Genomic DNA, 46,672 nt, shown 5'->3' with positions numbered 1-46,672 from the left:
CGCTCGGCGGCCAGCAGAACAAAACCAGAAGCAGCGGACAACTCGTGTGCTACCTAAACCGGACAACTTAATTCGCTATCGACAGTGAACGCGGACGGCGATGATCCATATTTGCCCGGCGGCTCGACCCCTGAAATGCTGGACACGCGGCCAGCAAGGTGGCACTTTCACATCATGATGCACTGGTGTTTTCGGGTTCGTTCAAATTGAAGACGGCAGCCGAGGATTTTTCGGTCTTTCCGCCCTTCGAAATCCGGTCGGGCGCCGAGCAGCGCGTCCCCTTCCTCTTCAACTCACCGCATAGCGGCCGCTACTATCCCGAACGCTTCCTGGCCATGGCAAGACTGGATCGCAACGCCATCCGCCGGTCGGAGGACTGTTACGTCGATGAGTTGTTCGGCGGCGCCGTCGCGCTCGGCGCACCGATGCTGGCGGCGAATTTTCCGCGCGCCTATCTCGACGTCAACCGCGAGCCTTGGGAACTCGATCCGCGCATGTTCGCCGAGCCGGTGCCGTCCTTCTGCAACATCCGCTCGGCGCGGGTGGCCGGCGGACTTGGCACGGTGCCGAAACTGGTCGGCGAGGGGCTCGACATCTATCCCGGCCGCTTGCCTCTGGCCGAGGCGGTTGCCCGCATCGAGGCCGTCTACAAGCCTTATCATGAGACGCTGAAGCGGCTTTTGACCAGGACCCATGCGCGTTTCGGCTTTGCCGTGCTGATCGATTGTCATTCGATGCCGGCGAGCATTCGTGTCGGCGACAACGGCTTGCGGCCCGACTTCATCATCGGCGATCGTTTCGGCATCTCGGCCACCACGGCCTTGACCGAGGCCGCGATCGGCCTGCTCACCGCCATGGGCTATGCGGTCGCTCACAACAAACCCTATGCTGGCGGCTTCATCACCGAGCACTACGGTCGCCCGGCGCGCCATCTGCATGCGCTGCAGATCGAGGTCAATCGCGGGCTCTACATGAACGAGCGGACATTTGAGAAGGTCGCCGGCTTTGACGCTCTGGCCGACGATTTGACGCGATTTTCAGCTGACCTGATGTCGATGCCCGACCATCATTTCGTCGACCTGCCGCTGGCTGCGGAGTGAAGTTCGCCTTGTTGGTGCATGTCGTTGGCCCAAAACCGCTGAGCACCTCGGGTCAGGCCCGTGGACACGCTTTTGGGCGACATCCTTGGAAATCCCGGCGTAAAAAAAGACCGCATCGTTTGCACGATACGGTCGAAGTCTAGGGAGGAAACGCCCAAGGAGGGCATGGACAGGATAAGCCGTCCGAGAACAAGGGTATTGTGCGCTGCACAAATGTCAAGCGACCTTCAGGCTTTTTTAATTCACCGTGATGTGGAAATTGCGTTTCGAAGATGCTTGTGTGACATCCGGGCAACAGATGTCGTCGCGGAAAAATCATCGAACACTCTTGTTTTGGGACAAAATTGTCGGCAGAGCACGGCTCGAGCATGCCGCAATGCGGGAGAATCAGTTGGACATCAGCATCGATTTCATGCGCCGTATAGCGCAGGCGGCGGCGGCGGAGACGTTGCCGCGCTTTCGCAGCCAAGGCGCTGTCGCCAACAAGGAAATGGGCAGTTTCGACCCGGTCACCGAGGCTGATCGCGAGGCCGAGCGCGCTATCCGGACGCTGATATCGGCGCAATATCCCGACCATGGCATTCTCGGCGAGGAGCACGGCAGCGAGAACATTTCGAGCCGGCATGTCTGGGTGATCGACCCGATCGATGGCACGCGCGCCTTCATTTCCGGCCTGCCGGTATGGGGGACGCTGGTCGGGTTCACCGTCGACGGAGACGCCGTTGCCGGCATGATGTCTCAACCCTTCACCGGTGAACTGTTCTACGCCAACGCCTCGGGTTCTCACTATGAGGGTCCAGGTGGCTCGCGAAAACTGACAACCCGCAAGACGACGAAGCTGGCCGAGGCGACGCTGTTCACAACCACGCCGGCACTGTTCAAAGGCGAGGCGCGCAATCGCTACGACCAGTTCGAAAAGCAGATCCAACTCGCTCGCTACGGCGCCGATTGCTACGCCTTTGCCATGATAGCCTCAGGAAGCGTCGACATCGTCGCCGATCCCGGCTTGAAGCCTTACGACATCGTCGCGCTGATCCCGATCATCGAGAAGGCAGGCGGCGTCGTCACCACATTCGACGGCGGGCCGGCGGAACAGGGTGGCGATGTGCTGGCAGCGGCGACGCCGGAGCTCCATGCCGCGGCCATGGCCGCCTTACGCGGCTGACCGCTTCACGCCACTCTCGAAATTGCCTCAGCGCGACCTGAACCAGCGATCGGCGCTTCAGGCAGTCGGGTCGTCGCTGCCGGGAATGAAGGCATCGAAGGCGGCGAGCAACTGCTCACGGTAGATGTCGGCTTCCTGCAGGATTTCGTGACGGGAACCGTCGATCATCAGCAGCGAACCGAGCCGCAGACGCCTGGCGTAGGCTTCCACGGCCTTGGTCGAGACGACCTGGTCGGCGCCGGCTGCGATTATCAGCAGTGGAATCTGGATCCGAGCCATGAAGTCGGGGTCGCTGACGGCTTCAGAGGCTTTCGCGGCTGCCCGCAGCCAACGGATCGTGGGTCCACCAAGTGCCAGTTGCGGGTACTCTTCGTAGATCCGCGTGTTGCGCCGATAGCGCACCGGGTCGCTCGTCAGCTTGTTGGTCTCGAACGGAGCCGTCACCTTCGGCCGCGGGCCCCAAGCGGCATAGAGCCGGCCGAGGCCGACAGCGCAGAATAACGAACAGACGCGGCGAACCGTCGATATCGAGACCGGCAGGTCGGGCAGCGTCAGGAATGGCGCGATCAGCACCATGCGCCGCACGCGGTTCATCATCGACCGTGCGGCAAGCAACGTGATCAACGCCCCTGCCGAATGCGCCAGGATGTAGTACGGCCCTCGGCAATCGGGCAGCACGATCTCCTCGAAAAACTGTTCGAGGTCCGCGGTATAGTCGCGGAAGCGCTTGACATAGCCGCGCTGGCGATCGCGGATCAGCCGGTCGGAATCGCCCTGGCCGCGCCAGTCGAGGGTGGCGACGCCAAAGCCGCGATCGGCGAGGTTGCGGATTGTTTCGAAATATTTCTCGATGCACTCGTTGCGGCCAGACAGCAGGACCACGGTACCCTTGATCGGGCGGGCGACCGCGCCGAACAGGCCGTAGCGGATCTTCTTGCCGTCGCGCGTGGTGAAGAAGCCGGCAGAGGCGTTTTCCGGCCGCGGATTGCCCTCAATTTCGTGAAAAAGCGGGTTGTCGTTGAAAAGATCCGTCATTCGGCGCTTCGTGCTTGGCGTCTCGCATGCCTGCCTGTGCCGGCCGGCTCTGCCAAGGTGATAGACGCCCATGCGCCAAAAGCAAAGCAATTCACGGCAACGGAGGCTGCAATGGGGAAGGCCGGAAGCCGCTTGAAAGCGTGCTTCCGGCCTCTGTCGATCCGGGAGGAAGGGACGTTGGCACCCGGTCGGCCTCGTTGCGGTGCCTGTTGTGCAATCGGCGCCGCCAATCCTTGATCCTGGAATGCACTTTAGCGCCGGCTGTCTGAACGCGCGCCGAAGCGCCGGTTCATCTGCCGTTCATCAAGGCATCAGCCACACGGTTTTTTGCCGCCGGATGTAATCTTGAAATGCATTCGAGTGCTCCCCAAATGTCTGATGCGGCCGCCAATGTCGGGGTCGCTGGTCCAGCCGAAATGCCGCTCAAGGGTTTCGCACCGGCCAAACGCAAACCATGTTGCTCAACAGGAGAACACCTCATGCGTCACGTTGATTTTTCCCCGCTTTATCGTTCGACCGTCGGTTTCGACCGTCTCTTCACCATGCTCGATTCGCTTGCGCAGCCGGATGGCGCGCAGACGTATCCACCCTATAACATCGAGCGCACCGGCGAGGATTCCTATCGTATCTCGATGGCGGTTGCCGGCTTCTCGGACGAGGAAATCTCGATCGAAGCCCATCGGAATGTGTTGACCGTGAAGGGTGAGCGCAAGGACGAGGGCACCGGCGAAGGGTCCGAACTGCTCTATCGCGGTATCGCCTCGAGGGCTTTCGAGCGCCGCTTCCAGCTTGCCGATCACGTCGAAGTCGTCGGCGCCGCGCTGAAGAACGGCCTGCTCTTCGTCGACCTCAAGCGCAACATTCCCGAGGAACTGAAGCCCCGCAAGATCGCGATCACCTCGGCTCCGGCCAAGGCCAAGCAGATCGAGGCCAAGACCGCCAATTAAACCTGCAGCCTCCCAAGGCAAAGGCGGCGCCGAAAGGCGTCGCCTTTTTTTATATCAGTTCGCTCGACGAGAGGCCGGAACTGCGTAGTCGTTGACTTGAGGGTGATCGCGCTCGCTGGATGGGGCGACCAAAGGATTTCGCGGGAAACGAGCGCAATTGCTACTTTAGCGTTATCTAAATAAGTAATCCCTTTTTAACCAAGTTCGAACATATTTAGCTCGGCCAGTCCACAGGCCCCGGAGCCTCCAACGCCCGTTTCACCTTCTTTCCGGAACCATCGAAAAAGGACTCTCGACGAATGTGGCGAAGAAAAACGGCAGCGTGCCTGGCGATCCTGGCGCTTCTCGGCGCCGAGGCACGCGCGACGACGACGACATTAAACATGACCGTGCAGATGACAATCACCGCATCCTGCACCATTGGCAGCGCATCGACGCTGAACTTCGGCTCATCGGGCATCATTGCAGCCAATGTCGACCAGACATCGACGGTTCAGGTTCAATGCACGAATACGACCCCCTATAATATTGGTTTGGACGCCGGCACTGGATCGGGCGCGACGGTTGCCGCGCGCAAGATGACCAATGGCGCCGCCACTGTCACCTATTCTCTTTACAGCGACAGCGGCAGAACGACCGTCTGGGGAAACACAATAGGAAGCAATACGGTCTCTTCGACGGGTACCGGATCTTCACAAAGCTTTACCGTGTATGGACGCGTGCCAGCGCAATCGACGCCTGCGCCAGCCCTTTACACAGATACGGTGACGGTCACCGTCACTTACTAGGTCGGCCGCATCGACGGTCGACACCTGGGGGTTGCAAATGAATTTGGCAAGGCTGACTTTGGCTTTGATGGGAGCATTGTTGTTCCGCGGTGCGGTGGCGCACGCGGAATCGCTTCAAGTGCAGCCTGCTCTCGTCGATGTCGTCGCTCCCGGCTCGGCGTCGACGATCATGCTGCGCAATGACGGGCAGACGCCAAGCAACGTGCAGATTCGTGTTTTTCGCTGGTTGCAAGCTGATGGCCAGGAGAGCCTGCTGCCCACGCAAGATGTGGTCGCCTCACCTCCGGGCGCTACGCTTCAGCCGGGCGCCGACTATGTCGTTCGCATCGTGCGCGTGGCCAAGCGGCCGATTGCCTCTGAGGAGGCCTATCGCCTCCTTGTCGACGAGCTTCCGGACGCCAGTCGGGCCAAGACCGGTACGGTTAGATTGTTGGTTCGCCACTCGATCCCGGTGTTCTTCAGTTCGCCGGAAAGAACGCCGCCGGCCGTGGACTGGACCGTATCGAAGCAGGACGGCAGGCTGATCGTGTCGGCCCACAACAAAGGCGGTACACGCCTGCGTGTCTCCGCACTCTCGCTGCGCGACGCGGGCGGACACAAGATCTCGTTAGGGGGAGGGCTCGTCGGCTATGCGCTCGGTCAGTCGACCATGCGATGGACGGCGCCGGCTGGCGGGCGCAAATTCGCCGCGAAGGGATCGATCTCGATCGCCGGTCAGGGAAATGATGGTGCCATCGAGGCCACAGCGCCGGTTGTCGCCGCGCCGTGAATCCGGCTTGCTTGCTGGCCATGTCGATCCTGATCGCTGCACTGACGCAGTCCAATCAGGCAGCCGGAGCGGTCCAGCAGCTTCAACTCGAAGTCTTCATCAACGACGCTCCAACCAATCAGATCGCGGCATTCATTTCTACTGACGGGCAGCATATCGGCGCCACGCCTGATGAGCTGCGGGCATTGGGGCTGGATCTGGGCAAGGATCGATCCACCGCCACACCCATCATGCTCGACAGTGTCCAGGGACTGACTTACCGCTACGAGGTGGCGCAGCAACGTATTTTCCTGACCGTCGGTAACGGCCTGCGCGGGACGATATCCTATGACGCGGCGCCCGATCGCGATGCAGCGCCTGACGTGCACGCGGGGTTTGGCGGCGTCCTCAACTACAATCTGTTCGCGGCGTCACGACAGGAGCCCGACGCGAGCGGCTTCTCCTTCAGCGGGGTGTCCGCAACCCTCGACGCCAGGGCCTTTTCGCCGGTCGGCACGTTTAGTCAGTCGGCGATAATGCGGCTGACGGACAACGGACGCACCGATGCGCTGAGGCTCGACACCGCCTATACTTATTCCGACCCGGCGAAGCTGGTGACCTATCAGGCTGGCGATGTCATCTCCGGCGGTTTCGCCTGGACCAGGCCGATCCGCGTCGGCGGGCTTCAGGTGCGCCGCAATTTCGGGCTTCGCGCCGACCTGATCACGCAGCCGCTTGCCTCGGTGAGCGGCAGCGCGGCGGTGCCGTCGACAGTCGACGTCTACGTCAACGACTTGAAAACCTATTCACACCCAGTCGACACCGGGCCATTCCAGATCACCGACATTCCCGTCACCACGGGCGGCGGGCAGGCACTTGTCGTGCTGCGCGATGCTGCCGGCCATGAAACGCGCACGAGCGTACCGTTCTACGCCTCACCCAGCTTGCTGAGGCCAGGCCTCTTCGACTTTTCGCTGGAGGCAGGCCTGCCAAGGCTCGGGTATGCGACGACGTCGGATGCCTACGCCGTCAATCAGCCCGTCGTGTCGGCAAGCCTGAGAAAAGGCATCTACGACTGGTTGACGCTGGAGAGCCATGCGGAGGCCGGCAAGGATCTGGTCAATGGCGGTATGGGCATGGCGATGCGAACCGGCTCGCTTGGCGTCGCCTCGTTCGCGCTGGCCGGCAGCCATGGCCGGGCCGGCAATGGGCTGCAGGCCTATGCCTCCTACGAGATCAGGATCGGGACCCTCAGCGTCAATGCCAGTTCGCAGCTGACGCTCGGCTCCTATGACGATCTCGCCTCGGTGACCGACCGGCTTCAGGACAGTGAAGCGCCCAGTCGCGCGTTCTTCAATACATCCTCGTTCGATCCGGAAGCTACGGACGCGGTGGCCAGATCCAGGCCGCCGAAGAGAGTGAACAGCATTTCCGTCGGAACGCCACTGTCCTTCGACAGCGGCAGCGTCAGCGCAAGCTACATCGACCTGACATCGGCCGACGGCGAGAGCTCAAGGGTCGTCACCGCGTCCTATTCGCGCACGCTGCCTTTCGGCTACCTCAACGCCACGGCCTTCGCCGAGCTTGGCGGGCGAAGGAGCGCCGGTCTCTTCGCCGGACTGTCGATGCCGATCGGCGGCGACGCCATGGCATCGACGGCTGTCTCCGCCGGCAAGGACGGGCTCGACATGATTGCCGACGTGAGTAAGCCGCTCGGCGAGGAACCGGGCAGCGTTGGCTGGCGGACCAGCTTTAGCCAGGGCGGATCCGCGGAGGGCTCCGCAGCGGTTGCCTATCGCTCTTCCCATGGCCGTGCTGATGCAGCCGTCGGCCGTTCAATCTCGGGCACCACGGCGACAGCCCAGTTCGACGGGGCAATCGCAACGATGGGATCCGGCGTCTTCCTGACGGACCGCATCGACGACAGTTTCGCCGTCGTCGAAACAGGCGTGCCCGATGTCGGCGTGTTGTACGAGAATCGACCGGTGGGGGTTACGGATGGCAAGGGCCGGCTGCTGGTGCCGGGCCTGCGCTCCTATCAGAAAAACAGAATCGCCATCGATACCACCAACCTGCCGATCGATGCCGATGTGTCCACAACGCAGGATGTCATCGCGCCGGCCGACCGGGCCGGTGTACGGGCCGATTTCCGGATTCGCACGAATGTGGACGCCGCAGTCCTGGTCCTGTCAGGCCCGGACGGACAGCCGCTCATGGCGGGGTCGCACGGCACGATCAACGGCAAGCAGGACTTCGTCATCGGCTATGACGGGCGTGCCTATGTCGAGGGGCTGGCGCGCAAGAACACTGTCGTGGCCGAAACCGCCAGCGGTACGTGCAGTGCTGCGTTCAACTATACGCCGAAGACAAACGCGCAAGTGGTCGTCGAGATTTCCTGCCGTTGATGCCGGCGGTCGCCGGATGTCAGTAGGTGACGGTGACGACGACCGTGTCGGTGTAAGTTCCTGGCGCGGGGGTCGTCTGTGCGGGCGCCTCGGCATATACGGTGTAGGGCTGGTCCAACCCGGTGCCGGTGCCGCTGGCGGTGTCGGTGCCGATCGTGTTCCCCCAAACCGTAGCCATGCCGCTGTCGCGGTAAAGCGAATAGCTGACGAGCTTGGTGCCGCTCGTCATCTTCCTGGCGGCGATTGTAGCTCCGGAACCCGTTCCCGCACTGAGTCCGATAGAGTAAGGCGTCGAATTGGTGCAGCGGACGGTGACCGAACCTGTCGAATCGACATTCGACGCCAGTACCCCGACGGAGCCAAAATTCACGTTGGTGGCCGAGACGTTGCAGTTCGCGTTGATTGTCGCGGTCCAGGTGGAGCCGCTTGAGACGGCTTGTCGGCTGCCTGTCGGGCACGCCGTTGCCGTCACGTAGTCGTAGCCAATCGCCGGCGCGGAGGTCATGGTCCAGATGTATGATCCGGGTCCGGCGGTGGTCTGGTTCGCGGCCACCCTGCCATAAACCGTCAGCGTGGCATTGGCGCTACCGGAGAAGCCCATGTTGAGATCGTAGGTCGTTCCGATGGGATGGAGGGCATAGGCCGTTGTGGCCAGGCCCCAGGATCCCCAGATCGTCGTTCGCGCCGCGTCGCTGTAGAGCTCATGCACCAATCGTTGGGTGCCCGACGCCAGCCGGCGATTGCCGGCCGTGTTGGTCTGGCCGGGCGAAAGTTCGACGCACAGGCGCACGGTCGAGAAGATCACGCCCGAGCAGCTGATCGAGAAGGTCGCAGTCGTGTCGTCGACGGCACCACTTAGGATATCGACGGCGCCGTACGACCCGCTGACGGCCGTGACGGAGCAGCTCTGGGGCCAAGCCCCTTGCAAGCTGGAAACGAGAAATATCGTGACCAGCACTGCCCGTAGCCGCACTGTCCAGTGTAGCGCACGGCGTAGCGGTCTCCCGAAACCCGATCCCTTGCCAACCATTATGTCTGCCTATCACGGCCCAGGCCAATTCGAAACGGGCTCCGAGCTCTTTCGGGAGAAACCTATCAGGCGAGCATGAGGCCAAACCGGTCGACGTCTTCCGCGGTCGTCGCGAAGCTGGTGACGAAGCGATAGAGCAGCTCGTCCTCACTGATGTGGCCGTCAAAGCCATGTGGCCTGTGCCAGTCGTAGAAGGCAGCGCCGGCTGCCTGCAGCCTTTCGGCCTCGGCTTTCTTGATCACTGCGAACACCTCATTTGCCTGCGGCAACCATGCCAGCTTGGCCATGGCCGAATCCTCGATCGCCGCGGCAAGGCGCGCCGCCATGGCGTTGGCGTGGCGGGCGGTGTCCAGCCACAATCCGTCCTTGAAATAGGCCTCGAACTGCGCGGCGACGAAGCGCGATTTCGAAAACAGCTGGGCGGCGCGTTTACGCAGGAAGGCCAATTCCTTGGCGCGATCAAGATCGAACAACACGATTGCCTCGGCGCACCAGCAGCCGTTCTTGGTGCCGCCGAAGGAGAGGATGTCGACGCCGCGTTTCCACGTCATCTCGGCAGGCGTGGTGTCGAGCGCGACCAGCGCGTTGGCAAAGCGGGCGCCGTCCATGTGCAGGGGCACCGAATGTTGTTTGGCGATCGCCGAGATCGTCTCGATTTCATGCAGCCCGTAGACGGTGCCGACCTCGGTCGACTGGGTGATCGAAACAGCCATCGGCCGTCCCCAATGGACGATTTCGGGCGCAAAACGGCCGATGGTCCGTTCCAGATTGTGCGGGTCGACCTTGCCAAGCGCGCCGTCGATCTCATGCAGGCGCGAACCGCCGGAAAAATATGACGGCGCGCCGCATTCGTCCTCGATGACATGCGATTCGCGGTGGGCGAAGGAGATGCCGCCAGGCTTGTTATAGGCGGTCAGCGCCAGAGAGTTGGCGGCAGTGCCGGTTGCGACGAAGAACACCGCGACCTCTCGTTCGAAGATCTCATTGAAGCGCTGATAGACGGCTTGGTCGAGCGCACCGTCGCCATAGGCGGTGGAATAGCCCCCCGCATTGGCCGACAGGCCAGCAACGATATTGGGATGGGCGCCTGCCCAATTGTCGGAAGCGAAGAACATGCATCTGCCTATGTCTAGGGAAATCGGGTTTTGGGGAAGTCAGCCTGAAGTTGACCGGTTTCGCATGCTGATCGCAAGGGGGCCGGGCGCCGAAAAATCGGTAAAGCCAGCCAGCCGACAGAAGAGAGATTGGCGACTGAACCTTACGTTTCTCCCCGGCTTCACGTAATTTTCTGTCGCAAGAGGCCCAAGTTTTTTGTGAATCGGTCTTGTATGCGTCCGGGATTTCTGTCATAAAAATTTAGGACAGTAGTGCTGTCTTATTTTGTCGCACAAAACGAGCTGGATTGGCGTATCATTTGGGCCTCTCCGGCTGTTGCTGCGAGCGACAGGTGGACGGCCCCGATTTGGCCTGTACGAATACGAACCATGCGGAAAGCCGCCTGGTCCGGTAAGGATTTCGCAAGACGTGCCGCAAGGATCAGGGTGAGCCAAGCGCTTGCCGAGGCAAACCAGCGCCCGAGGGGCTGGGAACGGAGGACAGGAGATGACGGACATGACGCAATCTGCGACGAACGGCCAGGCCGCGCAGACGAAAGCGGCAACCGTCAAAAATACGCCCCTGACCAATCTCGGCCGATCCAACAACGGTCGCACCGTCAACGGCTTTTCCGCCCGAGGTCTCTACGACCCGCGTAACGAGCATGACGCCTGCGGCGTCGGCTTCATCGTCAACATGAAGAGCGTGAAGTCGCATCAGATCGTCAAGGACGGACTTGCCGTGCTCGAAAACCTGACGCATCGCGGCGCCGTCGGCTCGGATCCCTTGGTCGGCGACGGCGCCGGCGTGCTGGTGCAGCTTCCCGATCGTTTCTTCCGCGAGGAAATGGCGGCCCAGGGCATCGACCTGCCACCGGCGGGCCAATACGGCGTCGGCCACTGGTTCATGCCGCAGGACGCGGCACTTCGCGCCCATGTCGAGGACATCATTGCCGAATCGGCGCAATCCGAGGGGCTTCCGCTCATCGGTTTCCGTGACGTGCCCGTCGACAATTCGTCACTGTCGAAGGCGGCTGATATCGTGGCGTCGGAGCCATTCCATCGGCAGATATTCATCGGCCGCACGCCAGACATTACCGATGACGAGGAGTATGAGGCCAGGCTCTATCTGCTGCGCAAGGTCATATCCGGCCGCATCTATGCCGAGAACGACAACAAGGACATCGGCGCCTATTGCGTGTCGCTGTCGGCGCGCACCATCGTCTACAAGGGCATGTTCCTGGCTTATCAGGTCGGTGCCTATTACAAGGACCTCAAGGATCCGCGCTTCGAGACCGCGCTGATCCTCGTCCACCAGCGCTTCTCGACCAATACGTTTCCGTCGTGGAAGCTGGCGCATCCCTATCGCATGGTCGCCCACAATGGCGAGATCAACACCGTGCGCGGCAACAACAACTGGATGGCAGCGCGGCAGGCTTCGGTCGATTCCGAACTGTTCGGCAACAACATCTCGAAGCTTTGGCCGATCTCCTATGACGGTCAGTCCGACACCGCCTGCTTCGACAATGCGCTCGAGTTCCTGTTCCAGGGCGGGTATAGCCTCAGCCACGCCATGATGATGCTGATCCCGGAAGCCTGGGCCGGCAACAAGCTGATGGATGCCGACCGCAAGGCCTTCTACGAATACCATGCGGCCCTTATGGAGCCGTGGGACGGACCGGCGGCGGTCGTCTTCACTGACGGCCGCCAGATTGGCGCTACGCTCGACCGCAACGGATTGCGCCCGGCGCGCTACATCGTCACCGACGACGACCGCGTCATCATGGCCTCGGAAGCCGGCGTGCTGCCGGTGCCGGAGGAGAAGATCGTCAAGAAATGGCGTCTGCAACCCGGCCGCATGCTTCTGATCGACCTGGAGAAGGGGCGTATCGTCTCCGACGAGGAGCTCAAGTCGGAAATCGCGGCCAAGCATCCCTACAAGACCTGGCTCGCCAACACGCAGCTCATCCTGGAAGATCTGAAGCCGGTCGAGCCGCGCGAACTGCGCAAGGACGTCAGCCTGCTCGATCGCCAGCAGGCGTTCGGCTACAGCCAGGAAGATACCAAGCTGTTGATGTCGCCAATGGCGACGACGGGCCAGGAAGCGGTGGGCTCGATGGGCACCGACACGCCGATCTCGGCGATGTCGGACAAGTCGAAGCTGCTCTACACCTATTTCAAGCAGAACTTCGCCCAGGTCACAAACCCGCCGATCGATCCGATCCGCGAGGAACTGGTGATGAGCCTGGTGTCCTTCATCGGGCCGCGGCCGAATATCTTCGACCTGGTCGGCAATTCGCGCCGCAAGCGGCTCGAAGTGCGCCAGCCGATCCTGACCAATGGCGATCTCGAAAAGATCCGCTCCATCGGCCACACCGAGGACCGCTTCGACACCAAGACGATCGACATCACCTATGGCTCCGCCGAAGGGGCGGCAGGCATGCAAGGCGCCATCGACCGCCTGTGCGAGCGGGCGGAGGCGGCGGTCGCCGGCGGCTACAACATCATCATCCTGTCCGACCGCCAGGTCGGGCCGGACCGCATCGCCATCCCGGCGCTTTTGGCGACGGCCGCGGTCCATCATCACCTGATCCGCAAGGGGTTGCGCACCTCGGTCGGCCTCGTCGTCGAATCCGGCGAGCCGCGCGAGGTGCATCATTTCTGCTGCCTTGCCGGTTATGGCGCCGAGGCGATCAACCCGTACCTCGCCTTCGACACGCTGCTCGACATGCACAAGCGTGGCGAGCTGCCGAAGGAAGTGGACGCCTACGAAGTCGTCTCGCGCTACATCAAGTCGATCGGCAAGGGCATTCTCAAGGTGATGTCCAAGATGGGCATTTCGACCTACCAGTCCTATTGCGGCGCCCAGATATTCGACGCCGTCGGGCTGAAGACCGATTTCGTGCAGCGATATTTCACCGGCACCGCCACGCTGATCGAAGGTGTCGGACTGGACGAGATCGCGACCGAGACGCTCAGCCGCCACAATGACGGTTTCGGCAACGACCCGGTGCTGCGCAACAGCCTCGAGGTCGGCGGCGAATACATGTTCCGCATGCGCGGCGAGGCGCATATGTGGTCGCCCGACGCGGTCGCCACATTGCAGCACGCCGTGCGCCAGGGATCGTGGGAGACGTTCAAGGACTATTCCGCCCAGATCGACAGCGAGACGGCCCGCGCACAGGCCATTCGCGGCCTGTTCAGGATCAAGCTGGCCGAGGAAACCGGCCGCAAGAAGGTCGCGCTCGACGACGTCATGCCGGCGGCCGACATCGTCAAGCGCTTCTCGACCGGGGCGATGTCGTTCGGCTCGATCTCGCGCGAAGCGCACACGACGCTGGCGCGTGCCATGAATCAGATCGGTGGCAAGTCGAACACCGGCGAGGGCGGCGAGGAGGCCGACCGCTATCTGCCGTTGCCTGGCGGCGGCAAGAATCCCGAACGCTCGGCGATCAAGCAGGTCGCCTCGGGTCGTTTTGGCGTCACGGCCGAATATCTCGTCAATTCCGACATGATGCAAATCAAGGTGGCGCAGGGCGCCAAGCCCGGCGAGGGCGGCCAACTGCCCGGCCACAAGGTCGATGCCACCATCGCCAAGGTCAGGCATTCGACGCCGGGCGTCGGCCTGATCTCGCCGCCGCCGCATCACGACATCTATTCGATCGAGGATCTGGCGCAGCTGATCTACGACCTGAAGAACGTCAATCCAGCGGCCGACGTTTCGGTCAAACTGGTGTCGGAAGTCGGCGTCGGCACGGTGGCGGCGGGCGTCGCCAAGGCGCGCGCCGACCACATCACCATCTCGGGCTATGATGGCGGTACCGGCGCCTCGCCGCTGACCTCGCTCAAGCATGCCGGCAGCCCGTGGGAAATGGGTCTCGCCGAGACGCACCAGACGCTGGTTTTGAACGGCTTGCGGTCACGCGTTGCGCTGCAGGTCGACGGCGGCTTGCGCACCGGGCGCGACGTCATCGTCGGCGCGCTGCTCGGCGCCGACGAGTTCGGCTTCTCGACCGCGCCACTGATCGCGGCTGGCTGCATCATGATGCGCAAGTGCCATCTCAACACCTGCCCGGTCGGCGTCGCTACGCAGGATCCGGTGCTGCGCAAGCGCTTCAAGGGCACGCCGGAACACGTCATCAACTTCTTCTTCTACGTTGCGGAAGAGGTCCGCGGTCTGCTCGCCGAGATGGGCTACACCCATATCGACCAGATCATCGGCGACACCGACCTTCTGGAAAAGCGCGACCTGATCGTCCACTGGAAGGCACGCGGGCTCGATTTCTCGAAGATGTTCTTCAAGCCGGATGCGCCGCATGAAGCGGTGCACTGGACCGAGCGGCAAAAGCATCCGATCGACGACGTGCTCGACCGCAGGCTGATCGAACTGGCCAAGCCGGCGCTCGAAAGCAAGCAGCCGGTCAAGATCGAGGTCGACATCCGAAATGTCGACCGCTCGACCGGCGCCATGCTGTCGGGCGAAGTGGCCAAGCGTTTCAAGCACAAGGGCCTGCGCGAGGACACGATTTCGGTGAAGCTGACCGGCACCGCCGGCCAGTCCTTCGGCGCCTTCCTGGCGCGCGGCATCTCGTTCGAGCTTGTCGGCGCAGGCAACGACTATGTCGGCAAGGGCCTGTCGGGCGGACGCCTCGTCATCCGGCCGCCAGAAGAGGCCAAGATCGTCGCGGCTGACTCCATCATCGTCGGCAATACGGTGCTCTATGGCGCGACCGAGGGCGAGGCCTATTTCGCCGGTGTCGCCGGCGAGCGTTTCGCGGTGCGCAATTCGGGCGTGGCTGCCGTCGTCGAAGGCGTCGGCGATCATGGCTGCGAGTACATGACCGGCGGCATCGTCGTCGTCATCGGCCAGACCGGCCGCAACTTCGCCGCAGGCATGTCGGGCGGCGTCGCCTATGTGCTCGACGAGGCGGGCGATTTCGCCGAGCGCTGCAACATGGCGATGGTCGAGCTGGAACCGGTTCCGGAAGAAGACGATTTGATGGAAAGGCTGCTGCATCACGGCGGCGACCTCGACCACAAGGGACGCGTCGACGTGTCAGGCGACATGACCAGCCATGACGAGGAGCGGCTCTATCAGCTGATCTCGAACCATGTGCACTACACTGGTTCGGTGCGCGGTCGCGAGATCCTCGACGACTGGACGACATTCCGGCCGAAATTCCGCAAGATCATGCCGGTCGAATACCGCCGCGCGTTGATCGAGATGGAACGCATGCGCATGGGCGTTGCGGCGGAATAGACTTGGGATTGCCGGGAGGCTCAGGTCTCCCGGCCTATCTTCATCGACAGTTTGACCTCGTGCGAAAGGTTGCCACGGCTGCCTCAAGAGGTTAACGGGTGCGGCGAAAACCGCACCATCTGGACAGCAGGAACTGGACTATGGGCAAGGTAACAGGCTTTCTTGAAATAGACCGGCAGGTACACAAGTACCAGCCGGCCTCCGACCGCATCCGGCATTTCCGTGAATTCACGCTGCCGATGTCGGACAAGGAGGTCGAGAAACAGGCCGCGCGCTGCATGGATTGCGGCATTCCGTTCTGCCATGGGCCGACCGGCTGTCCGATCCACAACCAGATCCCCGACTGGAACGACCTCGTCTATAATGGAGACTGGGACAACGCGATCCGCAACCTGCATTCGACCAACAATTTCCCGGAGTTCACCGGCCGCATCTGCCCCGCGCCCTGCGAGGAAGCGTGCACGCTGAACCTCGAGGACATCCCCGTCGCCATCAAGACGGTCGAGCAGGCGATCGCCGACAAGGCCTATGAAACCGACCACATCAGGCCTTATCCGCCGGAGAAGAAGACCGGCAAACGTGTCGCCGTCATTGGCTCCGGACCGGCCGGCATGGCGGCTGCCCAGCAGCTCGGCCGCGCCGGCCACGACGTCCATGTCTATGAGCGCGAGAGCCGACCCGGCGGGCTGATGCGTTACGGCATTCCCGACTTCAAGATCGAGAAGCACTATATCGACCGGCGCATCGAGCAGATGCAGGGCGAGGGCGTCACCTTCCATTGCGGCGTCAATGTCGGCGTCGACAAGCCGGTTGCCGAGTTGCTCGCCGAACATGATGCCGTGCTCTATTGCGGCGGGTCGGAAACGCCGCGTGCGGCCGGTATTCCCGGCGACGATCTCGGCGGCGTGCATGATGCGATGCCCTATCTGGTGCAGCAGAACAGGCGTGTCGGCGGCGAGCCGATCCAGTCTGTGGCGTGGCCGTCGCATCCGATCATCGCCGGCGGTCAGCATGTCGTCGTTGTCGGCGGCGGCGATACCGCGTCCGACTGCGTCGGCACCGCTTTCCGCCAGGGCGCGGTGCGCGTCACCCAGCTCGACATCCGTCCGCAACCGCCGGAGAAGGAAGACAAGCTTTCTGTCTGGCCCTACTGGGCGACCAAGATGCGCACCTCGTCCTCGCAAGCGGAAGGCGCGGAGCGTGAATTCCAGGTGGCGACACTCGAATTCATCGGCGAGGAAGGCCAGTTGACCGGCGTCAAGTGCTGCGAGGTCGACGAGAAGCGCAAGCCGATCCCCGGCAGCGAATTCGTCATACGCGCCGATCTCGCCTTCATCGCTATCGGTTTTGCCGGACCGGCGAAGGTCGGCGTGGCGACGGAGCTGGACGGTAAGATGAAGATCGTCACCGACAACCGCCGCTCCAGGAATGTCGAGGCCAACGACCGTGACTACAGGACCAGCGTCGACAGGCTCTATGCGGCCGGCGACGTGCGCCGCGGCCAGTCATTGGTCGTCTGGGCGATCCGCGAGGGCCGACAGGCGGCACGATCGATCGACGGGGCGCTAATGGGGTCGAGCGTTCTGCCGCGCTGAGCCAAACGGCCTCAGAGCCGCTCTGCGATACTAACGACTGATCGCGGTCGTGGTGTCGGTCGCGGTGGTAGCCTTCGGCGGCCAGGAGAAATCGTCGGCGCGGCCGGGCGAGGCGTTTGGTGCCTTGCCCTCGATTATTAGCTTTTCACCCGGCAGGTCCGGATTGGCCTTCGCTAGCGGTGCCGCGCCAAGCAGCTCGGTGCCGCCATCGAGTGCCGGATCGCTGAGCAGCATCGGTGCGGTTCGGTCGATGACAATGGGGGCCGCGGCCGGCGCCGGCGCCTCCACGGGAGCGCCTGCGGGGGCAGATGCCGTGACCGCGCTCCCCGGCGCGGTCAGTCCGAGGATCTTCAACAGCGGCTTTTCGGTATAGAAGGCGAGCTTGCGCTTGCCTGCCTTCGAAACGTTGATGCCGTCATCGGCACGCAGTCGCACCGGCTGGCCGTTGATGTCGGGGCCGCTGGTGACGAAGGCACCGTTCTCATCGACGAAGCCGTCCCAGATATCGACGAATTCGCCGCCATGGCTTTCGGCCGCCTGACGGTAGATGTCGTTGAAGGCAAGCATGTCGGAGGTCATCTTCTGTACCCGAAAGGCCGGCATGCCGACCCAAAGGAAAGGCACCTTGGCCTCCGTAATGGCTTTGCCGAACGCGTCGGCGCGACGCTCGTATTCCTTAGTCCAGTTTTCGGACCGCGGCAGTTCGCGAATGTCGCCGATTTTCATCTGTTGGCGGTCGTTGGAGCCAAGCATGACGATCACGGCGGCGGGTTTTTCGGTCTCGATCAACGACTTGATCTGTTCGGGCCAGTTGTAGAAGTCGTCGCGCACGAAGCCGGACGAACCATTGCTGCGCACGACGATCCTGACGCCGGCATTCTCGGCAAAGGCGGTGTCGAGGCCTTCAGCGAGACCGGCCGCCATGAAGTCACCGACCACCAGGACGGCGCGGGCGTCCGGCGCCTTTTCGACCACAGGGGTTTCCGGTTCCGCGGGCGGGCGGGGCGCGCGAGGTTTTTTCACCATCGGCCTGGGCCTTGCCTTCTGGATATCCTGCGGCGGCTCGAATCGCTCGCTGCGGCGCGGGAACAGAAGGTCGCGCAACGACCAGCCGCGGTCTTGCTGCTCCTGCGCCATTGCAGGTGCGTGAAAGACGCCGGCCACACCGACGGCGAGCACGATTACGGCCAGAATGAGCACCGGCATGCGACGAACAAGCCCTGCGATGCGCGCAGCCGAAGCCAATCGTTTCCTCCATCCCTTGGCAGATTGCTACAGCGTCCTTTGCGCGCCCGAAGGGCCGCGCGGCACTGCATGCGGCTCTATTTCTGCCGGAGCCACTTCAGCACTTCCATGCTCGGATAGCCATCCTGGGTCAAGCCGGCGCTGGCCTGGAAGGCCATGATGGCTGACTTCGAGCCGTCGCCGATCTTGCCATCGAACTTGCCGTCGTAGAGGCCGTGCTGGGAAAGCCGCTTCTGCAGCTCTTGCCTTTCCTCGAAGGTGAGCTTGGTGAAAGGCCGCTTCCAGTCCTGCACGAGACCGCTGGAGCCGGCGATCTCGTCAGCAAGAAGACCGACGGCAAGCGCATATTTGTCGGCGTTGTTGTAGGCTTTGATGACGGAGAAATTCTTGATCATCAGGAAAGCCGGCCCGCTGCGGCCGTCCGGCACTTTCAGCGTTGCCTTGTCGGAGCCGTTCTTGAACGGCTTGCCGTTGGCCCTGACCACGCCGAGAGCCTGCCATTGCGACAGCGTCTTGGAGCCGCCGGGAAGCTTGCCGGCGGGCAGGACAACCTCATAGCCCCAGGTCTTGCCGGCCTGCCAGCCATTCTTCTCCAACAGGTTGGCGGCGGTCGCCAGCGCATCGGGTATCGAATTCCAGATGTCGCGCTTGCCGTTGCCGTCCATGTCGACGGCATAGTGCAGATAGCTGGTCGGGATGAACTGGGTGTGGCCCATGGCGCCGGCCCACGATCCGCTCAGATGGCTTTCGTCGATATCGCCGGTCTGCAGGATCTTCAGCGCGGCGATCAGCTGGGTGCGGGCGAATTTCGCGCGCTTCGGATCGGCATAGGCCAAGGTCGCCAGCGAGCGGACCACGTTGCGCATGATGTCGTCGCGCTTGAGGATTTCGCCATAGTTCGATTCCATCGACCAGATGGCCAGCACGATGTGGCGGTCGACGCCGAACCTTGACTCGATCCCGTCCAGCCACGGCTTCCATTTCCTGGCCATCTGCTGGCCGACCGAGACCGACTGGTCATGGACGCGGTTGTCGAAATAGTCCCAGGCAGGGGCGGTGAATTCAGGCTGCGTGCGCGCCTTTTCCAGAACCACCGGGTCAATATCCCGGATGTCCCTGAAGGCCTGGTCGTAGAGGGCGCCGGAAACGCCGCTCTGCACGGCGGTGGCGCGGAAGCCGGCAACCCATTGCCGGAAGCCGGCATCGGCGAAAGCGGGGCCAGGCATCAGCAGGGCGAGCGAGAGGCTGGCTGCCGTTATGACGCTGGTAAAACGTTTTGCGGCATTGCGAACGGACATCTTTTCCTCCTTCTCTGTCTCAGGAAAGACCATTCATCGCCGAACCAGGTTAGGAATTAGTTTACCATAGGCGCCGCCGGGAACGAAAAGACGTCTCGAAGCTTTCCGACGATCGCTCCAGCCCTGTCGCCCAGTAATCCTCAATTCCGGCGTGAAAATGTCTTGCAGCGGGGATTGCGGAGCTAGCCATCAAGCGGATAATTGACTGCATGAAGAGAGTTCGCAAGGCAGTGTTCCCGGTCGCCGGTCTCGGCACGCGGTTTCTCCCGGCCACCAAGGCCGTTCCCAAGGAAATGCTGACCGTCGTCGACCGACCAGTCATCCAATATGTGGTGGATGAAGCGCGCGAGGCAGGCATCGAGCATTTCATCTTCGTCACCGGCCGCAACAAGGCCGTCATCGAGGACCATTTCGACATTCAGTTCGAGCTCTATGACACGCTGGCCCAGCGCGGCAAGGACGACCAGCTCGCCCGCCTGCAACGGCTGCAACCGGCGCCGGGGCAGACCAGCTTCACCCGCCAGCAGGTGCCGATGGGGCTCGGCCACGCCGTCTGGTGCGCCCGCGAGCTCGTCGGCGACGAGCCGTTCGCGCTTTTGTTGCCCGACATGATCATGCAGTCGGAGAAGAGCTGCATGAAGGCAATGGTCGAGCTCTACGAGGAAACCGGCAACAACATCATCGCCGTGCAGGAATGCGATCCCGCCGAAGCCCACAAATACGGCATCGTCGGCCGGGGCGAGGACACGCATCACGGCTTCCGCATCACCGAGATGGTAGAAAAGCCGAAGACCGGCACCGCGCCGTCCAATCTCTACATCAACGGCCGCTACATCCTGCAGCCCGAGATCTTCAATATCCTCGAAGGCCAGGAAAAGGGCGCCGGCAACGAGATCCAACTCACCGACGCGATGCTGAAGTTGGAAAAGCAGCAAGCCTTTTATGGCTACCATTATCAGGGCCGCACGTTCGATTGCGGGTCGCCGGAAGGTTTTGTCGAGGCCAATGTCGCCTTCGCATTGTGGCGCAGCGACATGAACGGGAACATGGCCGGCGTGATCCGCACGCTTCTCGATGAGATAAGACCATCGGAGCGGCTCGGCGTCGCTTGAGGCAGTCAAGCTGGGGACTTGTCGCTTGCCAGACTGCGCCTGGCTGGCTTTCCTATCTCTGCACTTTTACACCGAGGAAGATGCTGTTGGCGGTGTAGTCGCGGCCCGGTAAATTGCTGGTCAGCTGTTCGGTCCTCACCCTTGTCGTTAGGCCGGCATAGCGGTTCAGCCACCAGGTCAGGCCCGCCTCGGCGCTCCAGATCCTGTCGTGGCCGTCGATGCCGACATAGTCACGCCAGTCCAGGCCCAAAGCCGCATTTCCGGTGAGGTTGGCGCGAATCTGGCGTTCGGCGGTCAGGCGGCCGGAATAAAGGATATCGCCACTTTCATTGGCTGTGGTCGTGGGCTCGACGGTGGTCCGCCCGGTCAGGCCGATCGTGGTGCCGCGTTCGGGCGACCATTTGAGGTCGGCGTTGACGGTGGCACCCGAAATCGCATCCAGGTCTTTGTCATCGATCGCTTCCCTGAGCCAGCCGGCCGAGAATTCACCCGACAATTTCTCACCCATGTCGAGCGCAAGGCCGGCGCGGGCGCCTAGCCGCGTCGACGAGCGCTCGAAGCCTTCATTGTCGATGCGTTGATCATAGGCCCGACGGCCGACCTCGATTTCGGTGAAAGGGGTGAGGGCGGGGGAGATCTCGTAGCCGGTGCGCAAGGTCGCGGTGTAGAGCGTGGAGTCTCGATCCTTCTGGGACAGCGAGGTGCCGTTCGAAAGCTTGGCGTCGCCGTAGAAGTCGTGCGAGACCGCACCGGTCAATGTGTACTGCATCTTGCCGATGTGTTTTTCGACGGCGAGGCTGCCGTTGACGGTCTGCCGCAGCGGCTGCTTGCTGACGCCCGCGATGGCGTCAGGCGAGGATGCCGATTCCGGTACGGCCTCGTAGCCGAGCTTGGCAATGGCGCGCAGTTCATTATCGAGGTCGACATTGAGCTGGCCTTCGATGCGCCCTTGCTCGTTGTGAACGGGGTAACCCGAGACGGTCTCGCGGAACAGGCCATAGCCGTCGATCGTGGCGGAGTTCTCGCGCCAGTCGGAGGCGGCGGAAAAGCGCAGCGCCGTCTCGGACAGCAGTGCCGACTTGCCGGCATTGCTCGAATCGCCGTTCGACGTGGCGGTCAGGCCCTGTTCGATCGTCGGCCGGATGACGAAGGAGCCCCATTTGACGCCGGTGGCGGCGAACGGGTCATCCTCCGGCTTCTTTTTCTGGCCTTCGATGGCATCCGTGCGTTTTGCGCCTGGGTCGAGCTTCTGCTTGTCGGCGCTGTCGATGGTGAGGGCGCGACGGTTGGCCGTCTCCTCATCGGGGGTGTCAGCGCTGTCGCTGGCGTCCGTCGTGGAGGCGGTCGTGGAAGCAGTGATGTCGGTGGCTGTTGCCGTCGACTTTTTTTTCTTTCTAGACTTGTCCGCAGCCTTGTCCTTGGTCTGGTCAGCCGCATTCTGCCCGGCGGTCGACGAGCGACGGCGAGGCTTCGGCGGCGCTTGAATGCCGGCAGGGGTGTCGCCGGTGGCCTCCGGCGGACCGAAAATACTGCCGTCCGCGGTTGCATCGGCGGCATCGGTGTCGTCAGGCACAGCGCCGGCGCTGGCCGGCAGATAGGTGCGGGCCGACGCGTCGTCCTGCGCGGCGTTGGTCGGCGCCTGACCCTGCGCTGCTTGGGCTAGCTGCCTCGCCTTGCGCTGCTGGTCGGACAGGATCGCCGATTCCGAAACCTCGCCGCGCAGTTCCGTTTCCTGGGCATGGAGCGCCGTTGGGCGCAGCAGGGCAAACATGCTGGTCGCCAGCAGCAACGCGCAGGCCGCCTTGCCCTTTCGTCCTGTCGATTTTTCCGGCTGGACCCTGGACATCGCCACCACTGCTTGCGCGGCGCACGCGCGCCATACTTACCGAACCGTAAATGGGGATGGTTAACGGAGGGTTGAGGAGGCGGGCCGCCGGCCGCCTGAAGCGCTGATTTCCCAAGGGGTTTATACGGCCCGTGTAAGCCTTTTGTCTCCATGCCTGTCGCTATCGCAAACCGCCGCAAACATTCGGACGACATGCCTGCGGCCATTTCCGTTGGACAGCGCTCCGGCAAAGCGCTAATCGCATCAGCCATGCATGCGGGATCTCCTGACAACAAGCCTTTGGACAGGCAAGCGTCGATCGCTTCGGCGCTGAGGACGGTGGCGACAGAACAAGCTGGTGTCGCAGCCCTTGCCGAGGCCCTCGAGAGCGGATTGGCCGGGCCTTTCTGCCAAGCCGTCGACATGATCTCCGGGATTGAAGGCCGTCTCATCGTCACTGGCGTCGGCAAAAGCGGCCATATCGGTTCGAAGATCGCGGCGACGCTGGCCTCGACCGGCACGCCGGCTTTCTTTGTCCATCCCGCCGAAGCCAATCACGGCGATCTCGGCATGATCGCCAGGGACGACGCCATCATCGCCATGTCGTGGTCGGGCGAGAGCAAGGAATTGATGGGCATCGTCGCCTATTCCAGGCGCTTTTCCATTCCGCTTATCGCCATAACCGCCGGAGAGACATCAGCGCTGGCGCGGGCGGCGGATGTGGTGCTGCTTTTGCCGCGCGCGCCAGAGGCCTGCCCGCATGGCCTGGCACCGACGACATCGACACTGCTGCAACTCGTAATGGGTGACGCGCTGGCGATTGCTCTCCTCGAAGCACGCGGCTTCACGCCGGACCATTTCCGTACCTTTCACCCAGGCGGCCAGCTCGGCGCCAACCTGACGCAGATCCGCGAGATCATGCATGTCGGCGACAGGCTGCCGCTGGTGGTCACGGGCACCGGCATGCAGGACGCTATCCTGGAACTGTCGCGCAAAGGATTTGGTTGCGTGGCGATCACCGACGCCGACGGTGCGCTGGTCGGCATCATCACAGATGGCGACATCCGCCGTCATATAGGCAGCAATCTGCTGGCAATGACGGTGGATCAGGTGATGACGAAAGGACCGAAGACGGCGGCGCCGGATACATTGGTGGCAACGGCGCTGCAGACGATCAACAATTCAGCCATCACCAGCCTGATGGTGGTGGAGGGCCGGAGACCAGTCGGCCTCATCCACCTGCACGATCTCTTGCGGATCGGCGCGGCCTGAACGTTCAGACGGGCTCCACTGTCAGTTCCAGATCGGTGTCGGCCGCACCCGTCACGCGCACTTGCGTGCCGGCCGGCAGATCCGGACCGGAGACACGCCACAGCGTGTCGCCCAGCTTGATGCGGCCACGTCCATCCCGGATCGGTTCGGCAAGTGTCGCCATACGGCCGACCATTTGCGCGCCGCGGCGGTTGAGCAGCGGCTGGTCGGTCGGGTCATTGCGACTGCCGACCAGCTTCTTGCCGATATAGGCCGAGACCAGCGACAGCGCCAGGAAGGCGAGGACCTGAACCTGCCAGGTCCAGAAACCGGTGTCCCAGATCAGTAGCGACACGGCGCCGATGATCAGGGCGGCGATGCCGATCCACAGCATGAAGATACCGGGCGCGATGATTTCCATCACCAGCAGGGCGAAGCCGAGAACCATCCAGTTCCACGGGCCAAGTTCGAAAATGATGCGGTCGATCATGGGTGTGTTTCTTCTTGTTTGAGCATGACATTTTCCGAAAATCGATTTCCACTTTTCGGGGTCATGCTCCGACGATCTCAGTTGTCGCTTGGGCGCACGACTGGCGGGCGTGCGGCCTGTCTTTGCGCGCCGGTCGTGCCTTCGCTGCGGAAGACTTCCTTGGCAATCTCGCCAATGCCACCGAGCGAGCCGATCAGCGACGACGCCTCGAACGGCATCAGCACGATCTTGCTGTTGGTGGCGGTGCCGATCTTACCCAATGCCTCGGTGTATTTCTGGGCAACGAAGTAATTCAGCGCCTGTACGTCGCCCTTGGAAATTGCTTCCGATACCACCTGCGTGGCGCGGGCTTCCGCCTCAGCCGAACGCTCGCGTGCCTCGGCGTCGCGGAAGGCGGCTTCCTTGCGGCCTTCGGCTTCGAGGATCTGCGATTGTTTGAGGCCTTCGGCTGCGAGGATCTGCGCGCGCTTGTTGCGTTCCGCCGTCATCTGCCGGCCCATCGATTCGATGAGGTTGGCCGGCGGGTTGATGTCCTTGATCTCGACGCGCGTGATCTTGATGCCCCACGGATGCGCTGCTTCATCGACGACGCGCAGCAGCCGCTCGTTGATGGCGTCGCGATTCGACAAAAGCTCGTCCAGATCCATCGAACCCATGACGGTGCGGATGTTGGTCATTGTCAGGTTGAGGATGGCGTTCTGCAGACCCGCAACCTGGTAGGCGGCCTGAGCCGCATTGAGGATCTGGTAGAAGGCGATGCCATCGACACCGACGATGGCGTTATCGCGGGTGATGATTTCCTGGCTTGGAACGTCAAGCACCTGCTCCATCATGTTCATCTTGGCGCCGATGCGGTCGACGAACGGGAAAATGAAATTGAGGCCCGGGCTCAGTGTCTTGGTGTAGCGGCCAAAGCGCTCCACCGTATAATTGTAGCCTTGCGGGATCGTCCTTATGCCTTTGATCAGAAGCACCAATACCAGAAGGGCAAGTGCACCAACCGCAATATCGAAACCACTGAAATCCATTTGGCTCTCCCCCAGACGAAGGCCGCACAAGCCATTCTCGCGCAGCCGACTTCACCAAAGGCTTAAGTGTATTTCAGATGCGTTACAATCAGGTGATGATGCATTGTTTGTCGGATTGCGACTTACGGTTGAAAGAAAACAGCCTTGCATCCATGTCGTCCAGCCCGTTGATCGAAGCCGAGACAATCTCGGAAGCGATCTGCGAGAAGGTAATGCCATTGCCGCTGTAGCCCATCACGGCATGGATACGAGGGTGGCTGGGAATGGCGCCGATATAGGGCAGGCCGGTGGTCGTGGTGCCGAAAGAACCAGTCCAGGCGAATTCAGGCCTGTTGTCGAGATGCGGAAATATCCGGCCAAGCTTTTCGGCAATGCGTGCGCTCTTGTCGCCGATCAGCTCGTCGCGCCGCGCCTCGTCGACAAAATCCTCGTCCTCGCCGCCGCAGATGACCCGGCCGTCGGCTGTCGCGCGCATATAGAGGTAGGGGTCCGACGCCTCCCAGATGAAGGCTGCCTGCCGCCAGATCTTTCGCGGTTGCGGTCGTGTCGCGATCGCCCAGGTCGAGCGGATCTGGTGGGCAGTCGCCGGCACGATATCGACCAGTTCGTAGCCGGTGGCAAGCACGACATGTTGCGCGGTGACGGCCGGGCCGTCCCTGGTTGCGACCACTACCGCGTCGGCTTTGTCGACGATCGCCGTCGCTTCGGCGGGGGCGTAGAGACCTGCCTGCGCTCTAGGGCCTTGAGCAGCAGCCCGGCCGTCAGCTTGCGCGGGTTGAGCGCTATATTGCCATGGCTGAGGACGGCGCTGTTGCGATCGATGCCGAACTTCTCCGCCAGCGGCGCTGGTGTGAGATAGGCCGCGCCGATACCGGCTTGCCGCCGCGCGTCGGCCTCGTCACGCAGCTGCGATGGGCTGAGCAAGGTGCCGGCCAGGTAGAGCGACGGCGTGCGGCTCAGACTACAATTGATGCCGAGTTCGGCGATGCGGGCAGCAAGATTGGAAATGGCGAGCCGCGAGCGTCGCCAGACTTGGTTCGCCGAGGCACTGCCGATTATCTTTGAAAGCGTCGAAAGCGGCTGATCGAGCTCGAATTGCACCAGCGCAGTGGTCGCGGACGTCGAGCCTTTCAGCGGACCGCGCCGGTCGATGCAGATCACCGCATGGCCCTGCGCCGTCAGGGTCTCCGCCATCATGGCTCCGCTGATGCCCATGCCGACGATCAGCACATCTGTCTTGTCGTCGTGGATCAGGCTGTCCGTCGGCACCGCAGGCGCGCGATAGGCGGACCAGACGGGCCGGCCGGTTCTCAGGTCGAGCTTGCGGGGCATCGAACTCTCCGGAGGGCGCGCCTTAACGCTCCGGAGTTCGTGTTGTTCCGGTTCAGAGCGGCTCACCGCTTCACGGAAGCGGCGAGCCGCTCTAATTCTTGTTTGAAGCAATTCCGGACGGAAAGCCGTTTCACACTTTTTCTGGAATTGCTTTAGACCCAGCCGGACAGTTCGCGCCGCACCATCGCCTCGACCACTGCCATGCCCTCGGCGCTGTCGTTGAGGCACGGGATATGGGCGAAGTTCTTGCCGCCGGCATGATGGAAGGTCTCGGCCGCCTCGCGGCCGATCTCGTCTAGCGTCTCGATGCAGTCGACGGAAAAGCCGGGATTGACGATGGCGATCGATTTCACGCCGTCCTTGCCGAGTTTCTCTACCGTCTTGTCGGTATAGGGCTGCAGCCATTCCTGCGCGCCGAAGCGCGACTGGAAGGTGATGATCAGTTTCTTGTCATCCCAGCCGAGCCGTTCACGCAACAATCGCGTCGTCTTTTGGCAATGGCAATAATAGGGATCACCCTTCTCGAAATAGGGCTTCGGGATGCCATGATAGGAGGTGATGACCACCTCCGGCTCGAAATCAAGCGTCGCCAGATGCTGTTCGATCGAGCGCGCCAGCGCTTCGATGTAGACCGGTTCGTCATAGTAAGGCGGTACGCTGCGGATGGCCGGTGCGCGGCGCATCTTCATCAAGGCGCGAAACAGCTGATCGTTGGCGGTTGCCGTGGTCGTCGCCGAATATTGCGGATAAAGCGGGAATGAAAGAATGCGGTCGCAGCCTTGGTCGACCAGACGCTGGGCAACGCTTTCGGTCGAAGGATTGCCATAGCGCATCGCCCAATCGACGACGACATCGGGCAGGTCGCGCAGCGCTTCGGCCAGCTTCTCGCCCTGGGCGCGGGTGTAGGTGCGCAGCGGCGACTCGTTCTTCTCCCGGTTCCAGATCCGGGCATAGTTGGCGCCCGACGTTTTCGGCCGCCTGGTGAGCACCAGGCCATAGAGGATCGGATACCAGATCGCCCTGTTGAGTTCGATGACGCGCGGGTCGGACAGGAATTCTCGGAGATAGCGCCACATCGACTTGAAATCGGTGCCATCAGGCGTGCCAAGATTGACCAGCATGATGCCGATCTTGCCAGCCTTGACCGGCGGATGTCCGGCGGGCAACGGGCCAAGTGCCTTCGCGGCCTTGCGATCGACAGGGGTGGATAGCGTCATAGGGGTTCTCCGGGAGACGCGAACCTAACCATCTTGTGGGCGCTTTCAATGCAGCGTCTGGCCGCACCTTAGCCTGAAAACAGGACGCCCGCCCGGTTTCTCGGGCGGGCGGTGTCTTTCAGGCATCGAAGCGATGCTATTTCGGCGGGATGGTCAGCGTTGCGCCGACCGGAAGACGGCGCGGCTCGTAGCCCTTGTTGGCGCCCGAAATGACTTTCCACCTGGTGCCGTCGCCATAGGCCTTCACCGCCAGATCCCAGTAGGTATCGCCGGCAACGATGACATGGCTGTTTTCGGCCGGTGCGGCCTCGGCGGGCTTTGCCGGTTCGGCCGGTGCCGCCGGGGCAGGAGCCGGTGCTGCTTCAGCCGGTTTTGCTGGCTCGGCCGGTGCGGCAGGCGCGGCTGGCGCTGTCTCTGTCGATACGGCTGGCGGTGTGTTGGCGATATCACCCGAGTTGGCCGGAAGTTCAGGCATTGCCGGGGCCGCTTCCGCAGGCTTGGCTGGTTCGGTCGCGGGTGCCGCCGCGACGGTCGCCGCGATCTCGGTGATGCGACCGTCGAGCTTCGGCGTGTACGGCCGGTGGGCGCCGAGATAGTCGGCAACCACCTGTTCGAGGCCTGGACCGTAATCGTAGGCGTTCTTCGCCTTGTCAGCGAAGACCTTGTAGCCGTCGCCGCCCTGGCGGACATAATTGTTGGTGGCGACCAGATAGTCCTTGTCCGGATTGAGTGGCGTCCAGGCGCCGCCTTCCATGACCTCCACCGATTTGACGCGGCCGGCATTGGGTGCGGCGGATCTGTCGAAGGTGTATTTCAGGCCGGCGACCTGCGGGAAGCGCCCGGCGCCGTCCTCGACCTGGCTGAGGCCGTTCTCGAGACCGGCCACCAGGTCCTTGCCGGAAATCTGGAAGGTTGCCAGCGTGTTCTGGAACGGCAGCACGGTCAGCACCTCGCCCATGGTCACGGTGCCCTTGTCGATCGATGCGCGCAGGCCGCCGCCATTGGAGATGACGATCTCGACGCCCTGTCCCTTGACCCGATCCAGGATGGCGTCGGAGACGAGGTTGCCCATCGCGCACTCGCGCGTGCGGCAGCTCTCGCGGCTGCCGTCGATCACGTCGGTCGTCTCGGCCACTTCCTTGTTCTTCAGCGCCTCGATCGGCGCGCCTAGCTCCTTGATGCGGGCGAGCACGGCCGGATCGGGCGTGATCGACTTGTCGAGATAGATGGGGTCGCCGCTGGCCGATTTGACGACGCCATTGTCGTCGAACACCACCTTGAACTCGCCGAGATATTTCGAATAAGACGCCGCCTGCACGACCGGCACCTTGTAGCCGTCCGGGTTGTCGACCATCGTCGGGTAGGGGCCTTCAGCCTTGGGGTCGGTGTTCGACAGCAGCGAATGGCTGTGGCCGCCGACGACGACGTCGATGCCCGGGATTTTTGCAATGACATCGCGCTCGCGCTTGTAGCCGATATGGGTCACGGCGATGATCTTGTTGACGCCTTCGCCCTTCAGCTTCTCGACCTCGGCAGTGATCGACTTGACGTCGTCCTCGATGGCGACGTTGGGACCGGGGGACGCGAGCTCCGGCGTGTCGTTGGTGATCGCGCCGATGATGCCGATCTTCTGGCCTCCGACCTCGACGACGATCGACGGCTTGACGCGATCGCCGAGCTTGGATTGCGCATTGGCCTTCACATTGGCACCCAGCACCGGAAATCCGATCATGTCGAGGAACGGCGCCAGGGCCGCTTCGCCGTCGTCGAATTCATGGTTGCCGAGCGCCATGGCGTCGAACTTCATCTGGTTGAGGAACTCGCCTTCGACCTTGCCCTTGTAGGTCGTGTAGAAAAGCGAGCCCTGGAAATTGTCGCCGGCGCTGAGCAGCAGCACGTTCTGACCATCCAGCTTCTTGCGTTCCTGGGCGATCGCGGTGATCAGCCGGCCCGCGCCGCCGATGCACTCGCCCTTGGTCTCTTCGTCGGCCGAGCAGGTCGACTCGTATTTGTTGTTGCCTTCGATGCGGCTGTGCCAGTCGTTGATGTGCAAGATGTTCAAAGTGTAGTCGGCAAAGGATGCGCCGGCCGACAGGCCGAGTGCTGAGGCGGACAGGGCGGCAACGGCAGCAAGCTTCTTCATCTTCGTCTCCCGGAAAGCTGATCAGACGCCTTTAACGCTCTTGCTTGACTGGAACATAACAGTCGGCGCTTTGGCCATGTTCCCATCGCGTCCCGGATGACGCAAGCGGAAATCCGGGAACTTTGCCGGCGTAAAAAGGACGGCGGCCAATCGGCCGCCGTCCGTGGTCAGCGAATGCCAGCAGGTTCAGACGCGTCGTGTCAGCACGAAATTCTGGCCGCTGGAGCTGGTGCAGTTGAGCTGGCTTGTCGAAACCATCAGACAGTTGAAGCTGACTGGCGTCTGGCGGATTAGCGAGGTGCCGTTGATCTGTACCGAAGTGGCACCGGTCATCGTGTAGCTGCCATCGGCAAGCTTCTGGCCTGTGTCGGTGGCGACGGTTGTGAAGGTGCCGCCGGTGAAGGTCGACAGGCCGGTGCCCTTGGCATCGATCCAGGAGCCTTCAACGCCTTTCGGCGACGCCGCCATCGGCGGTCCGTCGGGGCCACTGGTGGCACAAGCAGCAAGCATCGCCACAATGGCCCCCGCCAAACTCATAGAAAGAACTTTGCGCGCAAAAGTCATGTGAAAATCCTCTCCTCTCGCATCGGCCGAAAAATCGGAATCGATTTTCGGAAAGCACGATGCGCGCATCCAAGTTTCCAGAGCGTACATCGTGCCTTCAAACGGGCACGCGTCGCTCTCGTCCGCATCCCTTCAATCGCCCGATTTCCGGGCGATTGCAAGGCAATGGAGTATTCCGAGCAGGGCGCTATCGGACGAGGATGTTGCGGAACTGCCACGGGTCGTTCCGGTCGAGGTCTTCCGGGAACAGGCCGGGGCGGTTATCGAGCGGCGTCCAGTCGGTGTAGTGGCCCTCGACCGGCCCGAGATACTGGGACTGCACTTCCAGGCAGCGCCTGTAGTCCATCTCGTCGGCCTCGACGATGCCGGCCTCCGGGTTTTCCAATGCCCATACCATGCCGGCGAGAACCGCCGAGGTGACCTGCATGCCGGTGGCGTTCTGGTAGGGTGCCAACTTGCGCGCCTCGGCGAGCGAAAGATGCGAGCCGTACCAGTAGGCATTCTTGTCGTGGCCGTAGAGCAGCACGCCGAGCTCGTCGACGCCGTCGACCAGTTCGTTCTCGTCGAGCACGTGGTGCACAGGCTGGGCCGTGCCGGCGGCGCCGAACATCTCGTGTAGCGACAGCACCGCGTCATTGCAGGGATGGTAGGCGTAGTGGCAGGTCGGGCGGTAGTGCACCTTGCCCTTCTTGCCGCGTACGGTGAAGAAATCGGCGATCGAGATCGCCTCGTTGTGGGTGACCAGGAAACCGTACTGCGCGCCGGGCGTCGGGCACCATGAGCGCACGCGCGTGTTGGCGCCGGGCTGCTCCAGGTAGATCGCGGCCTTGGAGCCATGCTTGTGCTTCTTGGCGTTCTTCGGCATCCACTTCTCATGCGTGCCCCAGCCGAGCTCCGCAGGCTGCAGGCCTTCGGAGATGAAGCCCTCGACCGACCAGGTGTTCCAGAACACATTCATCGGCTTTGGCTTCTTGGCGCGCTGGGTGTCGCGCTCGGCGATGTGGATGCCCTTGACGCCGGCCTTCTTCATCAGCTTGGCCCAGCCCTCGCGGTCGTCCTGCGCAGGCTCTGAAAACTCGAGGCCAAGATCGGTGGCGAGATTGACCAGCGCCTGCTTGACGAACCACGAGACCATGCCGGGATTGGCGCCGCAGGTGGAGATCGCCGTCGCACCGCCGGGCTTGTCGTGCTTTTCCTGGATCATCGCCTCGCGTAGCGCATAGTTGGTGCGGCTAGCGTTGTCGGCCTCGGCATCGAAATAGAAACCGAGCCATGGCTCGACGACGGTGTCGATGTAGAGCACTCCGAGCTTGCGGCAGAGCCGCATCAGGTCCACCGAGCCGGTATCGACCGACAGGTTGATGCAAAAGCCCTTACCGCCGCCATTGGTTAGAAGCGGCGTCAAGAGCTTCTTGTAGTTCTTCTCGGTTACCGCTTCCTGGACGAAGGCGATGCCGCGATCGTCGAGCAGCTTGCGGTCGGTGTCGCGCGGGTCGACGACGGTCATGCGCGATTTGTCGAACTGGAAATGGCGCTCGATCATCGGCAACGTTCCCCGGCCGATCGAACCAAAGCCGATCATCACGACAGGGCCGGTGATTTCACCGTAAACGGGCCAGTTTTCGGTCGCCATTTTATCGAACACTCCTTCAAAGCCCAGGAAACTGGGAACACGCACACAAAACCGGGCATCTTTGCCCGGCGGCCATGCGCTACATCACAGATCATTGTCACAAACCAGCGAAAAGCGCCAACCAGCGGCTAGCCGTCATTGGCCATGTGGTTAAGGACTGAGATCAGCCGGTCACGGTCTGCGGTCAGGCCCTTGTAGTCGAGCTGGGCGAGATCGAGCGCTTCGAGCTGGGCGGCGAAAGACACCGCGAGCATCGCCCGATCCGGGTGCCGGGCGAGGACGGCGAGCGGGTCGAGATGGATGCGGATGGTGAACAGGATATCGCGTGTAACAGGCAGTCTTCGCAATGTCTGACGCTCGACACGGATGAAGGCATGGGCGTCGATGTCGCCGTCGGGAAAACGCGAGGGCCGGTTCGTGGCGCGGTCGATGCGCTGCAGGTCGGAGAGCGGATGGTAGAGCGCGTCGCCCGACTGGATCGACCAGTTGTAGCGCTCGACGGCTTGGCCCTGCAGACCGTCGAACATGCGGTTGATCAGCTCGGCCGGACGCGTGCCCGGGCCGAAACCCGGCACCGGGGCGTGGATGTCCTGCAGCGGCTTGCCGAACTTTTCGAGAAGCGACCAGGAAGAGGGAAAGCACAGCGAGCCTGCGACAAGCCGCCAGCCGCTGTCGCTGCGGCGCATCAGGATCAGGTCTTCCTGGACCAGCAGCGAAGCCGTGACCAGCGGCGCATCGCCCAGACCGGAAGGAATGGCGGGATGGTTCGCGGCATCAGCAGCCTCGATGCCCGTATCGGTGGGGTGATAGATACCGGGAAATCTCCCGGGCAGATACGCGCGGAGCAATTCGAGCACTTCCTGCTGGGCGTCCCGCGTGCCGTCCTCCTCGACAAAAACGCGCTCGGGGAGTTCCGCGTAGAGCCGGCGCTTCTCGGCGAGATAAGGCAGCAGATGATCGTCGACCTCGATCCAGTCCGCCGGATCGAGCGGCTTCAGCCCGATGGTGAAGAGTTTCGATGAACCATCATAAGGCGTGTGGGCGGGCAGCACCTCGGCCAAGCTCATGCTTCCTTGAAATGATCGAGGCCGGCGGCGGTTATCCTCGCCAGGAATTCGGTGACATCATAGTCGGCCGCGCCTGCCTTGGCGAAAGGGTCGGCGGCCAGCCTGGCGTCGACCACCTCGCGCGGACATCGTGCGATGATGATGCCGCCGGTCCTCGGCTTCTTCGGCCCGGAGGCAACGAAGATGCCGTCCGCATAGCAGGCGTTCAGCCATTCCACATGCGCCGCCTGCAAGCGGTCGATTTCGGTCAGCGGCACCTTGTAGTTCAGCGAGACGACAAACATTGTTTGGGCTTCTCTCAGGTAAGTTTGGCCGGAATCAGTCCGCGCAGCGAGTTGCCGACGAACAGCGCCCTGGCGGTCTTCAGATCGTCCAAGCTGTAGATCGCTTCATGGGCGCGGCCTTCGTCCAGAAGCTCCGCGCGCAGTACGCCAGGCAGCAGGCCGCAGTCGAGCCGGGGCGTCGCCAATGCTCCGTCGCCGAAATCGGCGAAGACGTTGGTGATGGTGCCTTCACAGATTTCGCTGCGCTCGTTAGCCAGGATCACCTCGTCCGCCTGGGTGATAAGATATTCGGCGCGGGCATGCGTGTAGAGCTGCCGCCGGTTGGTCTTGTGGCGCAGCAGCGTATCGTGCGAATCGAGCCTCGTTCGCGCCAGCCGCAGCAGCCAGACCTTGTCGGCGGCGAGGGGTTCAAAGCGCTGTGCCGAGGCCGTCACCTCGCCGTCTTGCGACAGGACGAGGCGGGTGCGCATGGCAATGCGGGATCCGCTGACCGCGCTGCTCAATGCCTCGCCGACCTTGCCCGGATCATAGCGGAAGCCGAGTTCCGCCGCCGAACCATAGAGGCGGGCGAGATGGCGATCGAAGCGCAGGAAGCCCGAACCGGGTTCCCAGCGCATGGTCTCGATCAGCTGGAGATTGGCGGTGTTCCCGTCGCGAAGCGCGCTTTCAGCAGACACTCCTGATACTCCTCCTGCGCCGTCGAATCGAAGACGACGCCGCCACCGACATTGTAGACGGCCTCGCCACCGGAAAAGAGTGAGATGGTACGGATCGCCACGGAAAAGCGCATCGTGCCGCCGGGCGCGATCCAGCCGATGGCGCCGCAATAGACATCGCGCGGCGTACCTTCCAGATCGTGCAGGATTTCCATGGCGCGGATCTTTGGCGCGCCGGTGATCGAGCCGCAAGGAAACAGCGCCGCGAAGATCTGGCGGATGGAGAGGCCCGGCAGCAGTTTGGCCCTGACGTCGCTCACCATCTGGTGGACCGTCGGATAGGTTTCGATGCGGAACAGCGCCGGCACATCCAGCGTGCCGACCTCGCTGATCAGCGAGATATCGTTGCGCAGGAGATCGACGATCATGCGGTTTTCGGCCTGGTTCTTTTCGTCGTTGCGCAGGAAGATCTTCTGCCGTTCGTCCTCGGCCCTGGTCGCGCCGCGCGGCGCCGTGCCCTTCATCGGATGCGTTTCGATCATGCCCCTGGCGTCGATTTCGAAAAAGAGTTCCGGCGAGCGCGACAGCACGATGGGTTCACCGAGCGCGACGAGCGCACCATACTTTACCGGCTGGCGGTCGGTCAGCGCATCGAAGGCGGCCAGCGGGTCGCCTGACCACTGCGCATGCACCGGAAAGGTCAAATTGCCCTGGTAGCAATCGCCCTGCCTGATGTGCTGGTGCAGCCGTGAGAACCGCTTCTCGTAATCCTCGGGCGACCAGGTCGCGCGGGCATCGAAGATCGGGCCATTGGTCGCCACGGTATTGCGCGGCGGCACCGCCTCTTCGACTGGCGCATCGAAAACTCCAAGGCACACGAGCGGAGTTCGGCGCCCGTCCGGCAGCAAGGGAACGAGCTTCGGTTCGAGCAAATAACCCGCCTCGTAGGAGAAATAGCCGGCAAGCCATTTGCCGGCGTCGTGCGCGGCTTGCGCTGCTTCCAGCGCCGGCAGGAAATCCTTTGCCTCATGCGCCACGATGAAATCGGCCGGCCGGTCGAAAACGAGCTGGCGCGCGTTTTCATCGTTGCGGAAAATTGCGGCGGGCAGGGACATGGGCACCGGATGCTGCGGTCAATGAAGCCGTCGATCGCTCTATATGGGGGGCCGCTCGCGCGCAATCGAGGGAACGGCACGCTGCCACTCAAAGCCGACCTTGGGCCGACCCTTGGGCCGACCTTTGAGCCGACCTTCGGGTCGGCTCCGGGCCAACCCAGGGGCCAAAAGCAAACGGCGGCGCAGGATTGGCGCCGCCGTTTGCAATCTTCAGCTATTGCCTGACAATCAGGTGTTGCTGGCGGTTCCAGCAGTTGGAAACTGCTTGGCGAATTCCTTCTCGTTGCCGTCAGCGAGCAGCTTCGCTTGCTCGATCCAGCGCTCGCGTGCGATGCGGCCGTCGAAATTCATCACGTCCTCGATCCGCTTGATATCGGCGGCTGTCCAGCCGGCGATCTGGGCGAAGCTGGTGACGCCTTGCGCCTTGAGCAGCTTCTCGTTAACCGGCCCAATGCCGATCAGCCGACGCAGATTGTCAGGCTTGTCGGATGCCAGCTTGGCAGGTGCCAGTGCGGCTTTCCTGGTCGGGGCTGCCTTTGGTGCGGTCGAACTCTTGGCCGCCGAGGTCGCGGCTGCCGGCTTGCTCGCCGCGGGCTTGACCGCAGGTTTCGACGCTGCCGGCTTTGGCGCCGCCGATTTCGCAGCCACCGCCTTTGCAGGGGCTGCCTTTGCGGCCACCGGCTTGGCAGGCGCCGGCTTTGTGGGCGCGGATTTGGCCGTCGAAGGTTGCGACATCGGGGCCGAGGGGGCGGCGTTTGTCGTGGCACTGGCAGCGGGCGTCGCCTGCGCGTCGCGCAGCCGGCGCTCAAGGTCGGCGCGAGTCTTGCCGCATGCATCGAGTTCACCGGTCAGCCGGTCGCTGTCGGCGCGCAGTCTGTCGCGCTCGCTACGGGTGCGGTCGACGTCGCCACGCAAGCTGTCCAACTCACCGCGCAGGCGGCCCCACAGGAACCAGCCCACAAGCACGCCTACCAGGAATGCCAGGAGCATGTAGAAAAAAGTGCCCATTGTCTCTCTCCAGTCAGATCCGTCTGCCGTGGGGTCATGACCTTCGGCGAAGGACTACTCGATGGTGGTTCCGCGGTTCGCAGAACAGCCGGCTTCGGTTCGAGCTGTCGGCAATCGGCCTTGCTTGCCATGGCCAACGGCCATCGTCGCGTTCGCCTGAGCGCTACGGCCGGCTGAGATATTTCCTCGCCGATCCGCATGCGCTCCGGCTGAGCTTGGAGCGAAGGCTATCATAGAGCTTGTAGAAAGCTATCTGAAAAACTTCGGTGGAGAGTACTTCAAGAACAGATATTTAGAGCAAGAACACAGCGATACCAACATGCATTCGGGCTAAACTGTTCGGCGACGCCTGCGGGACGCATTTCAAGTGTCGAGCACTTCCAATTCGTCGATCAGGCCGCTGATGACGCCAAGCCCGATCTGCCAGAAGGCGGGGTCGGTGGCGTCAAGGCCGAAGGGCGCCAGAAGCTCCGAATGATGCTTGGTGCCGCCGGCGCGGAGCATTTCGAAATACTTGTCCTGAAAGCCGCGCTCGGCGTTCTGATAGACGGCATAGAGCGAGTTCACCAGGCAGTCGCCGAAGGCATAGGCATAGACATAGAAGGGCGAATGGATGAAGTGCGGGATGTAGGTCCAGAACACCTCGTAGCCTTCGCGCAGCTTGATCGCCGGACCCAGGCTTTCGGCCTGCACTTCGAGCCAGAACTGGCAGAGCCTGTCAGAGGTCAGTTCGCCGTTCTTGCGTTCAGCATGCACCTTGCGCTCGAATTCATAGAAGGCGATCTGGCGCACGACCGTGTTGATCATGTCCTCGACTTTCTGGGCGAGCATGGCCTTGCGCTCGCGCCTGTCCGTGGTCTGGTCGAGCAGGGAGCGGAAGGTCAGCATCTCGCCGAAGACGGATGCTGTCTCGGCCAGCGTCAGCGGCGTCGAGGCCATCAGCGCGCCCTGGCCGCTGGCCAGTACCTGATGCACGCCATGGCCAAGTTCGTGCGCCAGCGTCATCACATCGCGCGGCTTGCCCATGTAGTTGAGCAGCACGTAGGGATGCGCCGACGGCACGGTCGGATGCGCGAAGGCGCCGGGCGACTTGCCCGGACGCACCGGCGCGTCGATCCAGTTGCGGTCGAAGAAGGTTCGCGCGATCTCCGCCATGTCTGGCGAAAAGCGCTGATAGGCGGACAGCACGGTGTTCCTGGCCTCGTTCCAGCCGATGATCGCCTGAGGCGTGTCCGGCAACGGCGCGTTGCGGTCCCAATGGTTCATCGCCTCCATGCCCAGCCAGCGCGCCTTCATCGCGTAGTAGCGGTGCGACAGGCGCGGATAGGCATCGCGAACGGCGGACGCAAGGGCATCCACCACGCTGCGCTCGACGCGGTTTGCGAGATGGCGTGAGTCGGCAATGTCCTCGAAGCCGCGCCAACGGTCTGATATTTCCTTGTCCTTGGCCAGCGTGTTGGTGATCAGCGTGAAGGTGCGCAAATTCTTGCGGAAGGTCGTGGCCAGTGCCTCGGACGCCCGGCGGCGCACCTCGCCATCGGCGTCCTGCAGCCGGTTCAGCGCGGGCTCCAGCGTCAGTTCCTCGCCGTCGATGTCGAAGCGAAGATCGGTCATCGTCTCGTCGAACAGCCGGTTCCAGGCACCGCGTCCGGTGATAGATTTTTCGTGGAAGAGCTGCTCGACACGGTCTTCGAGCTGGTAGGGCTTGTCCTTGCGCAGATCGAGCACCCAAGGCCGGTAGTGGCCGAATGCCGGATCGCCGGTGAGCGCGCCTTCGATGGCGGCATCTTCGATCAGGTTGAGCTCGAGCGCGAAGAACAGAAGGTGCGCGCTGGCGTCGGTCATCTTCTCCTGGATGTCGCCATAGAGCTTGGCGCGCTGCGGGTCGGCAGTGTTGCCGGCATAGACCAACCCCGCATAGGAGACGATGCGGCCGATCAGTTCCTCCAGTGCCTCGTAGGCGACAAGCGCCTCGCCCAGCCTGCCTGCGGCGCCGCGCTCTGCCTCGGCGGCCAGCGTGCCCTTCCAGCGGCTCTCGAAGCTGATCGCATCGGTGGCGGCCTTGGCGATGTCGCGCTTCAGTTCCGGCGCGTCCATGCCGGCATAGAGGTCGGCAAGATTCCATTCCGGCAGGTCGCCAAGCTCGGCTGCGCCCTGACCGGACGCTGGTGCCGCAAGCTGCCGAGCAGAAACCATGTGCCCAGAGACCATGTGCATTGCCGACACCTTCCGTGGCCAAGATTCAGGGGGAAACGAGAAGCCGGTCAAATCCTAAGGAATTCATTCACCGGGTTTTTTGAAACCTTATTTAGAACCCTGTGCCAAGATGGTCCACAGGGCAGAATTCCTCGGGCGGGCAGTCATACCAGTCATGACAGGTTCCATACTCATAGTCGATGACGATCCCGTGCAGCGCCGGCTGCTCGAAGCGGCGGTGACACGGTTCGGTTACACGGCCATCGTCGTCGATGGCGGCGCGGCTGCTCTCGATGTCCTCGACGGGCCCAGCGCCCGCGAGGTTTCGGTGGTCATCCTCGACCTGGTCATGCCCGGTCTCGACGGCATCGGCGTGCTGAAGGCGATGCGCGAGCGCGACATAAATGTCCCGACGATCGTGCAGACCGCCCAGGGCGGCATCGAGACCGTGGTCTCGGCGATGCGCCACGGCGCCTTCGATTTCGTCGTCAAGCCGGCGTCTCCCGACAGACTGCAGGCGTCGATCGGCAATGCGCTCAGGGTCGAGGCCGTCGAGGGCGAGGTCAAGCGCACGTCGCGCAGGCGCAGCGGCCTTCTGACCTTCAAGGACATGATCACGCACAGCCCGGCCATGGACAGGGTGATCCGCCTTGGCCAGAAGGCGGCGGTATCCAACATTCCGATCCTGATCGAGGGCGAGTCCGGCGTCGGCAAGGAGTTGGTGGCGCGCGCCATCCAGGGCAGCGGCGACCGCCGCTCGAAACCCTTCGTCACCGTCAATTGCGGCGCCATTCCCGACAATCTGGTCGAATCGATCCTGTTCGGCCACGAGAAGGGCTCGTTCACCGGCGCGACCGACAAGCACACCGGAAAATTCGTCGAAGCGCATTCAGGCACGCTATTTCTCGACGAGATCGGCGACCTGCCGCTCGACGTGCAGGTCAAGCTGTTGCGCGCCGTGCAGGACGGCGAGGTCGACCCGGTCGGCGGACGCTCGACCGTCAGGGTCGACATCAGGCTGATTTCGGCAACGCACCGCAACCTCCTGCAGCAGGTCAAGGACGGCAAGTTCCGCGAGGATCTGTTCTATCGGCTGAACGTCTATCCGATCTTCGTGCCGCCGCTGCGCGACCGCCGCGACGACATCCCCTACTTGGTCACCCATTTCATGGATAAGGTGGCTCCGGCCGACCCGCGTCATCGACTGCAAGGCATTTCGGCCGCGGCGCTCGCCGTGCTGCAGGCCTATGACTGGCCCGGAAACATCCGGCAGCTCGAAAATGCCGTCTTCCGGGCCTCGGTGCTCTGCGAAGGCGATTTGCTGACCTCGGAGGACTTCCCGCAGATCCGGGCGCAGGTGGAAGGCACCGTCAACCTCGACACCGACGGCGATGCGCTGTCGCCGTCCTTGCCTCCGCAGGGGGACGAAGAAGAAGCCTTGCCCGGCGAGGTTAGCCCGGCAACCGAGTCCAATTCACCGGCCAGGTTGCCGCCCCGCTTCGGCACGTTGCGAGCGCTCGACGATCGCGGCAATGTACGCGCTCTGGCCGATGTCGAATTCGAGATGATCAAGCTCGCCATCGATCACTACAACGGCCAGATGAGCGAAGTCGCCCGCCGACTCGGCATCGGCCGCTCGACGCTCTATCGCAAGCTCAAGGAATACGGCATCGACCCCGAGACCGGCCGGGTCGACCGGCTCGCTTCCTGAGGCGCAAGCTCGGCACCAGTCTGCAATGCCACAACAGGCCACATACCGGCCGTTGGCGGATTGTGGCGGGCCTATGGACAGCGCTGTTCACGCATTAAGGCTAACGGTAACAGATCGTGTTCCACGCAAAGGCGGAAACATGATCTAAACCAGTGGTTTACCAAGAAACCCCGTGTACAATTTTTGGCGGGATATCGCCACGGTGTTACCGCATTTCGACTTCAATAAGCGATGATTAACCATTAGGATCGATATTCGGATGTGATCACGACACATCCGTTTGGACAAATCCGGGGACAAACGGCAGCCTGCAGGGCCTTTTGATTTGGACAGAATCGAACGACACACAAACGGGCGGCACCATCAAGTGAGCGTCTGGCCGAAGTGGCTGGCGGCAATGATTGTCGCACTTGGTTTTGTTGCCGCGGCTGCGACTGGAGCCAGCGCCGAAACACGTTCGCTGAAGCTCTATCACCTCCACACACACGAGAAGGCCGAGATCGTCTACAAGCGCAACGGCCGCTACGTCCCGGAGGGTCTCAGGAAGATCAACATCATTCTGCGCGATTGGCGTCGCAACGAGCCGACCAAGATGGATCCGCGTCTGCTCGATCTGGTCTGGGAAGCGTACCGGGAAGCCGGCGCCACGGACTATATCCAGGTCGTCTGCGGCTATCGCTCGCCGTCGACGAACTCGATGCTGCGCAGCCGCAGCCGGGGCGTCGCCGAGAAGAGCCAGCACATGCTCGGCAAGGCGATGGATTTCTACATTCCCGGCGTGCCGCTGAAGAAACTGCGCAATATCGGTCTCAAGATGCAGGGCGGCGGCGTCGGCTACTATCCGTCTTCCGGTTCGCCGTTCGTCCATATGGATGTCGGCAATGTGCGCCATTGGCCCGGCATCAGCCGCCAGGAACTGGTCAGCCTGTTCCCCAATGGCAAGACGCTGCATGTGCCGAGCGACGGCAGGCCGCTGCCCGGCTTTGAGCAGGCGCTCGCCTCCTACAAGGCGCGCAAGGGTTCGGGCTCGCCGGCCATCGAGTTGGCCAGCGCCGGTGGCAGCGGCAAGAAATCAGGCGGGTTCCTGTCGGCCTTTTTTGGCGGCGGCGACGACGAGGCCGACGACAGCGCCGATGTCGAGACCGCTTCGGCCGCACCTCCGCCCAAGGCGAGAAACCTGAAGCCGGCCGAGGCAGCAAAGACCAGCAACCTGCCAGGCATCGCCATCGTGGCGCCGGAGAACGCGCAGCGCGCCGAGATTCCGCAGGTGACCGAGGAGCAGGCCCCCGAGCCGGAACAGGACACGCCGGAGACGATCATAGCGGCATTGCCTGCACGCAGCATTCCGTTGCCTGATTTCGCACCGCGGCCGAAGGCCGATGTCGGCGCTCAGCCGCCTGAAAACGTTCCTTTTGCGATGGCGGATGCGACAGCCACCACCGAGCAGGCCGTGGCGACCGCACATGCGCCGGCTAGCGTTCCTTTCGGTATGGCCGACGCAACGGCTTCGGCTGATCCGGCCCAGATTGCCGTCAACAACATACCGTTGCCGACATGGCGCCCCGACGCTTCTCTGCCAGCCGCTCTGGCTGCGTCCCCCAGCAAGACCGTGCTGATGGCGTTGGCCGATACGGCTGAGCACAGCAAGACCGCGACCGACGCGTTCTCGGTGCTGCCGACGGCGCGCCCCGAGATGGCCCGGCCGGACGCGGTCAAGGCCGTTCTCGACGAGGCCAATGCCCAGGTCGGCGCGGCCGGCGAATACCAGGTTGCTTCATTGTCCGAGTCCGAGCCGCGTTCGGCCTTCAACGATCCGTCGGGTAATGATGCCGCATCGCCGCGCGAGGCTGTCGTTGCCCGCCCGGCCGGCTCCGATCCGGTCGCCGCGATCGGTGCCGGCGTGAAAACCACCCGCAAGGAATCGAGAGCCACCGCGCGCGACCTGAAGCCAGGCCCCAAGGCCATGGTGGTTGCCGCCGCACCGCAGGCCGCCCGCTGGGCGCTGACCAGCGGCGAGCATGTCGCCACCGTCTCGAGCGCGACGACGGCGCCGGGCTACGCCTACAGCATCGTGCACACGGCGCCGAGCGAGGTCTACACGGCCGGCTTCCAGCAGGACAACCAGATGGCTGATGCCAACCGCTTTACAGGCAACGCGGTCAAGTTCCTCTCGGTCGCCCGCTTCCAGACCAAGTGAGCGATCAGCCAATCGACAAAGCCACGCTGGGCAACCTGCGCGGCTTTTTGCTGCGAGACCAGCCGCTATGCCGCTGCCATCAGCGGATCACTCCGGTGTGACATCGCAGTGATCGCGGATGGCTCGAAACCTGCGACGGACCCTGCTCGCAGCAGGAACGCAACCCGGTCGACGGAAGCCGGCCGGGTTTTCATGCGGCGACGAAGGCCTTACTTCGCCAGCTTGCTTGCCGCACGCGCCAGGGCTTCGATCTCGTCCCACTTGCCGGCCTTGACCATATCGTCCGGGGCCACCCAGGAGCCGCCGACGCAGATGACATTGGGGAGGCTGAGATAATCGGCTGCGTTCTTGCCGGTGATGCCGCCGGTCGGGCAGAATTTCACATCGGCAAGCGGCGAGGCGAAGGCCTTCAGTGAGGCGATGCCGCCCGACTGCTCAGCCGGGAAGAATTTGAGAAAGCGCAAGCCGGCTTCCCGTGCGGCCATGATCTCGCCGGGCGTGATGGCGCCGGGTAGCAGCGGAACAGCGCTGTCGCTTGCTGCCGCCAGAAGCTCGCGGGTGATGCCGGGGCTGACGATGAATCGCGAGCCTGCGCTCGCTGCCTTTTCGAACTGCCTGACATCGAGAATGGTGCCGGCGCCAACGATGGCTTCCTCGACCTCACCAGCCACCCGCCGAATCGCCTCAAGCGCGTCGGCGGTCCTCAGCGTGATCTCGATCGCCGGCAGGCCGCCGCGTGCCAGGGCGCGGGCCAAGGGCACGGCATCAGCGACATTGGCGATCTTCAGCACCGGGATGACCGGCTGGCCGTTTAGGAGCGACAGGAGGTTTTCGGTCTTGCTGGGCATCTGTCTCTCCGTATCCTAGCGCATGTCGCCCCAAAGGGATCCCGGCTTTGGGAAAACGACATCCATAAAACAAAGACCTAAAGCGCGTCGTATGAATTGGTTTCGGCGCGACGCGCTTGAGGGCAATTCAACCGATTAGCAGACGGGTGTTTTTCTGTCCATGAAACGAAGCGTGTCGCGATGTCACGCGCGGCCGATACTTGGCTGGATTCCGGCGCTGCCTTGAATCGGCTTGCGGGAGCGTTTAGTGGCTTCGGCCATGACATCACTTCAACCCTTTCGCGTTGCGGCGCTCTACCGGTTTGCCCGGCTCGACGCCTTCGAGGAGTTGCGCGCGCCGCTCGCTGCCTTCTGTTGCGGGCGCGGCATCAAGGGCACACTGCTTCTGGCGCATGAGGGTATCAACGGCACCGTGGCCGGCAGCGAAACGGCGATCGGCGAACTGATCGATTATCTCGAAGCCGTCGAAGGGCTCGCCGGCCTCGAGGTCAAATACAGCGTAGCCGCGGAAATGCCGTTTCATCGCATGAAGGTGCGGCTGAAGCGCGAGATCGTCACCATGGGCATCGCCGATATCGATCCGGCGACGAGCGCCGGCACCTATGTCGCGCCTGCCGACTGGAATGCGCTGATTTCCGAGCCCGACACTGTCATCATCGACACGCGCAACGCCTATGAGGTATCGATCGGCACCTTCAAGGGCGCAATCGACCCCGCTACCGCCAGCTTTCGCGAGTTCCCGGCCTGGGTGGAAGCACACCGGGCGGAGTTCGAAGGCCGCAAGGTCGCGATGTTCTGCACCGGCGGCATACGCTGCGAAAAGGCGACCGCCTACGTCAAATCGCTCGGCTTCGAGGACGTGTTCCACCTCAAGGGTGGCATCCTCAAATACCTCGAGGAGGTTCCGTCCGAACAGAGCCTCTGGCAAGGCGAGTGCTTCGTCTTCGACGAGCGCGTTTCTGTGTCGCACGGCCTCGCCGAGGGCGAGGCGGAACTCTGCCGCGCCTGCCGCCATCCGCTGACGCCGAACGACCTGACATCGCCTAGATTTGCCGCCGGTGTTTCGTGCCCGCATTGCTTCGATGCGCGTTCGGACGAGGACCGCCAGCGCTATGCCGAGCGTCAGCGGCAAGTCGAGCTTGCGCAGGCGCGGGGCAGGGATCCGCACATCGGATCCTAGTTTGGCTCTGTTATCGACAGCCGCAAGGCGACGGTTTGTCATTGTAATGCAAGGATCCGGGACCTACGTCTTCGACGTTCGAAACCTGCCCGTTCGGCCGGGCAATCCTGGAGGCACTGAATGTTCGATCCCAAGAAGCTTCTCGACGATCTGCTCGGCTCGCAAATCCCGGGCACCAGTGGCACCGTTCGCGACAAGGCGGGCCAGGCCGTGCAGATGGCCAAGGACAATCCGCTGGCCGCTGGAGCGCTCGCTGCAGTGCTGCTCGGAACCGGTGCCGGCCGCCAGGTGACGGGTACCGCGGTGAAGCTCGGTGGATTGGCCGCGATCGGCGGGCTCGCCTACAAGGCTTACCAGAACTACAAGGCCGGCAATGCTCCGGCCGAGGCGCCGGCAGGCGGCGAACCTGAATTGCTGCCGCCGCCCAAGGACACCGCCTTCCACCCGTCGCAGGCGCCGCAAGGCGAGGACGAATTCACGCTGACGCTGGTGCGGGCGATGATCTCGGCAGCAAAGGCCGACGGCCATGTCGACGATGACGAGCGCCAGAAGATCGCCGGCAAGCTCAGTCTTTCGGGCATCGGCTCCGACGCCGAAAAATTCCTGATGGCGGAGCTGGCGAGCCCGCTCGACCTCGACGCGCTGGTGGCAGGCGCCCAAACCGATGCGCAGAAGCTCGAACTCTACACGGCATCGCGCCTGACCATCGATCCCGACACACGCGCCGAGCGCGGCTACCTCGACCTGCTGGCCGGCCGGCTTGGCCTGCCGGATGCGCTGGTCGATCATGTCGAGGCGACAGTTTCGGCAGCCAAGGTGCCGGCCAAGGCCGGAACTTCACCCAATCCGCGCTGGTAGGCCAAAACGGCACAGGCGGCTTGTCTGGCGTTAACCTTTCGTTAACCCAGCAAGCGCATCATTCTAACCAGTTGGATCGGCTTTCCTCCTCCCAAGCCCGGTCCAGATCAGGGCGGTCGCCAATGACCGCCCTTTTTGTCGGCACGATCTGCTCGCCCGAGCATGATCTCGAGCAAAATCGGATCCCAATTTTCGGATCATGCTTTGTGCTTCGGCTTGCCATCGCCGCCGTCATTTGCGATCCCTTTGCTTCGTGCGCAAACCCGGAAAATAGCGCGAGCGCGCGTCGCTTCGGAGGACAATAGCCATGACCGTAAAAAGAACCGCCATCGTCACCGGCGCCGGCACCGGCATCGGCAAGAGCGTCGCTACGGCGCTGCTCAAGGCCGGCTGGAACACGGTGTTTTGCGGGCGCCGCAAGCCGGTGCTGGATGCCGCGGTGGCCGAGGCTGGCCGCACCGATGCCAAGGCATTGGCGGTTGCCTGCGATATCAGCAAGGCCGGCGAGGTCGACGATCTGTTCGAGACGGTGGCGGCGGCCTTCGGCCGCGTCGACCTGCTCTTCAACAATGCCGGCATGGGCTACAAATCGACGCCCATCGACGAGATCCCGGTCGAGGTGTGGAACGATATCGTCGGCGTCAATCTCACCGGTTCGTTCTTGTGCGCTCGCGCCGCCTTTGGCGCCATGCGCAAGCAGCGCCCGATGGGCGGCCGCATCATCAACAATGGCTCGGTGTCGGCCTACGCGCCGCGCCCGGGCTCCGTGCCTTATACCGCGACCAAGCATGCCATCACCGGGCTGACCAAGACGCTGGCGCTCGACGGAAGGCCCTATGACATTGCCTGCGGCCAGATCGACATCGGCAACGCACTGACCGACATGGCGCAGCCGATGACGGTCGGCGTGCCGCAGGCCAACGGCTCTATCGCTGCCGAAGCGGTGATGGACGTTCAGCACGTTGCCGACGCCGTTGTCCACATGGCCAGCCTGCCGCTCGACGCCAATGTGCTGTTCATGACGGTGATGGCGACCAAGATGCCGTTCGTCGGGCGTGGGTAGTTATTTCCCGGCCAACGCCACGCCCGGCAGGTAGAGCGCGATTGGACGGATTTCGTAGACGGCGGTCGGATTAACGCGGCGCAGGTCGCGGGCGATAACGATCGCATCGTCGCGTGTCGCGCAGTCTACGACATAGAGACCGAGAAGCTGTTCCTTCGTCTCGGCGAACGGCCCGTCAAAAACG

35 protein-coding genes and 1 pseudogene (1 of these 36 running past the window's edge) are annotated in these 46,672 nt (G+C 62.8%); 15 read left to right on the top strand and 21 right to left on the bottom strand.

The genetic code is table 11. The features are described 5' to 3' along the window. Positions 1-158 precede the first annotated feature (158 nt). Both NKI20_RS06450 and hisN read left to right on the top strand, forming a co-directional pair. Positions 159-1,100 (top strand): N-formylglutamate amidohydrolase, encoded by a 942-nt coding sequence (locus tag NKI20_RS06450; RefSeq protein WP_023759723.1) that lies wholly within the window; start codon positions 159-161, stop codon positions 1,098-1,100. 391 nt (positions 1,101-1,491) lie between these two features. Beyond that, a complete protein-coding gene (gene hisN, locus NKI20_RS06445; protein ID WP_023759724.1) occupies positions 1,492-2,265 on the top strand; it encodes a histidinol-phosphatase in 774 nt (257 codons plus the stop codon). A gap of 57 nt (positions 2,266-2,322) precedes the next feature. Here hisN and NKI20_RS06440 read toward each other — a convergent pair whose 3' ends face one another. Next, the gene (locus NKI20_RS06440; protein ID WP_352829199.1) at positions 2,323-3,300 is read right to left on the bottom strand and encodes an alpha/beta fold hydrolase; all 978 of its coding nucleotides are present in this window, start codon (positions 3,298-3,300) and stop codon (positions 2,323-2,325) included. A gap of 479 nt (positions 3,301-3,779) precedes the next feature. Here NKI20_RS06440 and NKI20_RS06435 point away from each other — a divergent pair, with 479 nt between their 5' ends. From NKI20_RS06435 to NKI20_RS06420, 4 genes are all read left to right on the top strand, one after another. Then, positions 3,780-4,247 (top strand): Hsp20 family protein, encoded by a 468-nt coding sequence (locus NKI20_RS06435; protein WP_023759726.1) that lies wholly within the window; start codon positions 3,780-3,782, stop codon positions 4,245-4,247. Positions 4,248-4,546: 299 nt separating this feature from the next. Continuing rightward, positions 4,547-5,035, top strand: coding sequence for a Csu type fimbrial protein (locus tag NKI20_RS06430; protein WP_352829198.1), 489 nt, complete (start codon positions 4,547-4,549; stop codon positions 5,033-5,035). A gap of 79 nt (positions 5,036-5,114) precedes the next feature. Continuing rightward, complete coding sequence (locus tag NKI20_RS06425; protein ID WP_352829197.1) at positions 5,115-5,804, top strand: fimbrial biogenesis chaperone; 690 nt, start codon at positions 5,115-5,117, stop codon at positions 5,802-5,804. Positions 5,805-5,824: 20 nt separating this feature from the next. Continuing rightward, positions 5,825-8,188: a fimbria/pilus outer membrane usher protein gene (locus tag NKI20_RS06420; protein WP_352829195.1), complete on the top strand. Its 2,364-nt coding sequence runs from the start codon at positions 5,825-5,827 to the stop codon at positions 8,186-8,188. 19 nt (positions 8,189-8,207) lie between these two features. On the opposite strand, the gene NKI20_RS06415 is transcribed toward NKI20_RS06420, so the two are convergent. After that, the gene (locus NKI20_RS06415; RefSeq protein ID WP_352829194.1) at positions 8,208-9,146 is read right to left on the bottom strand and encodes a Csu type fimbrial protein; all 939 of its coding nucleotides are present in this window, start codon (positions 9,144-9,146) and stop codon (positions 8,208-8,210) included. Positions 9,147-9,283: 137 nt separating this feature from the next. After that, positions 9,284-10,333, bottom strand: coding sequence for a threonine aldolase family protein (locus tag NKI20_RS06410; protein WP_352829192.1), 1,050 nt, complete (start codon positions 10,331-10,333; stop codon positions 9,284-9,286). A gap of 487 nt (positions 10,334-10,820) precedes the next feature. On the opposite strand from NKI20_RS06410, the gene gltB reads away from it, so the two are divergent. Both gltB and NKI20_RS06400 read left to right on the top strand, forming a co-directional pair. Then, positions 10,821-15,572, top strand: a complete 4,752-nt coding sequence (gene gltB / locus NKI20_RS06405) for a glutamate synthase large subunit (protein ID WP_352829190.1) — start codon at positions 10,821-10,823, stop codon at positions 15,570-15,572. A gap of 140 nt (positions 15,573-15,712) precedes the next feature. Then, a complete protein-coding gene (locus tag NKI20_RS06400) occupies positions 15,713-17,167 on the top strand; it encodes a glutamate synthase subunit beta (RefSeq protein ID WP_352829189.1) in 1,455 nt (484 codons plus the stop codon). 30 nt (positions 17,168-17,197) lie between these two features. On the opposite strand, the gene NKI20_RS06395 is transcribed toward NKI20_RS06400, so the two are convergent. Both NKI20_RS06395 and NKI20_RS06390 read right to left on the bottom strand, forming a co-directional pair. After that, positions 17,198-18,412, bottom strand: coding sequence for an SGNH/GDSL hydrolase family protein (locus NKI20_RS06395; RefSeq protein WP_023759735.1), 1,215 nt, complete (start codon positions 18,410-18,412; stop codon positions 17,198-17,200). 77 nt (positions 18,413-18,489) lie between these two features. Further along, on the bottom strand, positions 18,490-19,710 hold the full coding sequence (locus NKI20_RS06390) for a lytic murein transglycosylase (protein WP_352829187.1): 1,221 nt from the start codon (positions 19,708-19,710) through the stop codon (positions 18,490-18,492). A gap of 209 nt (positions 19,711-19,919) precedes the next feature. Here NKI20_RS06390 and galU point away from each other — a divergent pair, with 209 nt between their 5' ends. Next, a complete protein-coding gene (gene galU / locus NKI20_RS06385) occupies positions 19,920-20,822 on the top strand; it encodes a UTP--glucose-1-phosphate uridylyltransferase GalU (protein WP_023759737.1) in 903 nt (300 codons plus the stop codon). Between the two features lie 52 nt (positions 20,823-20,874). Here the strand turns inward: galU and NKI20_RS06380 are convergent, their stop codons facing one another. Then, a complete protein-coding gene (locus tag NKI20_RS06380; protein ID WP_352829185.1) occupies positions 20,875-22,668 on the bottom strand; it encodes an outer membrane beta-barrel protein in 1,794 nt (597 codons plus the stop codon). 249 nt (positions 22,669-22,917) lie between these two features. Between NKI20_RS06380 and NKI20_RS06375 the strand changes: the two genes are divergently transcribed. After that, positions 22,918-23,919 carry a KpsF/GutQ family sugar-phosphate isomerase gene (locus tag NKI20_RS06375; RefSeq protein WP_352725487.1) on the top strand — a complete coding sequence of 334 codons (1,002 nt, stop codon included), beginning with the start codon at positions 22,918-22,920 and terminating at the stop codon, positions 23,917-23,919. 4 nt (positions 23,920-23,923) lie between these two features. Here the strand turns inward: NKI20_RS06375 and NKI20_RS06370 are convergent, their stop codons facing one another. The 13 genes and pseudogenes from NKI20_RS06370 to NKI20_RS06310 form a co-directional block, all read right to left on the bottom strand. Further along, the gene (locus NKI20_RS06370; RefSeq protein WP_352725289.1) at positions 23,924-24,388 is read right to left on the bottom strand and encodes an NfeD family protein; all 465 of its coding nucleotides are present in this window, start codon (positions 24,386-24,388) and stop codon (positions 23,924-23,926) included. 77 nt (positions 24,389-24,465) lie between these two features. After that, positions 24,466-25,416: an SPFH domain-containing protein gene (locus tag NKI20_RS06365; protein ID WP_023759741.1), complete on the bottom strand. Its 951-nt coding sequence runs from the start codon at positions 25,414-25,416 to the stop codon at positions 24,466-24,468. Positions 25,417-25,504: 88 nt separating this feature from the next. Beyond that, positions 25,505-26,748, bottom strand: a pseudogene (locus NKI20_RS06360) (NAD(P)/FAD-dependent oxidoreductase). A 152-nt stretch (positions 26,749-26,900) separates the two neighbouring features. Continuing rightward, the gene (hemH, locus tag NKI20_RS06355) at positions 26,901-27,965 is read right to left on the bottom strand and encodes a ferrochelatase (RefSeq protein ID WP_352829182.1); all 1,065 of its coding nucleotides are present in this window, start codon (positions 27,963-27,965) and stop codon (positions 26,901-26,903) included. Positions 27,966-28,101: 136 nt separating this feature from the next. Further along, positions 28,102-30,108: a 5'-nucleotidase C-terminal domain-containing protein gene (locus NKI20_RS06350; RefSeq protein ID WP_352829180.1), complete on the bottom strand. Its 2,007-nt coding sequence runs from the start codon at positions 30,106-30,108 to the stop codon at positions 28,102-28,104. 186 nt (positions 30,109-30,294) lie between these two features. Then, positions 30,295-30,672 (bottom strand): outer membrane lipoprotein Omp10, encoded by a 378-nt coding sequence (gene omp10, locus NKI20_RS06345; protein ID WP_023759745.1) that lies wholly within the window; start codon positions 30,670-30,672, stop codon positions 30,295-30,297. Positions 30,673-30,859: 187 nt separating this feature from the next. Beyond that, complete coding sequence (locus NKI20_RS06340) at positions 30,860-32,305, bottom strand: homospermidine synthase (RefSeq protein WP_352725295.1); 1,446 nt, start codon at positions 32,303-32,305, stop codon at positions 30,860-30,862. A 128-nt stretch (positions 32,306-32,433) separates the two neighbouring features. Beyond that, the gene (locus NKI20_RS06335; protein ID WP_352829178.1) at positions 32,434-33,372 is read right to left on the bottom strand and encodes a heme-dependent oxidative N-demethylase family protein; all 939 of its coding nucleotides are present in this window, start codon (positions 33,370-33,372) and stop codon (positions 32,434-32,436) included. Continuing rightward, positions 33,369-33,656: a YciI family protein gene (locus NKI20_RS06330; protein WP_352829177.1), complete on the bottom strand. Its 288-nt coding sequence runs from the start codon at positions 33,654-33,656 to the stop codon at positions 33,369-33,371. Before NKI20_RS06330 ends, NKI20_RS06335 begins: the two co-directional genes overlap by 4 nt. Positions 33,657-33,670: 14 nt before the next feature. Further along, entirely contained in the window at positions 33,671-34,333 is a 663-nt protein-coding gene (locus NKI20_RS06325) for an aminotransferase class IV family protein (protein WP_352829175.1), read from the bottom strand. Further along, the gene (locus tag NKI20_RS06320) at positions 34,282-35,427 is read right to left on the bottom strand and encodes an aminodeoxychorismate synthase component I (RefSeq protein WP_352829173.1); all 1,146 of its coding nucleotides are present in this window, start codon (positions 35,425-35,427) and stop codon (positions 34,282-34,284) included. The genes NKI20_RS06325 and NKI20_RS06320 overlap by 52 nt, the downstream gene beginning before the upstream one ends. A 228-nt stretch (positions 35,428-35,655) precedes the next feature. Further along, entirely contained in the window at positions 35,656-36,435 is a 780-nt protein-coding gene (locus NKI20_RS06315) for a helix-hairpin-helix domain-containing protein (protein WP_352829172.1), read from the bottom strand. 363 nt (positions 36,436-36,798) lie between these two features. After that, positions 36,799-38,631, bottom strand: coding sequence for a M3 family oligoendopeptidase (locus NKI20_RS06310; RefSeq protein ID WP_502898038.1), 1,833 nt, complete (start codon positions 38,629-38,631; stop codon positions 36,799-36,801). A 175-nt stretch (positions 38,632-38,806) separates the two neighbouring features. On the opposite strand from NKI20_RS06310, the gene NKI20_RS06305 reads away from it, so the two are divergent. Next, on the top strand, positions 38,807-40,342 hold the full coding sequence (locus tag NKI20_RS06305) for a sigma-54-dependent transcriptional regulator (protein ID WP_352829170.1): 1,536 nt from the start codon (positions 38,807-38,809) through the stop codon (positions 40,340-40,342). A 397-nt stretch (positions 40,343-40,739) separates the two neighbouring features. Beyond that, complete coding sequence (locus NKI20_RS06300; protein ID WP_352829202.1) at positions 40,740-42,539, top strand: peptidoglycan L,D-endopeptidase MepK; 1,800 nt, start codon at positions 40,740-40,742, stop codon at positions 42,537-42,539. Between the two features lie 209 nt (positions 42,540-42,748). Here NKI20_RS06300 and NKI20_RS06295 read toward each other — a convergent pair whose 3' ends face one another. After that, positions 42,749-43,387 carry a 2-dehydro-3-deoxy-phosphogluconate aldolase gene (locus NKI20_RS06295; RefSeq protein ID WP_352725309.1) on the bottom strand — a complete coding sequence of 213 codons (639 nt, stop codon included), beginning with the start codon at positions 43,385-43,387 and terminating at the stop codon, positions 42,749-42,751. A gap of 259 nt (positions 43,388-43,646) precedes the next feature. Between NKI20_RS06295 and trhO the strand changes: the two genes are divergently transcribed. From trhO to NKI20_RS06280, 3 genes are all read left to right on the top strand, one after another. Beyond that, positions 43,647-44,567, top strand: coding sequence for an oxygen-dependent tRNA uridine(34) hydroxylase TrhO (gene trhO / locus NKI20_RS06290; RefSeq protein WP_352829168.1), 921 nt, complete (start codon positions 43,647-43,649; stop codon positions 44,565-44,567). Positions 44,568-44,687: 120 nt separating this feature from the next. Beyond that, positions 44,688-45,425, top strand: coding sequence for a tellurite resistance TerB family protein (locus NKI20_RS06285; protein ID WP_023759758.1), 738 nt, complete (start codon positions 44,688-44,690; stop codon positions 45,423-45,425). Between the two features lie 307 nt (positions 45,426-45,732). After that, positions 45,733-46,488 (top strand): SDR family oxidoreductase, encoded by a 756-nt coding sequence (locus NKI20_RS06280; RefSeq protein WP_023759759.1) that lies wholly within the window; start codon positions 45,733-45,735, stop codon positions 46,486-46,488. Here the strand turns inward: NKI20_RS06280 and NKI20_RS06275 are convergent, their stop codons facing one another. Next, positions 46,489-46,672, bottom strand: the 3' portion of a protein-coding gene (locus NKI20_RS06275; protein WP_352829165.1) for a YciI family protein. Its footprint extends 191 nt past the window's final position; 184 of the gene's 375 nt are visible here — the last part of the coding sequence; its start codon lies beyond the right edge, outside the window; its stop codon occupies positions 46,489-46,491.

This window comes from Mesorhizobium sp. M0830, from assembly GCF_040319965.1.
Lineage (GTDB): Bacteria > Pseudomonadota > Alphaproteobacteria > Rhizobiales > Rhizobiaceae > Mesorhizobium.
Note: the sequence above shows the minus strand (reverse complement) of the source record. Positions and strands in the feature narration are given on the sequence as shown.

Coding starts and splice junctions, on each gene's coding strand:
- NKI20_RS06440 (WP_352829199.1), bottom strand. CDS start 3,300: ATGACGGATCTTTTCAACGACAACCCGCTTTTTCACGAAATTGAGGGC.
- NKI20_RS06435 (WP_023759726.1), top strand. CDS start 3,780: ATGCGTCACGTTGATTTTTCCCCGCTTTATCGTTCGACCGTCGGTTTC.
- NKI20_RS06430 (WP_352829198.1), top strand. CDS start 4,547: ATGTGGCGAAGAAAAACGGCAGCGTGCCTGGCGATCCTGGCGCTTCTC.
- NKI20_RS06420 (WP_352829195.1), top strand. CDS start 5,825: ATGTCGATCCTGATCGCTGCACTGACGCAGTCCAATCAGGCAGCCGGA.
- NKI20_RS06410 (WP_352829192.1), bottom strand. CDS start 10,333: ATGTTCTTCGCTTCCGACAATTGGGCAGGCGCCCATCCCAATATCGTT.
- gltB (WP_352829190.1), top strand. CDS start 10,821: ATGACGGACATGACGCAATCTGCGACGAACGGCCAGGCCGCGCAGACG.
- NKI20_RS06400 (WP_352829189.1), top strand. CDS start 15,713: ATGGGCAAGGTAACAGGCTTTCTTGAAATAGACCGGCAGGTACACAAG.
- NKI20_RS06390 (WP_352829187.1), bottom strand. CDS start 19,710: ATGTCCGTTCGCAATGCCGCAAAACGTTTTACCAGCGTCATAACGGCA.
- galU (WP_023759737.1), top strand. CDS start 19,920: ATGAAGAGAGTTCGCAAGGCAGTGTTCCCGGTCGCCGGTCTCGGCACG.
- NKI20_RS06380 (WP_352829185.1), bottom strand. CDS start 22,668: ATGTCCAGGGTCCAGCCGGAAAAATCGACAGGACGAAAGGGCAAGGCG.
- NKI20_RS06375 (WP_352725487.1), top strand. CDS start 22,918: ATGCATGCGGGATCTCCTGACAACAAGCCTTTGGACAGGCAAGCGTCG.
- NKI20_RS06370 (WP_352725289.1), bottom strand. CDS start 24,388: ATGATCGACCGCATCATTTTCGAACTTGGCCCGTGGAACTGGATGGTT.
- NKI20_RS06365 (WP_023759741.1), bottom strand. CDS start 25,416: ATGGATTTCAGTGGTTTCGATATTGCGGTTGGTGCACTTGCCCTTCTG.
- hemH (WP_352829182.1), bottom strand. CDS start 27,965: ATGACGCTATCCACCCCTGTCGATCGCAAGGCCGCGAAGGCACTTGGC.
- NKI20_RS06350 (WP_352829180.1), bottom strand. CDS start 30,108: ATGAAGAAGCTTGCTGCCGTTGCCGCCCTGTCCGCCTCAGCACTCGGC.
- omp10 (WP_023759745.1), bottom strand. CDS start 30,672: ATGACTTTTGCGCGCAAAGTTCTTTCTATGAGTTTGGCGGGGGCCATT.
- NKI20_RS06340 (WP_352725295.1), bottom strand. CDS start 32,305: ATGGCGACCGAAAACTGGCCCGTTTACGGTGAAATCACCGGCCCTGTC.
- NKI20_RS06335 (WP_352829178.1), bottom strand. CDS start 33,372: ATGAGCTTGGCCGAGGTGCTGCCCGCCCACACGCCTTATGATGGTTCA.
- NKI20_RS06330 (WP_352829177.1), bottom strand. CDS start 33,656: ATGTTTGTCGTCTCGCTGAACTACAAGGTGCCGCTGACCGAAATCGAC.
- NKI20_RS06320 (WP_352829173.1), bottom strand. CDS start 35,427: ATGTCCCTGCCCGCCGCAATTTTCCGCAACGATGAAAACGCGCGCCAG.
- NKI20_RS06315 (WP_352829172.1), bottom strand. CDS start 36,435: ATGGGCACTTTTTTCTACATGCTCCTGGCATTCCTGGTAGGCGTGCTT.
- NKI20_RS06310 (WP_502898038.1), bottom strand. CDS start 38,631: ATGGTTTCTGCTCGGCAGCTTGCGGCACCAGCGTCCGGTCAGGGCGCA.
- NKI20_RS06305 (WP_352829170.1), top strand. CDS start 38,807: ATGACAGGTTCCATACTCATAGTCGATGACGATCCCGTGCAGCGCCGG.
- NKI20_RS06300 (WP_352829202.1), top strand. CDS start 40,740: ATGATTGTCGCACTTGGTTTTGTTGCCGCGGCTGCGACTGGAGCCAGC.
- NKI20_RS06295 (WP_352725309.1), bottom strand. CDS start 43,387: ATGCCCAGCAAGACCGAAAACCTCCTGTCGCTCCTAAACGGCCAGCCG.
- trhO (WP_352829168.1), top strand. CDS start 43,647: ATGACATCACTTCAACCCTTTCGCGTTGCGGCGCTCTACCGGTTTGCC.
- NKI20_RS06285 (WP_023759758.1), top strand. CDS start 44,688: ATGTTCGATCCCAAGAAGCTTCTCGACGATCTGCTCGGCTCGCAAATC.
- NKI20_RS06280 (WP_023759759.1), top strand. CDS start 45,733: ATGACCGTAAAAAGAACCGCCATCGTCACCGGCGCCGGCACCGGCATC.